At 57.7% G+C, this 57,671-nt stretch carries 49 protein-coding genes; 35 read left to right on the top strand and 14 right to left on the bottom strand.

Annotated elements, in window-relative coordinates:
- Positions 1-105: 105 nt before the first annotated feature.
- Positions 106-1,065 (bottom strand): hypothetical protein, encoded by a 960-nt coding sequence (locus tag FAES_RS05825; protein WP_015330271.1) that lies wholly within the window; start codon positions 1,063-1,065, stop codon positions 106-108.
- A gap of 391 nt (positions 1,066-1,456) precedes the next feature.
- Here FAES_RS05825 and ybiA point away from each other — a divergent pair, with 391 nt between their 5' ends.
- The 5 genes from ybiA to FAES_RS05850 all read left to right on the top strand — a co-directional run bounded on the left by ybiA (position 1,457) and on the right by FAES_RS05850 (position 4,875).
- Positions 1,457-2,008, top strand: a complete 552-nt coding sequence (gene ybiA / locus FAES_RS05830) for a riboflavin biosynthesis intermediates N-glycosidase (protein ID WP_015330272.1) — start codon at positions 1,457-1,459, stop codon at positions 2,006-2,008.
- Positions 2,009-2,064: 56 nt separating this feature from the next.
- Positions 2,065-2,646 (top strand): DUF4230 domain-containing protein, encoded by a 582-nt coding sequence (locus tag FAES_RS05835; protein WP_015330273.1) that lies wholly within the window; start codon positions 2,065-2,067, stop codon positions 2,644-2,646.
- 81 nt (positions 2,647-2,727) lie between these two features.
- The gene (locus tag FAES_RS05840) at positions 2,728-3,285 is read left to right on the top strand and encodes a YqgE/AlgH family protein (protein WP_015330274.1); all 558 of its coding nucleotides are present in this window, start codon (positions 2,728-2,730) and stop codon (positions 3,283-3,285) included.
- A 289-nt stretch (positions 3,286-3,574) separates the two neighbouring features.
- Positions 3,575-4,327, top strand: coding sequence for a porin family protein (locus FAES_RS05845; protein ID WP_015330275.1), 753 nt, complete (start codon positions 3,575-3,577; stop codon positions 4,325-4,327).
- A gap of 71 nt (positions 4,328-4,398) precedes the next feature.
- Positions 4,399-4,875, top strand: coding sequence for an NADH-quinone oxidoreductase subunit A (locus FAES_RS05850; RefSeq protein WP_015330276.1), 477 nt, complete (start codon positions 4,399-4,401; stop codon positions 4,873-4,875).
- Positions 4,876-5,003: 128 nt separating this feature from the next.
- On the opposite strand, the gene FAES_RS05855 is transcribed toward FAES_RS05850, so the two are convergent.
- The 4 genes from FAES_RS05855 to FAES_RS05870 form a co-directional block, all read right to left on the bottom strand.
- Complete coding sequence (locus tag FAES_RS05855) at positions 5,004-5,621, bottom strand: hypothetical protein (protein ID WP_015330277.1); 618 nt, start codon at positions 5,619-5,621, stop codon at positions 5,004-5,006.
- 69 nt (positions 5,622-5,690) lie between these two features.
- The gene (locus FAES_RS05860) at positions 5,691-6,314 is read right to left on the bottom strand and encodes an MgtC/SapB family protein (protein ID WP_015330278.1); all 624 of its coding nucleotides are present in this window, start codon (positions 6,312-6,314) and stop codon (positions 5,691-5,693) included.
- A complete protein-coding gene (locus FAES_RS05865; RefSeq protein ID WP_015330279.1) occupies positions 6,311-7,372 on the bottom strand; it encodes a saccharopine dehydrogenase family protein in 1,062 nt (353 codons plus the stop codon). The genes FAES_RS05860 and FAES_RS05865 overlap by 4 nt, the downstream gene beginning before the upstream one ends.
- Before the next feature lie 33 nt (positions 7,373-7,405).
- On the bottom strand, positions 7,406-7,849 hold the full coding sequence (locus FAES_RS05870; protein WP_015330280.1) for a hypothetical protein: 444 nt from the start codon (positions 7,847-7,849) through the stop codon (positions 7,406-7,408).
- A gap of 94 nt (positions 7,850-7,943) precedes the next feature.
- Between FAES_RS05870 and FAES_RS05875 the strand changes: the two genes are divergently transcribed.
- The 3 genes from FAES_RS05875 to mnmH all read left to right on the top strand — a co-directional run bounded on the left by FAES_RS05875 (position 7,944) and on the right by mnmH (position 10,797).
- Complete coding sequence (locus tag FAES_RS05875; protein WP_015330281.1) at positions 7,944-8,909, top strand: sugar phosphate isomerase/epimerase family protein; 966 nt, start codon at positions 7,944-7,946, stop codon at positions 8,907-8,909.
- 122 nt (positions 8,910-9,031) lie between these two features.
- Complete coding sequence (locus tag FAES_RS05880) at positions 9,032-9,754, top strand: pyridoxine 5'-phosphate synthase (protein WP_015330282.1); 723 nt, start codon at positions 9,032-9,034, stop codon at positions 9,752-9,754.
- Positions 9,754-10,797, top strand: coding sequence for a tRNA 2-selenouridine(34) synthase MnmH (gene mnmH, locus FAES_RS05885; protein WP_015330283.1), 1,044 nt, complete (start codon positions 9,754-9,756; stop codon positions 10,795-10,797). Before FAES_RS05880 ends, mnmH begins: the two co-directional genes overlap by 1 nt.
- 77 nt (positions 10,798-10,874) lie before the next feature.
- On the opposite strand, the gene FAES_RS05890 is transcribed toward mnmH, so the two are convergent.
- Both FAES_RS05890 and FAES_RS05895 read right to left on the bottom strand, forming a co-directional pair.
- Positions 10,875-12,206: a RagB/SusD family nutrient uptake outer membrane protein gene (locus FAES_RS05890; protein ID WP_015330284.1), complete on the bottom strand. Its 1,332-nt coding sequence runs from the start codon at positions 12,204-12,206 to the stop codon at positions 10,875-10,877.
- A 12-nt stretch (positions 12,207-12,218) separates the two neighbouring features.
- Positions 12,219-15,428: a SusC/RagA family TonB-linked outer membrane protein gene (locus FAES_RS05895; RefSeq protein WP_015330285.1), complete on the bottom strand. Its 3,210-nt coding sequence runs from the start codon at positions 15,426-15,428 to the stop codon at positions 12,219-12,221.
- A gap of 548 nt (positions 15,429-15,976) precedes the next feature.
- Here FAES_RS05895 and FAES_RS05900 point away from each other — a divergent pair.
- The 6 genes from FAES_RS05900 to serS all read left to right on the top strand — a co-directional run bounded on the left by FAES_RS05900 (position 15,977) and on the right by serS (position 20,843).
- Positions 15,977-16,669 (top strand): tetratricopeptide repeat protein, encoded by a 693-nt coding sequence (locus FAES_RS05900; RefSeq protein ID WP_015330286.1) that lies wholly within the window; start codon positions 15,977-15,979, stop codon positions 16,667-16,669.
- A gap of 161 nt (positions 16,670-16,830) precedes the next feature.
- Positions 16,831-17,328: a 6,7-dimethyl-8-ribityllumazine synthase gene (gene ribH, locus FAES_RS05905; RefSeq protein WP_015330288.1), complete on the top strand. Its 498-nt coding sequence runs from the start codon at positions 16,831-16,833 to the stop codon at positions 17,326-17,328.
- Positions 17,329-17,441: 113 nt separating this feature from the next.
- The gene (locus tag FAES_RS05910) at positions 17,442-18,788 is read left to right on the top strand and encodes an aspartate kinase (RefSeq protein WP_015330289.1); all 1,347 of its coding nucleotides are present in this window, start codon (positions 17,442-17,444) and stop codon (positions 18,786-18,788) included.
- Between the two features lie 62 nt (positions 18,789-18,850).
- A complete protein-coding gene (locus FAES_RS05915; RefSeq protein WP_015330290.1) occupies positions 18,851-19,159 on the top strand; it encodes a nucleotidyltransferase domain-containing protein in 309 nt (102 codons plus the stop codon).
- On the top strand, positions 19,156-19,548 hold the full coding sequence (locus FAES_RS05920) for a HEPN domain-containing protein (RefSeq protein ID WP_015330291.1): 393 nt from the start codon (positions 19,156-19,158) through the stop codon (positions 19,546-19,548). Before FAES_RS05915 ends, FAES_RS05920 begins: the two co-directional genes overlap by 4 nt.
- Positions 19,548-20,843, top strand: a complete 1,296-nt coding sequence (gene serS / locus FAES_RS05925; RefSeq protein ID WP_015330292.1) for a serine--tRNA ligase — start codon at positions 19,548-19,550, stop codon at positions 20,841-20,843. Before FAES_RS05920 ends, serS begins: the two co-directional genes overlap by 1 nt.
- A gap of 90 nt (positions 20,844-20,933) precedes the next feature.
- Here the strand turns inward: serS and FAES_RS05930 are convergent, their stop codons facing one another.
- The 3 genes from FAES_RS05930 to FAES_RS05940 form a co-directional block, all read right to left on the bottom strand.
- Entirely contained in the window at positions 20,934-22,064 is a 1,131-nt protein-coding gene (locus FAES_RS05930) for a hypothetical protein (protein ID WP_015330293.1), read from the bottom strand.
- A 69-nt stretch (positions 22,065-22,133) separates the two neighbouring features.
- Complete coding sequence (locus tag FAES_RS05935; protein WP_229364432.1) at positions 22,134-22,385, bottom strand: hypothetical protein; 252 nt, start codon at positions 22,383-22,385, stop codon at positions 22,134-22,136.
- Between the two features lie 94 nt (positions 22,386-22,479).
- Positions 22,480-23,760, bottom strand: a complete 1,281-nt coding sequence (locus tag FAES_RS05940) for a DUF349 domain-containing protein (RefSeq protein WP_015330295.1) — start codon at positions 23,758-23,760, stop codon at positions 22,480-22,482.
- A gap of 69 nt (positions 23,761-23,829) precedes the next feature.
- Here FAES_RS05940 and ettA point away from each other — a divergent pair, with 69 nt between their 5' ends.
- The 8 genes from ettA to FAES_RS05980 all read left to right on the top strand — a co-directional run bounded on the left by ettA (position 23,830) and on the right by FAES_RS05980 (position 34,829).
- Entirely contained in the window at positions 23,830-25,497 is a 1,668-nt protein-coding gene (gene ettA / locus FAES_RS05945; RefSeq protein WP_015330296.1) for an energy-dependent translational throttle protein EttA, read from the top strand.
- Between the two features lie 28 nt (positions 25,498-25,525).
- Positions 25,526-27,916, top strand: coding sequence for a penicillin-binding protein 1C (gene pbpC / locus FAES_RS05950; protein ID WP_229364433.1), 2,391 nt, complete (start codon positions 25,526-25,528; stop codon positions 27,914-27,916).
- Between the two features lie 99 nt (positions 27,917-28,015).
- Complete coding sequence (locus tag FAES_RS05955; RefSeq protein WP_015330298.1) at positions 28,016-29,404, top strand: 4Fe-4S dicluster domain-containing protein; 1,389 nt, start codon at positions 28,016-28,018, stop codon at positions 29,402-29,404.
- Between the two features lie 7 nt (positions 29,405-29,411).
- Complete coding sequence (locus tag FAES_RS05960; protein ID WP_015330299.1) at positions 29,412-29,948, top strand: NADH-quinone oxidoreductase subunit J family protein; 537 nt, start codon at positions 29,412-29,414, stop codon at positions 29,946-29,948.
- Between the two features lie 3 nt (positions 29,949-29,951).
- Positions 29,952-30,263 (top strand): NADH-quinone oxidoreductase subunit NuoK, encoded by a 312-nt coding sequence (gene nuoK / locus FAES_RS05965; protein WP_015330300.1) that lies wholly within the window; start codon positions 29,952-29,954, stop codon positions 30,261-30,263.
- A 133-nt stretch (positions 30,264-30,396) separates the two neighbouring features.
- A complete protein-coding gene (locus tag FAES_RS05970) occupies positions 30,397-31,032 on the top strand; it encodes a 2OG-Fe(II) oxygenase (RefSeq protein ID WP_015330301.1) in 636 nt (211 codons plus the stop codon).
- Positions 31,033-31,184: 152 nt separating this feature from the next.
- A complete protein-coding gene (locus FAES_RS05975; protein WP_041257590.1) occupies positions 31,185-33,056 on the top strand; it encodes an NADH-quinone oxidoreductase subunit 5 family protein in 1,872 nt (623 codons plus the stop codon).
- 90 nt (positions 33,057-33,146) lie between these two features.
- Positions 33,147-34,829 carry a complex I subunit 4 family protein gene (locus tag FAES_RS05980; RefSeq protein WP_015330303.1) on the top strand — a complete coding sequence of 561 codons (1,683 nt, stop codon included), beginning with the start codon at positions 33,147-33,149 and terminating at the stop codon, positions 34,827-34,829.
- Here the strand turns inward: FAES_RS05980 and FAES_RS05985 are convergent.
- Positions 34,806-35,327: a GNAT family N-acetyltransferase gene (locus FAES_RS05985; protein WP_015330304.1), complete on the bottom strand. Its 522-nt coding sequence runs from the start codon at positions 35,325-35,327 to the stop codon at positions 34,806-34,808. The two genes, FAES_RS05980 and FAES_RS05985, sit on opposite strands and share 24 nt — an antisense overlap.
- A gap of 365 nt (positions 35,328-35,692) precedes the next feature.
- On the opposite strand from FAES_RS05985, the gene FAES_RS05990 reads away from it, so the two are divergent.
- Positions 35,693-37,024: a sigma-54-dependent transcriptional regulator gene (locus FAES_RS05990; protein ID WP_015330305.1), complete on the top strand. Its 1,332-nt coding sequence runs from the start codon at positions 35,693-35,695 to the stop codon at positions 37,022-37,024.
- 35 nt (positions 37,025-37,059) lie between these two features.
- Here the strand turns inward: FAES_RS05990 and FAES_RS05995 are convergent, their stop codons facing one another.
- Positions 37,060-39,030, bottom strand: a complete 1,971-nt coding sequence (locus tag FAES_RS05995) for a KUP/HAK/KT family potassium transporter (RefSeq protein WP_015330306.1) — start codon at positions 39,028-39,030, stop codon at positions 37,060-37,062.
- A gap of 447 nt (positions 39,031-39,477) precedes the next feature.
- Between FAES_RS05995 and FAES_RS06000 the strand changes: the two genes are divergently transcribed.
- From FAES_RS06000 to FAES_RS06045, 10 genes are all read left to right on the top strand, one after another.
- On the top strand, positions 39,478-39,558 hold the full coding sequence (locus FAES_RS06000) for a potassium-transporting ATPase subunit F (RefSeq protein ID WP_041257591.1): 81 nt from the start codon (positions 39,478-39,480) through the stop codon (positions 39,556-39,558).
- Positions 39,559-39,681: 123 nt separating this feature from the next.
- On the top strand, positions 39,682-41,397 hold the full coding sequence (gene kdpA, locus FAES_RS06005) for a potassium-transporting ATPase subunit KdpA (protein ID WP_015330308.1): 1,716 nt from the start codon (positions 39,682-39,684) through the stop codon (positions 41,395-41,397).
- A gap of 203 nt (positions 41,398-41,600) precedes the next feature.
- Positions 41,601-43,742, top strand: coding sequence for a potassium-transporting ATPase subunit KdpB (kdpB, locus tag FAES_RS06010; RefSeq protein WP_015330309.1), 2,142 nt, complete (start codon positions 41,601-41,603; stop codon positions 43,740-43,742).
- 169 nt (positions 43,743-43,911) lie between these two features.
- Positions 43,912-44,475, top strand: coding sequence for a K(+)-transporting ATPase subunit C (locus FAES_RS06015; protein WP_015330310.1), 564 nt, complete (start codon positions 43,912-43,914; stop codon positions 44,473-44,475).
- Positions 44,476-44,607: 132 nt separating this feature from the next.
- A complete protein-coding gene (locus FAES_RS06020; RefSeq protein ID WP_015330311.1) occupies positions 44,608-45,759 on the top strand; it encodes a porin in 1,152 nt (383 codons plus the stop codon).
- Positions 45,760-45,790: 31 nt separating this feature from the next.
- Complete coding sequence (locus FAES_RS06025; protein ID WP_015330312.1) at positions 45,791-46,915, top strand: Osmosensitive K channel His kinase sensor; 1,125 nt, start codon at positions 45,791-45,793, stop codon at positions 46,913-46,915.
- An 11-nt stretch (positions 46,916-46,926) separates the two neighbouring features.
- Positions 46,927-48,729: a sensor histidine kinase gene (locus FAES_RS06030; RefSeq protein WP_015330313.1), complete on the top strand. Its 1,803-nt coding sequence runs from the start codon at positions 46,927-46,929 to the stop codon at positions 48,727-48,729.
- Positions 48,730-48,818: 89 nt separating this feature from the next.
- Entirely contained in the window at positions 48,819-49,718 is a 900-nt protein-coding gene (locus FAES_RS06035; protein WP_015330314.1) for a nucleotidyltransferase family protein, read from the top strand.
- A 145-nt stretch (positions 49,719-49,863) separates the two neighbouring features.
- Positions 49,864-50,313 carry a hypothetical protein gene (locus FAES_RS06040; protein ID WP_015330315.1) on the top strand — a complete coding sequence of 150 codons (450 nt, stop codon included), beginning with the start codon at positions 49,864-49,866 and terminating at the stop codon, positions 50,311-50,313.
- Positions 50,314-50,414: 101 nt separating this feature from the next.
- On the top strand, positions 50,415-53,465 hold the full coding sequence (locus FAES_RS06045; RefSeq protein ID WP_015330316.1) for an FAD-binding and (Fe-S)-binding domain-containing protein: 3,051 nt from the start codon (positions 50,415-50,417) through the stop codon (positions 53,463-53,465).
- A gap of 40 nt (positions 53,466-53,505) precedes the next feature.
- On the opposite strand, the gene udk is transcribed toward FAES_RS06045, so the two are convergent.
- Positions 53,506-54,126 (bottom strand): uridine kinase, encoded by a 621-nt coding sequence (gene udk, locus FAES_RS06050; protein ID WP_015330317.1) that lies wholly within the window; start codon positions 54,124-54,126, stop codon positions 53,506-53,508.
- A gap of 212 nt (positions 54,127-54,338) precedes the next feature.
- On the opposite strand from udk, the gene hemE reads away from it, so the two are divergent.
- Entirely contained in the window at positions 54,339-55,376 is a 1,038-nt protein-coding gene (gene hemE / locus FAES_RS06055; RefSeq protein ID WP_041258619.1) for a uroporphyrinogen decarboxylase, read from the top strand.
- Here hemE and FAES_RS06060 read toward each other — a convergent pair.
- Positions 55,351-56,094, bottom strand: a complete 744-nt coding sequence (locus tag FAES_RS06060; RefSeq protein ID WP_015330319.1) for a serine aminopeptidase domain-containing protein — start codon at positions 56,092-56,094, stop codon at positions 55,351-55,353. The two genes, hemE and FAES_RS06060, sit on opposite strands and share 26 nt — an antisense overlap.
- 278 nt (positions 56,095-56,372) lie before the next feature.
- Between FAES_RS06060 and eno the strand changes: the two genes are divergently transcribed.
- Positions 56,373-57,650, top strand: coding sequence for a phosphopyruvate hydratase (eno, locus tag FAES_RS06065; RefSeq protein ID WP_015330320.1), 1,278 nt, complete (start codon positions 56,373-56,375; stop codon positions 57,648-57,650).
- Positions 57,651-57,671 lie beyond the last annotated feature (21 nt).

Genomic DNA, 57,671 nt, shown 5'->3' on the forward strand with positions numbered 1-57,671 from the left:
TTCTTGCTGGGGAAAGTTACAGTCGTGAATAGCCCGATGCAGGTCGGTAAAACGTTATCATCAACTGGCTCTATCTTCACTGATGCTTCGGCCACCTAAACCGTGCTATTGACAGTTATCATAGCTGTATGAAGCCACCTCGTAGGTACGTTCGCTTGTCTGCTCGCCTGCTGACGTATAGCTACGGTCAACAGCCTGTACAGTTAATGGGAAGCCATTCCTGTTCTGGGTCGAACTAAACAGGATTTCCCGACTCTTGACGAAAGTACCGGCAGTGCCTTTTACGAAATAATGTACCTTCGACAACAAGCCCTGCCCTTCCCCTGTGCTGTTCAAGGGCGTTCGTAGTTCATCGGGCCACCCTTTAAAAAGGGAGGGAGCAGCTTCAGAAGTGAGCCTGCCGGTAGCATATTCATAAAGCATGTAATCGTACTGCGCGGAGCCTGAAAAATCAACGCGGGTGCGCCGCCCCTGACTATCGTATGTATAGGTTGTTGGGGTCTGAAGAGTGCTTTCCTTTACCAATCCGTTTTCAAACGTGTAAGGCTGAAAATCAAGGCGGGCAACCGTACTAATTTTATAGCCCGTCTGTAGCCCATTATTGAAGAAATAGGTTTCGATCTCAAAAGGGTCGGTTCTGGAAATCACAATACGCGTAAGCTTACCCGATCCATCGTACTCGTACGTGGTTGTTTGATCTATCTGCTGGCTAATTGATCCAGTACGTGTCGCCGTCGTTAAACGACCATTCACGTAGCCATAAACTTCGTTACTCAGGGGCCTGCTCTCGTTACTGATCATGTAGCCGTTGTTGTCGTAGGTATATTGGTTCGTGATCAAAGTTCTGCCTACCTGATTTTTGTAGATATCCAGTCGCCCGCCGACGTTATATACCCATTCTTCACTGCGGAAGAATGAGTTAACTAGATTGGCCGGTTGTGTAGCACTCGTCAGGCGGCAGGACAGGGGAGATGGGTTGTGGTCTGGTAGGCAACCTGTTTGGAGTATACCTAAACTAATAACTGCCAACAGTGTCGACAATTGGAAACCGTGAAGCTGACGCATAGCCTTGTGAGTATCTAAGTAGATGGCGACCGCCTCTGTTGGTTCAACCCAACGAGTAAGTATCGCACCCCGAAAGTTGAGATTTCTGTCCTAGCCTAACCATGATGGGTGTCCGATCACAACCTGATGTCGGTCATGTTCACTGCGTTACTCTATCGCGAAATAAATTTTAGTGCCTGTCTTCCGGCGTGATAACTGGTAGTTTTAGGTGGAAGCTGTCAGCCAAAATCTGCGTGATGATTGAAAAAGTGTAAGCGAAAGTCCGCTTCTATACAGGTCTGCATTGGTACGGAAATGGCGATTATTACCTGCTGATTACCTGGGCTGGCTAGCAATTTGTGAGAAGAAGCATTGTTGCAACTAAGTTGGTAAAACGATAACTGGCATTCGGATGCTGTATACGATCGACTCACTCGTCGCCGATTTTCAACGGAAAAAGAAGCTAAAATTCCTGTTCTTCTGGGGACATCAACCCGCCAAAAACGGGGAGCTAACAGCGTCATGCTTTAGCCAGTGGTGGGCATCTCCCTTTGAGGTTGAGGGTATACGGTATGCTACGGCTGAACACTGGATGATGGCTCAGAAGGCGGCCCTGTTCAATGACAACGACGCTTTCCAGCGAGTGATCGCTGCCAAATCACCCGGAGAAGCCAAACAGATTGGACGACAGGTACGTGGCTTCAATGATACGATCTGGAATGGCCGCCGGTATGATCTGGTCATGCAGGGTAATAAACACAAGTTCAGTCAGCACGAAACGCTCAAAACGTTTCTGCTCAATACGAATGATCGGGTGCTGGTCGAAGCAAGCCCTGTCGATCGTATTTGGGGTATCGGGCTGGCTGCTTCCGACGAGCGGGTTACCAACCCTGGTCAGTGGCAGGGGCTGAATCTGCTTGGGTTTGCCCTGATGGATGTGCGCGACCAATTGCGGCACGAGTAAGCTCGCTGGCTGGCCGTTGGTCAGCAATTTCTGGCTTTACCAGCTATCTTGCCCCCATGAATCGACTTATTCGCCTCGGTTTTTGGGGGCTTCTTGTTGTTGGGTTACTGGCCGTTTGGGAGCAGGTACGTACCGCCCCATTTATGGCCCGCTTCACCCGGCAACCCGACCAGACGACGCATAGTGTGGTGCTCGAACGCGTCACAGCGCTGGGCAAACTCGAACTGGTACGCTACACCTTCAAAGACATCGTGGAGCACGAGCAGGTTAATACCATTCTGCCCAATTCGCGGGCCGTGCTCATCATCGAAGGGGAGGCCGTCGGCTGTGTGGATCTCACCAAAATCACGCCCGACGACGTTATCACCCAAGGCGACTCGCTGACGCTGCGCCTGCCAGCCCCGGAGGTATGCGTCTGGAAAATCAATCATCAGCGGTCGCGGGTTTACGATACGCAGTACACGTTCCTGAACGAGGCGCAGCTGGTGAGCGATGCCTACCGCCGGGCCGAAGCGCAAGTAAAAGCCTCGGCGCTGCAAAGCGGCATTCTCGGCCAAACCCGGCAGAATGCGGTTACGCTATTACGCCCGCTGCTGGGCCAGCTAACCAAAAAGCGGGTAGGTCTTGTATTTCGATAGACCTGTTGCTAATTTTTCCGGACATACGCAGCCCGTCAATCAGGATTGCCGTATTCTTGCTAAGCGCCAGCCGATACAACCATGAACACGACCACCATTGCCCGCAATAGCCTGTTAATCGCCGAACCGTTTTTGGGCGATGCCAACTTCGAGCGAAGTGTGGTGGTTATCTGCGAGCATACCGAACACGATGGCACCTTTGGCCTAATTCTGAACCAGAGCACCACCCTGCACGTCAGCGACGTGATCGACGACGTCTACGCCGATATTCCGCTGTTTGTAGGTGGCCCCGTGCAGCCCGACACGCTGCATTACGTGCATCGGCGCCCCGACCTGATCGACAATTCGATTCCGCTGGGCGAGGGTATTTACTGGAGCGGTAACTTCGAGCAGGTGAAACAGGCGCTCAACATCGGCACGCTGACGGAAAACGACGCCCGCTTTTTCATCGGGTATTCGGGCTGGGAGGCGGGCCAACTGAGCCGCGAACTCGACGAGAAAACCTGGATCATCACCCAGACCGACGGGAATTTCCTGTTTGACACGCCCGCCGATCAACTCTGGCGCGGCATCCTGAAACGCATGGGCGGGCAGTACAAAGTACTCTCCAATTACCCCGTCGATCCCAGGCTTAACTGACACTAGTTTACAGGTTTACCATCCTCTGTCTTCTGTTTACTGTTAGCGGGCGCCTGCTTATTCCGGCGCCAGCCAACAGAAGACGGAAGACAGTGAACGGGAAACGTGTAAGCTATGAACGGTTTTTTAACCAACTTTGTCGTACCGTTCGCCAACGTCCGGCGTTCTATAAGGGTCTGGGAAGGGAGCCCAAGGTTCACTGGCTAACGTAACAGGCTATTACTGGCCGAAACGTTGATCATTGACCGGTGAACTTTACCCTCTTTTCCCAGAGCTAACGTCTTCTTAAATGCGTATCCATCAAGTAGTTATTTATGCGTTGAGTGTGTGCCTGCCGCTAGGTACGTTGGCGCAGACCACGCCTGGCGACTCACTCCCCGTCGCCCCGTCCGCGCAACCCGGTATCACCATTCCGCTCCAGGCTTCTGCCGCTGTTCCTGAAACCGACCCCAGCCCCAAGCAGGCCCGGCCCGAACGAAAAGGGCAATACGCACCCGGCGGCTATGGCCCTAGTGCGCTGCTCTACACTGGTCATTTTGGCGTGAAAGCCGGTGCACAACTCACCAGCGCGCCCATCACGGGCGTATCGCCGAGCATCGAAAAGCGGGATCTGGACATTCACCTTGGGGTGCTGTATCGGTACCGGTTCAGCAAGTTTGTGATTCAGCCCGAACTGCTTTACCAGATCAAAGGCGGTAACTACCAGCGCCTGCAAATCGGGTCGTCTAACCGGGCAACGATCGAGAACAATTTTAACTACATAAGCCTGCCCATCATGCTCGGGTACATCCCCGTCGAAGGGCTGACAATTCAGGCCGGGCCCGAATTCAGCTGGCGCATCGAAACGACCAACGGGCCGCAGAGTAGCCGCGACGCGGGCATTGCGCTTGGGGTTCACTACGATTTCCTCGACATGCTCGATAAGTTCAGCCTGAATATTCGCTACGTCTACGGGCTGACTAAAATCCCCGAAACCGTTAACAGTACCCTTCAGAACCGCGCTTTCCAGGTAGGGGTGGTGTATAACTTTTACAAAAAATGAGGAATGATGAGTGATGAATAGGCTGGATCAGGCTTGTCATCGCTCATCATTCCTCATTCCGCCTTCATTCTATGCTTTCCGACTTTGGTATCATGCTGCTGTTCATTCTGACCGCGTTCGCGTTCATTGTGGGCATATTGCTGTTCGGGAAGCTGCTCCGCCCCGACCACCCCAACGAGGAGAAACTGACCACCTACGAGTCGGGCGAAGAGCCGGTCGGCAACGCGGGTATTCAGTTTAATCCGCGTTTCTACGTAGTGGCGCTGGTGTTTGTGCTGTTCGATGTCGAATTGGTTTTCCTGTTTCCGTGGGCGACCGTTTTCGCGCAGCCTACCCTCATTGCCGAGACCGACGGCCTGTGGGGCTGGTTCACGCTCACTGAAGTTGTGTTGTTCGTCGTGATTCTGGCCGTTGGACTAGCCTACGCCTGGGCGAAAGGCTATCTGGATTGGGAAAAACCCCAGCCGCAGATCCCGACCGTTGCGAGCAACGTACCCAGCCAACTCTACGAGCAGATCAACCAGAAGTACAGCGGACGAAAGCCTTGACCAGAAACGCTGGCGCTTGTTGACCCCAAAAAAAAGCCTTCCGGGTACGTAGCAATGGCTACTCCCGGAAGGCTTTTTACGTTACTACTCGCTGCTATTGACTCCTTAGGGAAGTGGCGAGGCCAACGCTAGAAGAACAGAATGCGAATGGTGAACGGACTGCTGCCGTACAACACCTGATCATTGACCGAATTGACTGAATAACTGACGTTGTACAGAAACGACAGGTTGGCCGCGAAGAGTCGGCCGATGGGCTGCGAGTAGGTAGCCCCCAGCCAGGTAGCCGTTGATGAACCCGTAGTACGCCCAGCCACGGTCAACTGCCCCGATGTGCTGAACGACCGCTGATCTAGCTCAACGTGGGCGTACAGGTTCGGCAGAATGTTTGGAATGAACTCATACATGCCGAACAGCCGCCCTGAATACTGGTTCAGGTTGCCGCCGTAGAAGTTCTTCCAGTTGGTATACGTGTAGCCCGCGCCAATACCAGCGACAAAATGCTCGGTGACCTGATAGGCCACCACTGGCGAGACACCAATGCTGAAGGGGTTAAATGAAAGCGCTGAAATGCCGCCCCCATAACGCAGGCGATCTTTAAAGGGCAACGGATTGCCTTCCGGGGTTTGCGATTTCAGCGGAGCCTGCCCCTGGTCGCGGCGTTCTTCGGGGTCTTCGGTGATCTGACCGAAAGCCACGCTAGACGATAACAAGGCAAAGAGCAGCAAAAAACGATGGATATGTTTCATGGATTTGTGCAATGGATAAAAAACAGTCTAAATAACGAAACGGGTACTAGCTTTCGCATTAGCAGCCCCTTAAAACACGAACTCTTTCACGTCGGGGTCATTGAGCATGCGCTTGATGCATTTTTCATGCGCTTTTTCGGGGCCCGACACCTTCCAGCGCCCGATCATCTGCGTACCAATACGCTGTTGAGGGCCCCGGCGTGGCGACAGCCCGCAATCAATAAACGCCTGCTCGTATTTGTTCAGCGTCTTGTTCTGGTAGGTCGTTACGACTTTGTATTCGCGGGTCTGGTTAAGGCGCGTGATGGTGTACGACAACCTGGCCAGCAGCAGCAACGACCCCATGATGATGCCGAAGCCAGCCAGCGCAATGTCGTAATGGCCGGAGCCGATACTCATGCCGAGGGCCGATACCGCCCAGACGGTGGCGGCCGTAGTAAGGCCTTTCACGCGGCTTTCTTCTTTGTAGATGATGCCCGCGCCCAGAAAGCCGATGCCATTCACGATGTTGGCCGCAATGCGGTCGCCCCCGAGCCGCGTAGAGAGCATGGTAAACAGCGTGGCACCCACGCAGATCATGATCATGGTGCGGAAACCCGTGGCTTTCGAGCGGTACTCGCGCTCGGCACCGATCAGCCCCCCTGCGGCGAGGGCGAGCAACAAACGATAGAGATCTTCCAGGTAAAAATTCATGCCATCGAAAAAGCGGAAACGCCGTAAATGGCTAACACCAGATCAGACCCAAAAAGTCCGGCGGGGGTTTGAAAGCCAGGTTTAGCCTGCCCCTGTACTACGTTTCGGACAATCGTCAGCGCGGCCAGCGCCGTCAGTTCATAACCGTCGGGGCCGGTCAGGCGAGCCGTTACGGTTTGGCCGGCGGCGTTGCCTACCCGGCCCCAGACCTGCGTTTTGGCGCGGCTGCGTTTGGCTTCGTCGGGTCCCGTAACACGCTGGGTGATCTGCCCCTGAATCAACCGACGTACCCAGCCCTGCCGCAGCAGCCAGCCCAGGTAATTGCCCGCCCGCGCCAGCCGGATCGCCGTTGGGTCGGCGGCCATAAACGTCTCGATGTTGGGAATGCCGGTGGTGTAATAGGCCGTCGACACGTCGCCCCACGGAATGCTCATGCAGGGCAGGGTTTGGCCGTTGGCGAACGTCACGTCGAGCACCCGATGGGCATAAGGCACAGCTTTGAGCTTGCCCTGCTCGCGCACCAACCCGCCCGTGCCGAGGTTATCGGCGGCCGTTTGCGCTGTACCGTGGGACACACTTCCGCCTTCGTTGGCAAAGGCTAGTTGCAGGTACGTGGCATCGGGTAGGCGGTCGTACAGGAACCGCGCCATGCAGTCAGTCGGGACCACGTCGAACCCCACGCCCGACATCAGCATAACGCCCTTTGCTTTGGCCTGGGCATCGAGGGACGCCCCCTGCTCAAAGACCGCCACTTCGCCGGTGATGTCGAGGTAATGAACGCCATTGCGCAAACAGGCCTGCTGCATGGGCATGGCCGTTTTTGAGAAAGGCCCGGCGCAGTGCAACACCACCGGCACATCGCGCATGGCGTTGTTGAGGGCGATGGCGTTGGTCAGGTCGGCCACGCGGTAGGAGAGGCCAAATTCGCTGCCCAGCGCCCGCAGTTTGGTCTCGTCGCGCCCGCACAAAATGGGCTTGAGACCAAACGGGGTCACTTTTTCCAGAATCAGGCGGGCGGTGTAGCCCGTGGCTCCGTAGAGCAGAAACGCGTTGTCCATAAGCACCGCAGGATGAAAATTCGGTGCAAGGTATCAGTTCCGGCTCAACCAGCTAAATACCGCCGCCGTAACCAGCCCACCCACCGCATACCAGGTGATCGTCAGTGCGGCCGTGGTGGCGGTGTGCCGAACGGGTTCGTCGCCCAGCCCCAGCGGCTCGGCCAGCGTAACGGCCCCGGCTCCCGCCAACGTACCCAGCACAGCGCCCATCGGCAGCGCCGCTTTGGGTGATACGGTGCCAATCAGACTGTAATACAGGGCGTTAGAAGTAAGGTCGCCCGCCAGCGCGGCAGCGTAGAGCGACTTGCCCGTGGGCGTGGGTACGTTGGCCGCTTTGGTTAGCTTGATGATACCGCGTTTACCCAGCTTATCCACGCGGGGCGCTTCGGGCGTAAACTGCCGGACGGTTTCGTGCAGGGCATTGAGGGCAACGGCCCCCGCCAGGCCACTCAGCAGGGCATTCGAGAAAGTAGTCATATCAGTACGTATGCTTTTCGCTATAACTTGTTTGCGCCGGAAGTGGCTGTTTTGCTTAGGCTAGCCCGCCCGCCGTCGTCTACCATCCCGACTCATGGCTCATCGCTCCTTTTCCCGCCGTCAGGCGCTTGCTACCCTTGGCACTGCCGCTCTTGGCACCCCCGCTCTTGCTCGCTCAGGTACGTTGCCCGCCGTGGCTACTTCCCCTTTCGCGCCGTCGCTGGCGCCCAAAGCGCCCTTTACGCTCTGCCTCAATATGAGCACGATCATGGGGCATAAGCTGGGGTTTGCCCGCGAACTCGAAACGGCCGCTAAAGCGGGTTTTGAGTCGGTCGAAATCTGGGTGAACAGCTTGCAGGAATTCCTGAAGACGAATTCGCCATCCCAAGCCCGGTTGCGCCTTACCGATTTGGGGCTGACGGCCGAAAACGCCATTGGCTTTGCACCCTGGATTGTCGATGATACTGCCGCCCGCCAGAAAGGCCTCGATCAGATGAAGCGGGAAATGGAACAACTGGCGCAGATCGGCTGCAAGCGGGTAGCGGCCCCGCCGGTAGGTGCTCAAACGCCCGACGCCCCCCTGCTCGATCTGCACCGGGTGGCCGAACGCTACCACGCCCTGCTCGAACTGGGCAAGCAGATGGGCGTAACGCCTCAACTCGAACTGTGGGGCTTTGCCAAAAACCTCAACCGGCTCTCCGACGTGCTGTTTGTGGCTGCTGAAGCGAACCACCCCAACGCCCGGCTGCTGCTCGACATCTATCACCTTTACAAAGGCGGCTCGGGCCTGACGGCTCTGCCCCTGGTGGGCAAACCGGCCGTCGAGGTGTTTCACGTCAACGATTATCCGGCCACGCTCACGCCCGCTCAGATTACCGATGCCGACCGCGTTTTTCCCGGCGACGGCGTAGCGCCCATCCGCGACGCGCTGGCGATGATCAAAAACCCCGACCGGCCCGTGGTGCTCTCGCTCGAAGTTTTCAACAAAGGCTATTACGCCCAGCCCGCCGACGTAGTTGCTAAAACGGCCTACCAGAAAATGCGCGCGCTGATTAGCTGATGAATGGATAGTGGATAATGCACAATGAATGATGTGTAGTGGGGACGATGATAGCATGAGGATAACGGCGTAGAACCATTGTACATCGTTCATTGTACATTGTACATTACCCTTTTTGCATTATGACCCGCTTATCCGTCAACATCAACAAAATCGCCACGATTCGTAACGCCCGCGGCGGCAACAACCCCAATCTGGTGCAGGTCGCGCTGGATTGTGAACGGTTTGGGGCACAGGGCATCACCGTGCACCCGCGCCCCGACGAACGCCACATCCGATATCAGGATGTGCTCGATCTACACGCGGTCGTCACGACGGAGTTCAACATCGAAGGCAACCCCGATGAACGGTTCATCGAACTGGTCAAACGGGTAAAACCCGCGCAGGTAACCCTTGTGCCTGACGCCCCCGACGCCATCACGTCCAATGCCGGCTGGGACACCATTCGCCACGCCGATCACCTGCGGCGCCTCATCGACACGTTCAAGGAAGACGGTATTCGGGTGTCGATTTTCGTGGATGCCGACGAACGGATGGTGGAAGGCGCCAAAGCTGTCGGGACCGACCGCATCGAACTCTACACCGAGCCCTACGCGACCCAGTATCCGTCCGATCGCGAAGCAGCCGTTGCACCCTTTGTGCAGGCGGCCCGGAAGGTGCAGGAATTGGGGTTGGGTCTCAACGCGGGCCATGACCTAAGTCTGGAAAACCTCCGTTTCTTCGCCAGCAACGTACCTGGCCTGCTGGAAGTATCGATCGGGCACGCCCTCATCTGCGACGCGCTTTATTTCGGCCTGGAAAATACCATTCAGCTTTACCGGCGTGAATTAACGACTGCGGAATAATGCCACTTGCTGTCGACGACTTCCTGAATCAGGGCCAGACACTGCCCGTGCTCGACGTACGTTCGCCGGGGGAGTTCGCCCACGCCCACATACCCGGTGCCGTAAACATGCCCCTGTTCGACAACGCCGAACGGGCCGAAATCGGCACCATCTACAAACAGGTGGGGCGCGATGCCGCCGTGTTGCGCGGGCTGGAACTGGTGGGTCCCAAAATGGCTGATTTCGTGCGGCAGGCGCAGGCCCTTAACCCGGCCGGGCGCGAGGTACTGGTGCATTGCTGGCGCGGTGGCATGCGATCGGGCTCGATGGCCTGGCTGCTCAACACGGCGGGGATTCGGGCGCAGACGCTGGAAGGAGGCTACAAAGCCTACCGCAACACCGTACTGACCGGTCTGGCGCAGCCGAGGCAGGTGCTGGTGTTGGGCGGAAAAACGGGTTCGGGCAAAACCGACGTGCTGAAACAACTGGCCGCGCTGGGCGAACAGGTGATTGATCTGGAAGGGCTGGCGCACCACAAGGGGTCATCTTACGGGGCCATTGGCCAACTACCCCAACCGTCGACGGAGCAATACGAGAATCGGGTATTCGACCACTACCGCCACCTCGATCCGACGAAGCGGGTGTGGATCGAAGATGAAAGTCGTAGTGTGGGCAAATGCTTCGTGCCGATGTCGCTCTGGCAGCAGATGCAGACGGCTCCGGTCGCGTTTATCGACGTACCCAGAGCCGTGCGCGTGGAGCGACTGGTGCGCGAATACACGGGTATCGACCACACGCTGCTGGTCGAAGCGACCGAACGGATTCGGAAGCGGCTGGGCGGGCAGGCTTACAAAGACGCCATCGACGCCTTGAATCGGGGCGATTACGCCACCGTGGCCGACCTCACGCTTAACTACTACGACAAGGCCTATTTGCATAGCCTTAATCAGCGCGACAAAAGCAGTGTTTCGCCCATACCTATCGCCACCGACGATCCCACCCAAACTGCCCAGAAATTAATCGCCTGGGCTGATGCGAACGTACCTAACGGAGTGTTTCCGTAAGCCTTGAAACTCTTTCCAATGCAAGAGGTCCCCGGTGGTTGCCAGGGACCTCTTGCGTATCAATCCAACGCTAAAAACTAGTTGGCCGGGTCGGCGGGGGTGCTGGTATTGTTGTCGCGCTCGACGCGGGGATACGGCATGAAATTTCGGTTGCGTTCGCTACCCGTAGCCCCCGGCCCTGGGCGTCCAAACCGACGGTTGTCTTCCAGGCGGAATCCTTGATACGCCAGCTCGACGTTCCGGTTCCGCAGGATTTCGAGTAGCACGGCGTCGGCTGTCTGGGCACCCGAATAGGCCGGTAACCCGGCGCCGACATTGAAGGCATCCTGGGCGGCGGTCTTAGTCAGCACTTTGTTCAGTTGCGCAACGGCGTTACCTAAATCATTCTTACGGGCGTAAGCTTCGGCCTGAATCAGGAGCATTTCACCGGGCAGGTAGACCGGAACGGCGGTGCCGTTGGCGGTGTAAAAGCCCGTGCCGAGGTTCAGCGTCGAAACGGGCGTTTGCCGGATGTACACGGCCAGCCGTTTGTCGCCTGCTGCCGGCGCCAAAGCCCCCGATAGGCCCAGCACACTGTTGGTCGGTTCGATTACGTTGACGTTACCGAAGGCCGTGAAAAACACCGGGTTGCGGTTGGTATCGTCGAAATTGAAGACCGATCGCTTGGTCAGGTCGACCTTGGCGGCGGCGGCAATGGCTTTGTCGTAGTCACCGGCCAGCAGGCTGTAGCGGGCAATCAAGGCCTGTAGTGTATTGGGAATGTCGATACCGGCCACGATTTTGCTCGAAAAATTGGCCGAAACCGGTGCCGAGGTTACCTGCGCAGCGGCGGCCTCCAGCCCACTGACAGCCTCCCGAAACACCTGCACCCGATCAACGAACGGCGCATTGTCGCCCACCTGCACCGGCACAGACTGGTAGAACTGCGCCAACGTACCCAGCGACAAGGCCCGGAAGATGGCGGCGTAGGCCTGAATGCCGCTTTTCGTGCCGGCGTCGCCCACCACGCCCAGGTTGCTCAGCACCAGGTTGGCGTTGGCCTTCACTAGATTACACTGCGTCCAGAGCGTGCGCAGCACCCCGTTCGTGTTGTTGATGTTGGCCTGTCCCTGGCTCAGGGCCAGTTCTTCCGAGTTACCGGCGTTTTTCACGAGCAATTCGTTCGTCGTCAGGCCACCGGCGGCCATCGCCGTGTAAATCACGCTGGCCGCGCCCCCCGTCGAGTACCGGTACTGAAGCGCATTGCAGACCGTGATGAGGCCATCGGCTGAGCCGGTAACCTGCGGTTGGACGGCGGCGCTGGGGTTCAGGTACGTTTGCTGGCAGCCGCTAACGCCCAGCAGGAAAGCTGTGGTGGAAGCTATGGTGAAAGCCCCGTTGAGCGAGCGAAGAAAGGAAGATCGTTTCATGATGTCTTGGGGTTAGAAATTGGCCGTCACTTTAAGCTGATACGTGCGCGGGATGGGTACGTTCCCAAAGTCGACGCCCCGGAACAGGTCGTTGGATCCACCCGCATTGGTCTCGGGGTCGAAGCCGTTGTATTTATCCCACGAAATCAGGTTGCGACCCACCAGCGCGATGTTGATGTTGTTGACGCCTTTGATCAGTTCGGGCAGGTTATAGCTAAGCGACAGCTCGCGCAGTTTGGTAAACGAGCCGTCGTCGATTCGCCACTCCTGCATGTTGTAGATGGCGAAGATGTAGCCGCGTTTCAGGTCGCCGGTTAGTTCGCGGGCGGCAAAATCGCCTAGTCCCACGCCCTGCCGGGTCCGTTTGTCGGCGTTGAAAATGTCGAAGCCCTGCACCGTTTCAAACAACACGTTCAGCCCCAGTTTTTTGTACGTCAGCTTGGTACCAAACGAGCCCGTCCACTTCGGATTGGGGTTGCCGATGATGATGTTGGCCGTTGGTCGCCCCGCCACCTCGACCTGCCCATCCGACGTGCGGGCGGGTACGTAATCGACCGAACCTACTGCCTGCGATACGGCCCGTTCTGACTGCGGGAAGCCATCGACCGTGTTGATGAGCGTACCATCGGCGCGACGGGCATAGCCTGTTCCGAAGAAAACACCCACCGGCTGCCCCTGCAACAGCGTTACGGGTGCCCCCGCCACGTTGTCGATGGTGATGATGGGGCTACCCAGCGAGAGCACCTTGTTGCGGTTGCGGCTGAAAATGGCCGTTACGTCCCACGTGAAGTTAGGCAGGCTGATGGGCGTCGCGTTGACCATCAGTTCGATACCTTTGTTTTCCATCGTGCCCACGTTGGTAACGATGCTCGTACCACCCGTGGTAGGGGCGAGATCGCGTTGCACCACCAGGTCGCTGATCTGCTGATTGTAGGTTGTGAAGCTCAGGTTGACGCGGTTATCGAGCAGGCCAATGTCGACCCCGGCTTCAAATTCGGTCATGCGCTCGGGCCGAACGAGGGGGTTGGCCAGCTGCGCACCCGGTACGAGCGTGTTTTTGCCCAGATACCCACCCGCCGGTGGCGCAAACTGATAGAACCGGCTGTAGCTGCCTACCCCCGACAGGTTGCCCGCTGCCCCGTAGCTGGCGCGCAGCTTCAGTTCTGACATGGTTTTGCTAAACGCCAGATTCTTCCAGAAATCGAAGTCCGACACGATTACCGAGCCACTCAGCTTCGGGTACGTCTGATTAATTACCGACGGATCAAACTTCGACGACTGATCGACCCGCACGGCGGCCGTCAGGTAGGCCATGTACTTGTAGCCCAGCGTAGCCTGCCCGAAGTAACCGCCCAGGTTGAAGCGGTCGAGGCTGTACGTCGTGATGTAGCTGTTGGTCGCCCCGCTGACGGTTTCGATAAACGGCGTAATCCCCTGCCCCTGCGCCACCGAGTAATCAGAGCGGAAATACTGGTAGTTATAGCCGACGATGGCGTTCAGGGACAGGCTTTTGCCGAGGCTCCGTTCGTAGGCGGCGGTTAGGTCAGCGTTGTACTGGAAAACGGCGTTGTTACCCGTGGCGGCAAACCCCTGCGGAAAGAGGTTGGCGCCCAAGGCTGCCTGCGCCACGTAGGGGTAAGGCCGGATGTAGTTCTGGCCCACCTGCCCGTAGGCATCAATACCCAGAATGCCCTTAATCGTCAGCCCGGCAAACGGCGTGGCGGTCAGTTGCAGGTCGCTGATGGCGCGGTTGGTCGACTGCGTAAACTTCATGTCTTCGATGGTCGAGAGCGGATTGACCCGCGGCCCCTCCACCGCTTTCAGGTTACCTTCCGAGTCGCGTTGGGTGATATCATAAATGTTGTTGACAATGTTGACCGAGTTAATAGGGCTGTAGAACACATTGCCATTGGCTTTCTCATTGGAAAAGCTGTTGACATACTGCAATCCCAGCGAGGCGTTGAGCCAGGGAGCCAGCCGCTGATCGATCCGGGCGCGCACGTTGTAGCGGGTGAAGTCGGTGCCTTTGACAATCCCCTGATTGGTCATCTGGCCCAGCGACATAATGTATTTGGTGTTCTCACTCCCGCCCGATACCGACAGCGCGTTTTCGGTACCGTAGCCCGTCTGGAAAATCTGGTCGAAGTAGTTGTAGCGGGGTACGTTGTCGACCACGTTCGAGAGCAGTTGGTTAGTGCTGCCGTCGCGGTAGATGGTAGCAAACGTGCTGGCTGGGTTCAGCTTTAGCGCGTCGTCGCGCAGGGTCTGCGAGTTGAACGTCTGGATGGTGTACAATCGCTGCTGGGTGTTGCCGAAGGTCTTGTTGACCATGTTGACCGGTACCGATTTGCGCAGTTCGTTCATGCTGAACGACGTACTGAACGTAAAGCGGGGTGTACCCGCTCGGCCGCGTTTGGTTGTAATGAGCACCACGCCGTTGGCCGCCCGCGAGCCATATTGAGCCGCCGCCGCCGCCCCGTTGATCACGTTCAGGCTTTCGATGTCGTTCGGGTTGATGTCGGCCAGACGGTTCTGCCCGGCGTTGGCCGAGCCAATCTGCGAACCCGCCGCCAGTTGCGAGACGTTGGCGCTCTGGTTCGAGACAATCACCCCATCGACGATGTAAAGCGGGTCAGACGACCCCGACAGCGATTTAATGCCCCGCAGCCGCACCGAGATCGAGCCCGCCGGATCGCCGGAGTTCTGCACGATCTGCGCGCCCGGCACCTTGCCCTGTAGCGAGTTGAGCAGGCCGCTCGTGCCCGACTGCGCCAGGTCAGACGCTTTTACCGTGCTGATCTGGTTGCCCAGCTCCCGCTTCGGGGCCGAGATCGTCGAGGCAATCACCACCACCTCGTTGAGCGTGCCATTGGCGTCGGCCAGACGGGCGTTGATGGTTAGGTTGGCGTTGCCCGTCAGCACCAGATTTTCCTGAATAGAAATGAACCCCACCGATGAAAACACCAGCCGTCGTACGCCCGTGGGGGCTTCAAACGAGAGTTTGTAAGAACCATCGAGCGTAGTGATCGTCCCGATTGGTTCATCACTCAGGCGGACGGAAACCCCGGATAGCGGCTGCCCGTTGAAGTCGGTTACACTGCCTTTGATAGTATATTTCGTGACACTCTGCGCCAGCGCCATCGGGGTGGCGAGCAGCAGGCACAGAAACCACAGAAGCCACCGCTGCAAACGGTGGCTGCACGTCGCGTAGGCGTGTTTCATGGTAGGTTGTTTGGTTGTTATAGTTTGGGTATGGCCCGCAAATTAGCAGTCGCAGCCGAAAAACATAAGGAACTAACCTGCGGGAAATAATTAAGTACAAGTTGCTAAAGCGGACGGCCAACGTACCCAAGCGCTTAGTAAGTAGCAGATTCTTCGCAATCAGGTAGTTACCGCTTGGCTTACTGATAGCCTAGTTTTGTTACTGCAAAGCTCAGCCGACCTCGTAACGTCCTGGATTATGCCGAGTATGGAGAGATGAATGAGCGGGTTGAGCGAGATAATTACTTAGCGCCGGTAGGCATGAGCTTTTACGCGTAACCGGATCAGGCCGTAGCGTAGTAGGCCAGATTAATGATCAATCATTGATGTACGCCAAACTCAATAGCTTCTGGGGGTGTTGAGGAGCCATATAATTGCTTCAAAAACAAACCCATTGCCCGACGCGTTAATCACGCCCGCCTGATTGTCGGCAATACCGATAAAGTTTTAGTGTTTATCTTGAACACTGGACGTTTTTTCCTACTTTTGCGCCTCAAATTGCAACTTGTATGAGCAAGAAGAACACGGGTTTAGAGTTCATTGAAGACCCGGATGCGTTGGCCGGTAAACTAGAGAAGGCTGAAGATTTTTTTGAGACAAACCGCAACCTCATCTTCGGGGTGATCGGTGCGTTGGTGCTGGGCGTGGCTGGTTTCTTCGGGTATCGCTACTTCAAGAGTGTACAGGATGAAGAAGGACAGAACAAACTGTTTGCCGCCGTGTACAAGTTTGAACAGGACTCGCTGAAGGCCGCGTTGAGCGGTACAAAGCAGTATCCCGGTCTGGTGGCCGTTGCAGATGATTACAGCGGCACGAACGCGGGTAATCTGGCGCATTTCTACGCGGGTGCTGCCCTGCTGAAAGACGGCAAGTATGACCAGGCCATCGAACAGCTGGAAGATTTCAGCTCGTCGGATCTGTTGGTGCAGGCTCGTGCCTATGCGCTGATCGGCGATGCCTACATGGAAAAGAAAAGCTTTTCTGAAGCGGCCGACTATTACCAGAAAGCGGCCGACTATAAGCCAAACAAGTTCTTCACCCCGGCTTACCTGATGAAGCTCGCCGTGGCGTATGAGCAGGCGAAAGACAATGCCAAGGCAATCGAGACGTACCAGCAGATTCTGGACAAGTATGCCGATGCGGCCGAGGCGGCTAATGCCAAAAAATATAAATCCCTGCTCGAAGCGCAAAGCGGCGAGTAGTCAACCGAGTACGTAATTACGTATGAAAAAGGGACGAAGCCGTGAATCGGGTTCGTCCCTTTTTTAGTTTGATAGGCGACGTACCTGAGCCTGCTGCACAACGACAGGCTCAGGTACGTCGACAAACGTCAGACAGCAACTTGTAAACGCCCAACCAATCCATGTCTTCTGCCGATAAGAACCTCAGTGTTTTCAGCGCTGAAAACCTGCCCACCATCAGTCAGCATCGGTTTGCGCTGATCGTCGCCGAATGGAATACCGACGTTACAGAAGCCCTTTTTCAGGGGGCCTACGATACGCTGTTGCGGTATGGCGCCCAGCCCGAAAACCTCGTCCGGGGCAACGTACCTGGCAGTTTTGAACTGACGACCGCCGCGCTTTGGTACGCGCAACGCGCCGACATCGACGCGGTGATCTGCCTGGGCTGCGTGATTCAGGGCGAAACCAAGCACAACGACTATATCAACCACGCCGTCGCGCAGGGGTTGACCAACGTATCGCTAAAAACCGGTAAGCCCGTCATCTTCGGCGTGCTGACCCCCAACACCCAGCAGCAGGCCCTCGACCGGGCGGGCGGCATCCACGGCAACAAAGGCGACGAAGCCGCCATCACCGCCATCAAAATGGTGGGCCTAAAGAGTGAACTAGCGAAAGAGTAAAAGAGCGAATAGCCCTGCGTCAGCACCGTTCTTTTGTACGTAACAGGGCTACCGCCAATCGCTCTACTCGTCTACTCACTCGTTCACTCTCTCATTCTTTCACTCTTTACTATATGCACGTCTGGAAATTCGGTGGTACCTCGGTGGGGAAGCCTGAGCGGATGCATTCCATCCGGAACCTGATTACATCTGAGTCAAACCGTAAGGTGATTGTTTTGTCGGCGCTGTCGGGCACGACCAACGCGCTGCTGTCGATTGGCGAATCGCTGAAAAGCGGTCAGCACGACGAAGCGTCGGAGAAGATCGAACACCTCAAAGCCCACTATGACACGTTTCTGCGCGACCTGTTCAAGACATCAGACGGGCTGGCGGCGGGGCAGCGGGTGGTCGAAAATGAGTTTTCGTTTATCCGGTCGCTGACCAAGATCCGGCCGTTCACGCTGAAGCAGGAGAAAGAACTCGTGGCCGAGGGCGAACTGCTGAGCACGCAGATGTTTGCGGCGTATCTGGCCGAAGAAGGTGTATCGTCGGTGTTGCTGCCCGCGCTGGAGTTCATGCGGATCGACGCCGATAACGAACCCGAACTGGGCCTAATCGAGCAGAATCTGCGCCAGATGCTCCGCGACCACGAAGACAAGCAGATCATCGTGACGCAGGGCTTCATCTGCCGGAACCCACGCGGCGAAGTCGATAACCTCAAACGCGGTGGTTCCGACTACACGGCCTCGCTGATCGGGGGCGCGATCCGGGCCGACGAAATCCAGATCTGGACCGACATCGATGGGATGCATAATAACGACCCGCGCATCGTGAAAAAGACCTTTCCGATTCGGGAACTGACGTTTGAAGAGGCGGCCGAGCTGGCTTACTTCGGCGCCAAAATCCTGCACCCCAGCACCATCACGCCGGCCAAACTGCGGGGGGTACCCGTGCGTCTGAAAAATACGATGGACCCCGACGCGCCAGGTACGTTGATTGCCGACCGCACCAGTCCAACGGCCGCTGCGGATGACGATCAGGTATTCAAGGCCATAGCTGCCAAAGACGGGATCACGGCGCTCTACATCCATTCAACCCGAATGTTGAACGCCTACGGGTTCCTGCGCCGTATTTTCGAGATCTTTGAGAAGTACAAAACGCCCATCGACCTGATTGCTACGTCGGAAGTGTCGGTGTCGGTCACAATCGACAATACCGATAACCTGGCGGCCATTCAGGAGGAGTTGGGCAAATTCTGTGAGCTGGAAGAACCTGACTACGACCAGACGATCGTCTGCATCGTGGGGAATTTCAGTTCCGATCAGCCCGATATTGCGGCGCGAGTGCTGAACGCCATGAAAGGCATTCCAATTCGGATGATTTCGTACGGCGGCACCGAGCACAACATTTCGTTGCTGATGCACGGCCGCTATAAAAATGACGCCCTAAACGCGCTGAACTCCGGGCTGTTTGGGCTGTAGACAAATGAAGTATCGATAAACCTATAAGGTTTTAAAAACCTTATAGGTTTGCAAAAAAAAACATGACCAGGCAGGCCTTCATACAAGCGGTAAAGCAGGTGATCCAACAGATCGATCCTCAAGCGGAGGTATGGCTGTTTGGCTCGCAGGCCCGAGGCGATGCCCGCCCCGACTCCGATTGGGATTTCCTGATGCTGACGGATATGCCGGTCGATCGGCGGTTTAAATATGCCGTTTGGGATCGGTTGAATGACCTCGAATTGGATGCCGAACGAGTGATCAGTACACGGATTCACAACAAGACACAGTGGCACCAATTGGCGGTAACAGATTTATACCAGACTGTGCAGCAGGAAGGTAAGAGGCTATGAGAAAAAGCAAAGCGGAAACGATTGCTTATCGGCTGGCTAAGGCTAGGCAGGACCAAGCCGATGCGGGAACCTTGAGCACCGTCGGAAGCTGGAATGGGGCCGTAAACCGGCTTTATTACGCCGCGTTTCATGCCGTCTCTGCTTTACTGTTGCAACAGGATATTGTCGTGAAATCGCATGTTGGTGCCAAGGGATTGTTTGAGCTTCATTTTATTAAAACAGGAAGGATAGACAGAAAATGGTCGAAATTTTATACTCGACTTTTTGAGAATCGCAACGACAGCGATTACGAAGACTTTGCTGTCTTCACGGCTGATGATGTGTTGCCGCTGATTCCGGAAACTGACGAACTTATCGGGCTGATCAACGCCCTGATTCAAGAGAACTAATGCTACAAATACCCTTCATCCGCGACAACAAAGACGTAACACTGGCGGGGTTACGCAAACGGAATTTTCCCAACGCCGAGACCCTTGTGGAGCAACTGCTGACGCTTGATCAGCAACGCCGCGACACGCAGAAGACGCTCGACGACACGCTGGCCCGGCAAAACGCGCTGGCGAAAGAGATCGGTCAACTGATGAAGAGCGGGCAGAAAGAAGCCGCCGACGCCGCTAAGGCCGAAACGGCAACGCTCAAATCACAATCGAAAGAGCTGGGCGATCAACTGGCCGAGTTGGAGCAGCAAGTGCAGGCGTTGCTCGTAACACTGCCCAACCTGCCTCACAGCAGCGTGCCCGAGGGCCGCTCGGCCGACGACAACGAAGTGGTGCTGGAATGGGGAGAGAAACCGTCTTTGCACGAAGGCGCTCAACCACACTGGGAGTTGATCAAACGCTTCGGCCCGAACGGTGGCCCGATGATCGACTTTGAATTGGGCAATAAGATTTCGGGCGCGGGCTTTCCGGTCTACAAGGGCAAAGCCGCCCGGCTGCAACGGGCGCTGATCAATTTCTTCCTGGATCAGGCGATGGCCGCTGGGTACGTTGAAGTACAGCCACCGATTGTCATCAACGAAGATTCGGGCTTCGGAACGGGCCAACTGCCCGACAAGGAAGGGCAGATGTACTACGCCCCCGCCGACGGCCTGTACCTGATTCCGACGGCCGAGGTGCCCATTACCAACCTGTACCGCGACGTGATGGTGACCGAGACCGACCTGCCCATCCAGAACGTGGGCTACACGCCCTGTTTTCGGCGCGAGGCAGGCTCTTGGGGCGCGCACGTGCGCGGGCTGAACCGCCTCCATCAGTTCGATAAAGTGGAGATTGTACGGATCGAAAAGCCTGAGAACTCGTATGCTGCGCTCGAAGGCATGAGTCAGTATGTGCAAGGCCTGCTGCAACAGCTGGAACTGCCTTATCGGGTGTTGCGCCTGTGTGGGGGCGACATGGGCTTCACATCGGCGCTCACCTACGACATGGAGGTGTGGTCGGCGGCACAAAGTCGTTGGCTGGAGGTCAGCTCGGTCAGCAACTTTGAATCGTTCCAGGCCAACCGGCTGAAGCTGCGGGCCAAGCTCGAAAGCGGCGGCGGTAAGCCAACCCTGCTCCATACCCTCAACGGCTCGGCGCTCGCCCTGCCCCGCATCGTAGCCGCCCTGCTGGAAAACAACCAGTCGCCTGACGGTATCCGTATCCCGAAGGTGCTGGTGCCTTACTGCGGGTTTGACGTAATCAATTGAGTTTAAGGCCTAAAGTCGGACGGCTAAGGTCAACTGACGTACCAACAGAACGCGTCAGCCAACCTTAATCGTCCGACTTTAGCCGTTAACCTACAGTTTCATATGCCGCTCGGCGAGGTGATGGAAGGCCAGGCGTTGCTTGAGCTCTTCGGCTTCCTCGATGATCCGTTTGCCGTCGCCGGTGTCGTAGTCATTCAGCATCAGGCCTTTTCCTTCGGCAATCGCTTTGTCGGGCTGATCGAGCAGCAGGTACAGCCGACCCAGGTTGAAGAAGGCCGAATAGCGCATCTTCCGGTCAGGCTTATCCGCCTTGGTATATTTTGTTTTCAGGGATTCGAAGTACTCGATCAGTGGTTGCAGGTCATTGGTCAGAGCCGTTAAGGGCTCGGTCGCTTTCATCGTTTTCGACAAGGCCTGCACGGCTTTGATGGCTTCCTGCTGCACGGCATACTCCGGGTGATTGTCGGAGTCGAGAATCCAGAGGAACTGCTTGTCGCTGATGGGAACGTACCCATAGAGATCGGCCAGTTTGCCGTTAACCTGATCGACACTGAGGTTGACGAAGTCGTTGATGAAGTTGCGCCGAATCACCTCCTGTGCGTCCCGGTAAGCGCGTGAAGCGTCGACAACCGACCGATACTCACCCGACCGATAGGTGAACACTCGGTAGAGATTATTGTCGGCTACCGTCGTGATGGTGGGTACGTCGGTATTCGACGTGGCCTTGGCCAGAAAACGGTTGGCTGGGGCGGCATCGGCTGTGGCTTTGGGCTTCTCACCGGCTTTTGGGCCTCTGATCTGAAACTCACCCTGACCAGCGTAGGTGGCCACCTGCCGGTAATAATAATTGGTGCCCGTCACCTTACCGTCCCGGTCCTTTACCTGCTCGGTGCGGGTTTCGATGTCTGATTTCAGAAACCGCAAATCGGCCAGTTTGATGGTCACCCCGACGGTTGGGTCTCGCTCGACTTTCTCATAACCCGACAGACCGATTTTCTGATAAACGGCATCCGACGGGTAACTGTCGGCGATCATGGGCGAGGCTTCTACGCGCACGCCATAGGTACGTTGATCGGGTGCTACGTACTCGCGCGGGAGTTGAATGTAACTGACGTCGTAGTTGAACTTGTCGAGGTCGACTTTCTGGGCAGCAGATGACCCGCAAACCAGTAGGAGCAGGCCAATACCGGCGCTGCCAGCTTGTAGTAGCTGTGTATGCATAAGCAGAAGGTATAAAGAGGATTGCCCGCAAAGATAGAGGGGGCCTTTGTTCACCAACTGCTTATTTATTTAACAATCACAGGAGTAATTGGCGTAGCCCGGAAACAACGGCGATAACCGGCCAGCGATGCTGATCACCCGGTCGAGCGGGATGTGTTGCCCGTCGGCGAGGTCAAGCGTATCGGTGCCGTTTTGGGTGCCGACGCCCAGCACAAGCGCATCGGTTTTGATAAACTCATTCAGATCGGTCAGGTATTCCAGCCGAACGAATTTGCGCGGTTCAACGGTGGCTTTAAAACCAGAAAGGTCATTCGTCGTCATGTTGTGGTCATTGATAGTCATTCATTGCTATAACAAACGGTGAGCAAAAAATGACTATTTACTGACGACAAATGACCAGGAATGACCTTCCTTTCTATTCCGCGCGGCTCAGATCGCGTGTGAACTCGCGCAGGAGTTGCTCTTTCATGGCGATCTTCCGCTTCTGCGTGTTGATCTTGTTGAGCACCTGCTTGTCTTCGGGGTTTTCCGGGTCGAGGCTGTCGATATCCTGCATGGCAAATTGCAGGTCGCTCTTCTCGCGTTTTACCAGGTACTCCATCTCGCGGATCTTGGTCCGCAGCTGCTCGGCGGTACTTTTCACGCTGAACGCGGGGTATTTCCGGTCGAGCACCCGGATCAGGTAGCTCAGTTCGAAGATTTTGTCGCAGGCCCCGCGGAATCGCTCGTTCACGATCTTGTCCTGCATCTTGAACGGCACCTTGATCTCCTTCCAGGCGTTGAGGAGTTCTTTGGCCCGGCTGGCCGAGTTGAAGATCTCTTTGTCGGGTACTTTGGCGAGTTTCTCGGCTTCTTCGGCCATGCGGGTCTGCTGCTCCACACGCGGGTCAACGCGCTTCTGGATCACAATCCCTTTCACCTCATTGTACTTATTGAATACGTTCTGCACCACGCGTTTGAAGCGTTTTTGCAGTTTGCCACCCTTCTTGATGGGCACTTCGCCCACGTTTTTCCAGGCGTTGTTCAGCTTCCGAATCTCCTGATACGACGCGTCGATATCGGAGTTGCGGGCAGCGCGTTCGGCCAGTCGGATAAGCTCGTCGTACTGGTCGAGGCGCTCCTGAATGACCTTGTTCTGTTCGTTGAAGAACTCGCGCCGCCGCTGGAAAAAGCCGTCTAGTAAATTTTGGAACTGCTCCTCAACTTCAGCCTCGATGGCCTTATCGACAGGGCCGGTTTTGATCCACTTGGTCTTGATCTCCTGGAGGGCATCGGCAACGGGTTTCCAGTCGTCGCTGCTGGCGATGGCTTCGGCTTCACCGATGAGCGCCCGCTTAATTTCCAGGTTCTTAAGCTGGTTGGTATGGATCAGCCCCGACAGCACGTCTTCGAGTTGATCGAGGCGATCGAGTAGGGGAGGGAAATCGCCGATGGCGTCAAAGCTCAGTAGTTTCTTGCGCAACTGGAGCAGCTTCGTCAGGTAGGACCCTTTGTTCTGCGCCTGCTCAACCTCATCTTCCAGTTGAGCCACCTTGTTTTGAGCGATAATAAAGCGATTCTTGAAATAATCGAGTGCTTCCTGCTCGGTGCGTTTCACTTCGCCGATCCGGCGATCAGGATAGTCGAGGTAGCCTTTTAAAAATACCTGCCCGTCTACGACGTAACCGTATTCGTCTACCAAAGAAGCTTGTTCCATTTTTCCTTACTGAAGGGTCGTTTCGGGGTGAATTGTCGATATTTGCCCCACCACAAACATAGGCAAAAAATGAGCCAGGAAACTATAATCTTTTCAATGGCGGGTGTGAGTAAAATTATTCCCCCCAACCGACAAATCCTAAAGAACATATACCTTTCCTTCTTTTACGGCGCCAAAATCGGGGTTTTGGGGCTCAATGGTTCGGGTAAGTCCACGCTGTTGCGCATCATCGCCGGTATCGATAAAAGCTATAACGGCGAGGTCGTTTTCTCGCCGGGTTACTCAGTTGGAATGCTTGAGCAGGAGCCACAACTCGACCCCAACAAAACGGTCCGTGAAGTGGTGGAAGAAGGCACGCAGGAAGTGGTTGATCTGCTGAAAGAATTCGATCAAATCAACGAAGCCTTCGGCGATCCCGACGCCGATTTCGACAAGCTTATTGCCCGGCAGGCCGAGGTGCAGGAAAAGCTCGACCAACACAACGCCTGGGAGCTTGACACTAAACTCGAACGGGCCATGGACGCCCTGCGCACGCCCCCGGCTGAGGCTCTCATCGGAACGTTGTCGGGTGGTGAAAAACGCCGCGTGGCGCTCTGCCGCCTGTTGCTTCAGGAGCCCGACGTGCTGCTGCTCGACGAACCGACCAACCACCTCGACGCCGAGTCGGTGCTGTGGCTCGAAGAACACCTGCGGCAATACAAAGGCACGGTCATCGCCGTGACCCACGACCGGTACTTCCTCGACAACGTGGCCGGCTGGATTCTGGAACTCGACCGGGGCGAGGGCATCCCATGGAAAGGTAACTACAGCTCGTGGCTCGATCAGAAACAACAACGACTGGCGAAAGAAGAAAAGAGCGAGTCGAAACGGCAGAAAACCCTACAGCGCGAGTTGGAGTGGGTTCGAATGGCCCCCAAGGCCCGGCAGGCCAAGTCGAAAGCGCGCCTGGGTGCCTACGAAAAGCTGTTGAGTGAAGACATCAAACAGCGCGAAGACAAACTCGAAATCTTCATCCCGGCAGGACCACGGCTGGGCAGCAAGGTGATCGAAGCGCACGATGTGGCGAAGGCCTTCGGCGACCGACTGCTGTTTGAACACCTCGATTTCCAGCTCCCACAGGCGGGCATCGTCGGCATCATCGGACCCAACGGGGCGGGTAAGACCACGCTGTTTAAGCTCATCACCGACAAGTATAAACCCGATGCGGGTACGTTCGAGGTGGGCGAGACGGTAAAAGTCGCCTACGTGGACCAGGAACATGACGGCCTGGACCCGGAGAAAACGGTGTATCAGACCATCGCCGACGGCAATGACTGGATCATGCTGGGCGGCAAGCAGGCCAACGCCCGCGCCTATGTGAGCCGGTTCAACTTTGCCGGGGCTGATCAGGAGAAGAAGATAGGTACGTTGTCGGGTGGAGAGCGCAACCGCGTGCACCTGGCCATGACGCTGAAAGAAGGGGCCAACCTGCTGCTGATGGATGAACCGACCAACGACCTCGACGTCAACACGCTGCGGGCGTTGGAAGAGGGTCTCGAGAACTTCGCCGGTTGCGCCGTGATCATCAGCCACGACCGGTGGTTCCTCGACCGGGTAGCGACGCATATTCTGGCCTTCGAGGGCGACAGTCAGGTCTACTGGTTTGAGGGCAACTTCTCCGACTACGAAGAAAACCGCCGCAAACGCCTCGGCACCGATGCCACGCCGAAACGCATTAAGTATAAGAAACTAGCCTAATAACGAAGGTCACTGACCTATATCGGTTGTGAACAAACTGGCAACGTACCTACGCACGCATCGCTGGCCGACGATCGTGCTGGGTACGTTGCTTTGTTTGTGGGGGCTGGATCGGCTTTTTCCGCCACCCATTCAGGTGCCTTACTCGACCATCGTAACGGCGGCCGACGGGACGACGCTGCACGCCTTTCTGAGCCGCGACGATAAATGGCGGCTCTATGCCACGCTTGACGAGATTACGCCCCGAATGCAACAGACGATTCTGCAAAAAGAAGATCGCTGGTTCCGGTGGCATTGGGGCGTGAATCCGGTGTCGATGGTGCGGGCGGCGGGGCGCAACCTGCTGTCGGGCAAACGCACGTCGGGCGCGTCGACGATCACCATGCAGGTGGTGCGCCTGCTGGAACCCCGCCCCCGAACGTATGGGAGCAAGTTGATTGAAATCGCCCGGGCGATGCAGTTGGAAGCCCATTTGTCGAAAGACGAAATCCTGCAACTGTACTTGAATCTCGTGCCCTATGGCGGCAATGTGGAGGGCATCAAATCGGCGTCATTGCTGTATTTCGGGAAACCGCCGCAGCTGCTGAGTCTGGCCGAGATTACGGCGCTGGCGATCATTCCCAACCGGCCGTCGAGTCTGCGGCTGGGCGAGCAAAATGCGGCCATCGTGCAGGCGCGGAATGCCTGGTTGCGCCGGTTTGCGGAGGCGGGTACGTTCGATTCAACTGCGATCAACGACGCGCTGGCCGAACCACTGACGGCCCACCGCCAACCTGCTCCCAATCTGGCGCCGCATCTAAGCCTGCGCCTACGCGCCGAACAGCCCCACGTACCCATCATCCGGTCGACGCTGAAACCAGCCGTCCAAACGGCGGCGGAACGGTTAGTTCGTCAGTACGTCGACCGTGTCAAAGGGCAGAATATTCACAACGCGGCGGTGCTGGTGATCAACAACCAGACGGGTGCGGTGGAAGCCTACGTGGGGTCGGCCGATTTTGGAAATACGTTTGATGGCGGACAGGTCGACGGGGTGCGGGCGATACGGTCGCCGGGGAGTACGCTGAAACCGCTGCTCTACGCGCTGGCCTTCGATAAGGGGCTAATTACGCCCAAAGCTAAACTTAACGACGTACCCACCAACTTCGCAGGGTACGAGCCCGACAACTACGACCGACATTTCAACGGCCCCGTTACGGCTGAATTTGCACTGGCCAACTCGCTCAATATTCCCGCCGTGAAATTGCTCCGCGACGTGTCGACGCCGGTGTTCGTGGCCAAACTGCGCGAAGCGGGCTTTCGAACGGTGCAAAAACAGGCCGACGATATGGGCCTATCGATGATTCTGGGGGGCTGTGGGGTGACGCTCGAAGAACTGACCCAAGCCTACACGGCCTTTGCCGCACCCCAAACGACCAACGGCTCGTTGCGCCGGCTGCGGTACACCGTCAATAGTCGATCGACGCGGGACAAGGCCGAAGGCGATGACACCTCACCAACGGAACGGCTTTTCTCGCCCGAAGCGGCTTTTCTGGTCACCAACACCCTCACGCAACTCACCCGCCCCGACCTGCCCAATAATTTCGACAATAGCTACCGCCTGCCGCGCATCGCCTGGAAAACGGGTACGTCGTACGGGCGGCGCGATGCCTGGAGTATCGGCTACAACCGGCGCTATACCGTTGGGGTCTGGGTCGGCAACTTCTCAGGCGTGGGCGTTCCCGAACTGAGCGGGGCCAATACCGCCACACCACTCCTGTTCCAGGTGTTCAATGCCATCGATTACAACGCCCCGGCTGGTTGGTTTCGCCCCCCCGTTGGCGGCAAGCTGGCCCTTCGGCAAGTATGCCCCGAAAGCGGCGACGTACCCCGTGTGGATGCGCCCGAACGTACCTGCGTGGGGCGGGCCGTCGATTACTACATCATGGGTGTGTCGCGGTCGAGCCCGTGTCAGCATCAGGCGGTGGTCTGGACTAACGCCGTCGGCACCATGTCGTATTGTACTTATTGCCGACCAACGAGTGGCGATTCACTAACGCGGGCCGTGGCGCGGCTGTACCCCAATCTGGCTCCGGAAGTGGTGGCATGGTACGCGGCGAGCCATCGGCCCTACGCCGCCATTCCGCCGCATAATCCGGCCTGCACGCGGGTGTTCGGGCAAGGAGCGCCGCCCACCATTACCAGCCTGAACGCGGGGAGTGAGTACTTTATCGACCCAAAAAGCCCCGCCGACCTGGCGCTGACCTGCCAGACGGCCAACGACGTGCAGCAGGTGTATTGGTACTTGAACGACCGGCTGTTGCGTGGCGCCAAACCCACCGAGACGCTCTTCTTCCGCCCAACACCCGGTACGCTGACCGTATCGTGCGCCGATGACAAGGGCCGGGTCAGCAAGGTGCGGGTGCTGATCAAGCGAGGGTAAGGGCTAGCGCGAGCCGCTATCGGTCAGGGGGCTTCCTTTTTCCGTTATTTCTTTACGTCCTTTGCGATAAACTTAGCGCCTTTGCGGTTTCTAAAGCACATGGCTTACTTCGAGGACATACGCGACGGGATCAAAACGACCTGGAAAGGCCTGAGCCTGACGATGCGTCACCTGCGCGAGGCTACCCGCCGTCGGCAACCCCTGGGCGTTGAGGGGAACAACTATTTTGAGCAGGCAACCGGCCTCGTGACGGTACAGTACCCCCACGAAAAAATGCCCATTCCCGACAATGGGCGCTACCGGCTGCACAACGAGATGGACGATTGCATTGTCTGTGACAAATGCGCCAAAATCTGCCCCGTCGACTGCATCACCATCGATCCCATCAAAGCAACCGGGGAAGTTGGGCGGGCTTCCGATGGGTCGCCCATCCGGCTCTATGCGGCTAAATTCGACATCGACATGGCCAAGTGCTGCTACTGTGGCCTGTGCACGGTGGTCTGCCCGACGGAATGCCTGACGATGGAGAAAACCTTCGATTACAGCACCTACGAACTCTCGCAGCTCAACTACGCCTTCGCCAACCTGACGCCTGAGCAGGCCGACGAAAAACGGGCTTTGTATGAACAATACGTACAGGAGAAAGAAGCAGCCAAAGCGGTAAAACCCGTGGCACCTGTTGCCGAGCCAGCTGCTGAAGCCAAACCTGCCTTCCGGCCCGGTATGAAACCGGCTTCCAAACCGGCTGCTGAGACGGCCACGCCAGCCCCCACGGCTGACGTACCCAACGTACCTGAAGCAACCGAACCAGCCGTAGCACCAACGGCTGATGTGCCAGCCAAACCGCGTCCGGCGTTCCGGCCCGGCATGAAACCAAAGCCCGCCACTGAGGCGGTTGCACCCGCCGAAACCCCCGTAGTGCCGCCAACGGAACCGGCTGCCGAAACGCCTGCCGCTCCGACCTCTGCCGATGTGGCGCCCAAACCAAAGCCCGCCTTCCGGCCAACGATGAAGCCGCCGGTAGCCAAACCGGAGCCAATCGAGGAGACGCCCACGGCCGATGCCACGCCCGCCGAAGCCGAAGCCATCGCCATGCAGGATGTAGCCGAGCAGCCGGGCGTAACGGAGCCCATCGCCGAGGCTCTGCCCGAGCCAACTCCCGCGCCCAAACCGCGCCCGGCGTTCAAGCCCACGATGAAGCCCGCCGCCAAACCTATTGCGGACGCGCCCGCTACGCCGGAGCCGGTAGCCGAAACACCATCGAATGCGGCCACGCCCGACGTACCGGCAAAGCCGAAACCCGCGTTCCGCCCGACGATGAAGCCCGCAAAACCCGCCGCGCCGCCCACGGCCGACGTGCCGCCTGCTGCCGAACCCGCGTCATCGGATACGCCTGCGCCATCCGCTGCCGACGACGCCTCATCAACCGACTCACCGACGCCAAAACCCAAACCTGCGTTCCGGCCCACCATGAAGCCAAAGCAGTAATACCCACATGGACCTAACGGCTCTTGTTTTCTTTCTCTTTATCGTCCTCACGCTCGGGGGCGCGGCCACGGTGTTGCTGACGCGCAACGTCTTGTATGCAGCCTATTCGCTGTTGTTGGCCCTGATTGGCGTGGCCGGTCTATTTGTGTTTGCGAGCGCCGATTTTCTGGCCGTGTCGCAATTGGTGATTTACGTGGGGGGCGTGCTGGTGCTGGTATTGTTCGGCGTCATGCTGACCAACAAGCCCGTGCGGTCCTCATCGCCTGCGTCCGACGTACCCAGCGAGCGCTCCAATGCCATTTTGACCGAGATTCGGCAACCCTGGCTGGCGCTGGCGCTGGCGGGCGGCCTGTTCTGGGGCCTTTTTCGTCTGCTGGCCAATGCCCATTTTGTGATGTTTGACCGGCCGCTGCCAACTCCCGCCACCAGTATCGACACCATCGGGCGGCAACTCATGACCGAATACTTGTTGCCCTTCGAAATTATCAGTATCCTGCTGCTGGTCGCGCTGGTGGGGGCAGGCTTTTTGGCGAAAAAACGGTAAACGATGCAACCTCACTACGCTGGTTATCTGATTCTTACGGCGGCGGCGCTGTTCAGCATAGGGCTGGCCGTTGTGCTCACCAAACGGCATGCGGTGGTCGTGCTGATGGGTATTGAACTGATGCTCAACGCCGTCAACCTGAACCTCGTCGCGTTCAGCCAATATGACCCCGACCGGCTCCAGGGGCAGGTCTTTTCGCTCTTCGTGATGGTCGTTGCGGCGGCTGAAGCGGCGGTAGCGCTGGCGCTCATCATTCAGGTATACCGCCACGCCCGCACGGTCCAACTCGACGAACTGGATGAATTGAAGAACTAGTCAGTTGCCTTCGGCGTCATATGCTGAGCGTCATTAATAGTCATTGATTGTTTTTTACAACGGATGACCCGCAGCGGCGGACCGCACCAATGACGCCGAAGGCAAATGACAATGAATAACGCGCAGCTAACCCATGACCCATCTATTTGAACCGCTGATTGACGGTATTCTGGAAAAAGGATACGGGGTCGTCGATGAGTTTTTGACGCCCGACGAAGTAACGTACCTGCGCCAACGACTGCACGAGCGGCACCGGGCGGGCGAATTTCGCGAAGCCGGTATTGGCCGGGCGGCCGAACCGAACGGACAGGCTACCGTTGAGAAGCAGATTCGGGGCGATGAGATCGTCTGGCTGGATCTGGCCACGGCCACGCCGGAAGAAACGGCCTTCCTGAATCGCATTCAGCAGTTTATCGACTACCTGAATCAGACTTGCTACCTCGGCCTCCGCGATTACGAACTCCACTACGCCCGCTACCCGGTGGGTACGTTCTACCGCCGCCACCTCGATCGGTTCCGTACCGACTCGAAACGTCGGCTGTCGGTGATCACGTACCTGAACGACAACTGGCAACCCACCGACGGTGGACAGCTAGCCGTGTACGTACCGCAGCCCGGACGCGGGACCGCGGACGGCACCGAGCAAACCGTACCGATCGACCCCATCGGTGGTCGCCTCGTCTGCTTCGATAGCGGCCTGCTCGAACACGAAGTACTGCCCGCCACCCGCGACCGCCTCAGCATCACCGGCTGGCTACGCACCGCCTGATATATCCTGAATAGCTAAGCCAATCTGGAGGCTATGGTGGGTGCCTTGGCTAGGCGAAACCCTCGTTTATCGGCTACACCAACAGGAAATCCCGGTTTGTTTTACGCCCGGCTTAACCGGATATTTGCGGCCAACTTGATGTACCGCCTGCTGTGCCCGATCGTTTACCCACTGCGTTATTGATTAGCCTGTTGAGCTTACCCCTGCTGGGCTTCGTAGCCCTGTTTCGGGTGGGTGCGGCGCGTTGGGCGGGTTGGCTGGGTGCTGGCCTTACGGGGCTCGGCCTGGCGATGGCAACGTACCTGGCCCTCACGGTCCCGCAGCCGATGGTCTGGCAAACGGATTGGGTACAACTAGCTGGTAAAGCCATTTCGCTCCAATTTCAACTCGACGGATTGGGGCGATTGATGCTCGTACTCGTGCATCTGGTGGCCTTGTTGGTACAGCTCTATTCGCTCGAATACCTGCACGACGAACCCCGGCTAGGCCGTTATTTCGCCTATCTTCAGCTCTTCGTGGGGGCCATGCTGGGGATTATTCTGGCTGGTAACCTGCTGATTCTGTACGGTTTTTGGGAACTCGTAGGCTTGGCCTCGTTCCTGCTAATTGGCTTCTGGTACGACCGGCCCGCGGCGGCGTCGGCAGCCAAAAAAGCCTTCCTGATGAACCGGGTGGGCGACGCCGCCTTTCTGCTCGGTATCCTGATGACATACTGGCAAACCGGTTCGTTTGCCTTTGCCGATGCGCCGCTGACTACCGGCGCGGGTATCTGCCTGTTTATGGGGTGCGTAGCCAAATCGGCGCAGTTTCCGCTGCTAACCTGGCTGCCTGACGCTATGGAGGGTCCTACGCCCGTGTCGGCCCTGCTGCACGCGGCCACGATGGTAGCCGCCGGTATTTTTCTGTTGGCCCGCATTCATCCGATGCTCTCACCCGATGCTCTGCTGCTGGTAACCATCGTGGGTACGTTGACGACGCTGTGGGCGGGTTTTTCGGCCCTTTACCAGACCGACATCAAACGCGTACTGGCCTTTTCGACGGTGTCCCAACTGGGTTTGATGGTGGCGGCGATGGGAACGGGCAACGTGGGCGGGGCGCTGTTTCACCTGATGACCCACGCCTTCTTTAAAGCCGCTCTGTTTCTGGCGGCGGGCAACGTGATTCATGCCGTGCACACGCAGGATATGCGCCTGATGGGCGGCCTGCGGCGCGCCCTGCCGGTTACGTTCGTCACGTACCTGCTGGCGGCGGCGGCGTTGGCCGGTGTACCGCTGCTGTCGGGTTTTCTGTCCAAAGAGGTTATTCTGGGCGGGGCGGTTGGCTGGGCTGCCGAGCGCGGTGGCGCGGCCACGCTTATTCCGGTGGCATTGCTGGCTTCATCGGCGCTGACGGCCCTGTACATGGCCCGTCAGGTGCGGCTCATTTTCTTCGGCGAAACGTCGGTCGATCCGCACCAAACTCCGCACGAACCGGGTTGGCTCATGCGCGGGCCGGTCGTGCTGCTGGTTGGGTTGTCGGTGGGGTTCTGGTTTTCGCTTAACCCGCTCTCGGCTCACCACAGCTGGTTACTCGTCAGCCTGAATGCCCCTACGCTGCCCGAAGGCTCCGCCTGGCTGGGCTGGCTATCGGTTGGGCTGGTTGGGCTGGGGGGCTGGCTTGGGTTCCGGCTGCGCGACCCGGCGCCAACGAGTGCACTGGTGCAGGCGTCGATACACTATGGCTACCTCGACCAACTCTACGATCGATGGGTGGTTGTGCCGGTGTTGTGGGTTGCTTCGCTGCTATACCGGACTGATCAGCGCGTGGTCGACGGCGCCGTCAACGGCGTGGGCATCGGTACCGTGCTGCTGGCACACTTGGCGCGTTTTCTCGACCGGTTCGGTGTCGATGGGCTGGTGAATGGGGCGGGGCGGCTGGCGCAAACCCTGGGCGGCCTGGCCCGATCCGTGCAGAGCGGGCGCGTGCAAACCTACATCGCGACGGCCGTTGCCGTGGTGGTACTGCTACTTTTGTGGATGATATGAAACGAGTGAACAAGCGAAAAGGATAGCTACAACAGACAATTCGGCAACGATCGTTTGACCAACGCCTTTTGGCTTCACACTCACCCGGTTATGTTACTTTCTCTACTGATTTTTTTGCCGATTGCGGCGTCGCTTGTAGCCGCGCTGGTTCCCGAACGCCTCTCGCTCCTGCGCTGGCTGACGGTGGCCGTGCTGGCGACAGAAGTGCTGCTGGCCGCTTTGGTCTATGGTCAGTTCGACGCTACCAATCCGGCTCATCAGCAACTGGAACAAGCCGACTGGATCACCCTGCCGCTGGGTAATCTGGGCCGTATTTCCATCGATTACCTGATCGGCATCGACGGGATAAGCCTGCCCCTTGTGCTGCTGACGGCCATCATCATGCTGGTGGGAGCCATTTCCTCGTGGCAGATTACGAAGCGCCCCAACGCCTATTTTTCGCTCTACCTGCTGCTGACGGGCACCATCATGGGCTGTTTCGTGGCGCTCGACTTCTTCCTGTTCTTTCTCTTTTTCGAGTTCATGCTGCTGCCGATGTACTTCCTCATCGGCCTGTGGGGCGGCCCCCGGCGCGAATACGCTTCCATTAAGTTTTTCCTTTACACGCTGGCCGGGTCCGTACTGATTCTGCTGGTGATGATTGGGCTGTCGCTGTCGGTGATCGACCCTGTCTCGACGGCGCTAGCGGCTGGCCTCATTAACAACCCGGCTGATATGACTGCCGAGGTGCTTGCCCTGATTCAGCAGCAACTGGCGACGGGGCAACTCGACCCCGCTCAACTCGTGCACACGTTCGACTGGCGGTACATGGCCGATGGCCGTAATTACCTGCCCAACGCCCTGCTCAGCGGACTGAACGACGTGCTCGTCGGCAACGTACCCGTACGTACCTGGGCGTTCTGGGCTGTTTTTGTGGGTTTCGCCATCAAGCTGCCCATCGTGCCCGTGCACACCTGGCTGCCCGATGCGCACGTTGAAGCGCCCACGCCGGTATCGGTGGTGCTGGCCGGGGTGCTGCTCAAAATCGGCGGCTACGGCCTGATTCGCGTAGTGTGGGGCTTCTTCCCGGATGCCGCGTCGGAGTACACGGTCGTGCTGGCAGGGCTCGGCGCGCTCAGCATCGTATATGGTGGCCTCAACGCACTGGCGCAGTATGATCTGAAGAAGATGATCGCCTATTCATCGGTGTCGCACATGGGCTTTGTGCTGCTGGGTGTCGCCTCGACCACCGGCGAGGGCGTCAACGGGGCCGTTTACCAGATGGTCAGCCACGGCGTGCTGTCGGCTATGCTCTTTCTGCTGACGGGTGTATTGTACGACCGGACGCACGACCGGCGCATCGACTCGTATCGCGGGCTGATGACGCCCATGCCGCAGTATGCCACGCTCACCGCCGTTGCGTTCTTTGCGTCGCTGGGGCTACCGGGGTTCTCGGGGTTTGTGGGCGAACTGTTTACGCTCATGGGCAGCTACCAGTCGGCCTACGTACCCGGCTGGATCACGGCTATTTCTACGCTTGGTATCGTGCTGGCGGCGGCTTATTTCCTCTGGACGCTGCAACGCATGTTTTTCGGCCCGGTCTGGGTACGTGCCCACAGCACCGAAGCCCCCGCAAACAGCCCCCACGTGCTGGCTGATTTAGACCCGCGCGAACGGCTGATGCTCGTGCCGCTGGGTGTGCTGGCGCTGCTGTTGGGGCTATTTCCGAATTGGGTGTTCTCGTTGAGCCACGCCGCGGTGGCCCAGTGGCTACTTAAATTTACGGTTGACTGACCAGCGCCGGTTGGTCGAGTAAGGCATCCAGCGTCCTGAGTCGGTGAGGCGGAGTTCCATCCGCACGTTGGCGCGCGAATAGGGGCTGGGTGCGAGCGGGATATACACGAATCCCAGACTTTCGTAGATGTGAATGGCCGATTTGAGGGCCGTGTTCGCTTCGAGCCAGATCCGCCGCGCTCCCTGCCGACGGGCGTGCTCGATAGCCGCCTCGCACAAACGGCGTCCCGTGCCGATCTCCCGCCACGATTGAGAAACCGCCAGTTTAACCAGTTCATACTCGCCCGGTCCTGAATAAACGAGGCCTACCGTGCCCACAATCAAGCCTTCGTATTCGGCCAACAGGATGGTGCCGCCGTTGGCGAGGATATAGGTCTCGGGTTGATCCAATTGTTCCAGGTCGTGCGTTTCCAGCGGAAACGTTTCCGAGATGGCTTCAGCGTTGATGCGCTTAAAATCAGCTTTGTAAAGAGGCTGGTAGCTGATAATGCGGTTCATGGTGATACGTGTTTCAGAATTAGCGCACAATAGCGAGCTAGTGAGGCTTTTTTGGGTACTATTCTGGATAGACCCACGTAGTGTAACATGGTCACCGTTAAATACAAGTGTATATATTATGTCACCCGTAATAACTTATTTGAGCCCCTTTTTGGGTAAATAAAAGACTGATTATGAATGACTTTTGCTGATTTAGTAATTTGAAGTTTTCGGAAAAATACTTAGTTGAACAAATGGTCATAACGGATAGTAAATAGCCCCTTTTTCCTGGTTTCGGCGTGTCAGCGAGTTGCGTTGGGAGGCCATTGTTCGCTATACCAAAACCGCGTCGGGGGGACACCGCCATTTGTCTTTACCTTTGTTTGATGCCACCGACCCTGCTGCTTATCGACGACGAACCCCGCCTGCGCCAGTTGCTGGCCCGAATGCTGCAACTGGAAGGCTATACGGTGCTGGAAGCCGAAACGGGCCGCGCGGGGCTGCACGTTCTTGAACGGGAGCCCGTACACGCCGTGCTCTGCGACGTGAAACTGCCCGATGGTAGCGGTATTGCCTTCACCGAGCAGATCAAACAAACGTACCCAGCCACAGAAGTGATCGTGCTGACGGCCTACGGCACCATTGCCGACGGCGTGACAGCCATCAAAAACGGTGCGTTCGATTACATTACGAAAGGCGACGACAACGACCGGATTCTGCCATTGGTGAGCCGGGCGATCGAAAAGGCGCAGTTGCAGTTCCGGATTCGGGAGCTGGAAGACAAGGTGGCGCAGCGGTACGGTTTCGAGCGCATCCTGGGTACGTCGAAAGCCATCCGGCAGGCGATCGACCTGGCGCGCAAGGTGGCGGTAACCGACACGACGGTGCTGCTGATGGGCGAGACCGGTACGGGCAAAGAAGTCTTCGCGCAGGCCATTCATCAGGCTAGTCGGCGTGCGTCCGGTACGTTCGTGGCGATCAACTGCGGTGCGTTGAGCAAAGACATTCTCGAAAGCGAGCTTTTCGGCCACCGGGCCGGGGCGTTTACGGGCGCGAGTCGGGATCAGAAAGGCCTGTTTGCGGAAGCCCACAAAGGCACGCTCTTCCTCGACGAAATTGGCGAAATGCCCCTCGACCTACAGGCCAAGTTGCTCCGCGTGCTCGAAACGCACGAGTTTCTGCGGGTGGGCGACACCAAACCCACCAAAGTCGACGTGCGCGTGATTGCGGCCACCAACCGGGGGCTGGAACAGGAAGCCAACGCGGGCCATTTCCGGCTCGATCTGTACTACCGGCTGTCGGTGTTCAGCATCGACCTACCGCCCCTCCGCGATCGCCCCGCCGACGTACCTGAGCTGGCGCTGCGGTTTGCGCAGGAGTCGGCCGCCAAGCTGGGCAAACGCGACCTTCGGCTGAGCGAGGCGTTCGTGCAGAAATTGCAACAGCATAGCTGGAAAGGCAACATCCGCGAACTGAAAAACGTGATCGAGCGCGCGGTGATCCTGTCAGATACCAACGTGCTGGATGCCGACGTACTCCCCGCCGACATGCAGTCAGGTACGTTCGACGCGGCAGCGATGGACCTGGCCTCGGTCGAGAAAGGGCATATCGGACGGGTGCTGCGCCACGTCAACGGCCACAAACCCGAAGCCGCCCGCCTCCTCGGCATCGGCCTAACCACGCTCTACCGCAAAATGGCAGAGTACGGGATTGAGTAGGTGTTAACTCAAAACGATACAGGGCTAGTAGACGGTCAGGTACCTGATACCATGTTCAGGCCATCCAGGGGTTCGTCGACTTCGCCCTTGCCTTTTACGCGCCGGAGCCGGATGGAGTTAGCGGGGTTGACGACCAGCGGGATTTGTTCGGTGGCTACGTTCTGGCTGTCGAGACCATAAGCTCGTTCGTCGGCGAGGCTGATGCGTTTCAGGGCGAAATAGCCGTTCATGATGAACGTTTCGAGCAGGCTCAGGTCGTTCTCGTACGACAGGAACCGGTTGATGACGATGAACCGGAAATCGCCGATCGCGTTGGGGTTTGGCTTCAGCGGCCGGTACTTGGGCTTGATCGTGATCTCGTGGCAGCGCACCATCTCTTCCACCACTTTCCGGAACAGCAAATTGATGCGCGGCTGCACCCGGAAGCCCAGCTTGAACGTGATGCGCACCACGTCTTCCGGTTCCAGAATATCGACCACGTATTCGGTCGTGTAGGGCTCGTCGACCAATTCGATGTGGATAAGCCAGTACACGTCGGCGCGCTTGGGCATACCCTCCAGAATCGAATCGAGGATGTGCTCCTCGACAAGCTGATGCTGCGGTGAGGCGGTCAGGTACACCAGGTTGGTGGCGTACTTAGGTACGTCGGTGTCGTTGCTCAGTTGCCGCAGTATGGGCAGGTGGTCGCGCAGGCTCACAAACTGGGTGAGGCGGCGTTTGATGCGGCTGCCGTTATGCCAGACCAGCATTACGGTCAGCATAATCGAGCCTAATAAAAGCGATACCCAGCCGCCATGCGTGAATTTCCGCAGGTTGGCGATCAGGAAGCCGCCTTCAATGAAAAAATAGATCAGCAGTAACGCCACGACAATCAGGCCGTTGACCCGCTTTTTGGCGTACAGGTACATGCCCAGCAACACGGTCGTGGTCAGCATGGTCAGGTTCACCGACAGGCCAAACGCCGCCTCCATGTTTTTCGATTCGCGGAAGTAAAGCACCACGATGAAACAGCCCGCCATCAGCAGCCAGTTGAACGCCGGAATGTAGACCTGTCCCCGCGCATTGGACGGAAAAACGATGCGCATTTTGGGCAGCAACGTCAGCCGGAACGCCTCAGATACGAGCGTAAACGTACCGCTGATGAGCGCCTGTGAGGCGATGATGGTCGCCAGCGTGGCAATGCCGATGCTGGGCAGCATAAACCAGTCGGGTACCAGCCCGAAGAACGAATTCAACGTACCTAGCGGCTTACCCATGTGGTCGAGCAACCACGCCGCCTGACCGAGGTAGCAGAGAATGAGGCAGATCTTGACGTAGAACCACGACACCTGCACGTTGCGCCGCCCCACGTGGCCCATGTCGGAGTAAAGCGCTTCGGCCCCTGTCGAGCACAGAAACACGCCGCCTAACAGCCAGAAGCCCTCGGGGTAATTCACGATCATGTTGTAGGCGTAAACGGGGTTCAGCGCCCGAATAACGCCGGGATTCTGGGCCAGTTGCAGGGCGCCCATCAGCCCGATCATGGTAAACCAGATGGACATGATCGGGCCAAAGGCCTTGCCCAGCTTGTCGGTGCCCGCCTGCTGCGCCGCAAACAGCAGGAAAATGATAACCAGCACAATGGGGACCGTGGGCAGGTTGGGGTACAGCGGTAACAGCCCCTCAATGGCCGACGAAACCGAAATGGGCGGGGTAATGATGCTGTCGGCGATCAGGAAGCTGCCGCCCGCAATGGCCGGAAACAGCAGCCATTTGGCGTAGCGCCGGATGAGTGTATAGAGCGAGAAAATGCCACCCTCGCCGTTGTTGTCGGCGCGCAGGGTGAGTAACACGTATTTGAGCGTGGTCTGAAAGGTCAACGTCCAGAAAATGGCCGAAACGCCGCCCAGCGCCAGCGTTTCGTCGACGATCCGGTCTTCAATAATGGCGCGGTAGGTATACAGCGGCGACGTGCCGATATCGCCGAACACAATGCCGACCGCGACCAGCAGGCCTGCCGCCGTCATGCGGTCGATGTGATGGTGGGACTGATTACTCAAGGGAAGATTGGTTTGTCGGTTGGGTACGTTACTCACGCTGCTTCAGGGCCGGGTTAGGGCCGCTTACGCAACGATTGACCGAATATCGTGCCAATTCGAGAATAACCGCCACAACCGGCTTTCGGCATCCGCTTTTTTTCAAAATGGCAAATCTGCTTTTTCAAAATGAAAAAATAGCCCTTGCGTCAGCCACGTCATTTCGCTTAGTTTCGTATTAAGTGTTTGATAGTGAGTTGATTGTATTTGATGAATTGACTTGGCTACAAAATGGACTGCTTTTTGGCATAGGGTAGTCGCAACCAAATCAACCAGTACCATCACACTCATGGGTATCGCCCTGCTTCTGCTTCTCTCGGCCCTGCTCTGCTTCGCCGTCTTCTACAAAGCCATCGAATGGTTTGAACGCATCTAGTCATGCTTACGCTCCTGCTCATCGCCTCCATTCTGGTCTTCGCCTACATGCTGTACGTGCTGATCCGGCCAGAGAAATTTTAAAGCGTGAACGAGCGAATGAGTGGTCCGCTACTGCGGTAAACGCCTGATTCCGCGGCGTGCTCTTTCATCACGGTGCCGAAGCACTCGTTCACTCATCGGCTCGTTCACTCATTCATTTCACTTATGACAACTGAACTACTGGGTATTGTCGCCACGTACCTGATCACGATGTTGCTGGCGATTCCGCTGGGCAAACTCTACGCGAAGGTATTTGCCAACAAGCCCAACGCACTCGACTTCATGGCGCCGCTGGAGCGGCTGCTGTATCGCGTTGGCGGCGTTGACCCCAACCGCGACATGACCTGGAAAGAAAACCTGGTCGCGCTGCTGACAATCAACCTGGTATGGTTGGTCTACGCCTTCGTGCTCCTGCTGACGCAGGGTAGCCTGCCCCTCAACCCCGATGGCAACCCGTCGATGACGCCCGATCTGGCGTTTAACACGGCGATCAGCTTTCTGGTCAACTGCAACCTGCAACATTATTCGGGCGAAAGCGGGCTGACGTACCTGACCCAACTGGGCGTGATCACGTTCCTGCAATTTGTGTCGGCCGCTACGGGCATCGCCGCGCTCGTGCTGATTTTCCGGTCGTTCCTGCCCGCCACGACCGACCGGTCGGGTAACTTCTACACGTTCTTCATCAAGTCGATCACCCGGATTTTGCTGCCGCTCTGTTTGCTGGTGGCGATCGTGCTGGCGTTCAACGGCACTCCGGCCAGTTTCGACGGGAAAGATCAGTTCATCTCGATGCAGGGCGATACCGTCAATGTGTCGCGCGGCCCGGCGGCGGGGATGATCGCCATTAAGCACCTGGGCACGAACGGCGGCGGCTGGTTTGGGGCCAATTCGGCGCACCCGCTCGAAAACCCCAACTACCTCACCAACATGGTCGAGATGGTAAGTCAGGTGCTGATTCCGGTGGCGATGCTGTTTGCGCTGGGCTTTTTCATCCAGCGTCGAAAATTTGCCTGGGTTGTCTACGGCGTTATGACGGCGGGGCTGCTGGTGCTGCTCGTACCCACCATCCTGACCGAGATCCACGGGAACCCGGCCATTGCCCAACTGGGCGTCGGTCAGCCAACGGGCGCGATGGAAGGCAAGGAGGTGCGGTTCGGCCCCACGGCCTCGGCCTACTGGAGCATCGTCACCACGATCATCTCCACCGGCTCGGTCAACTCCATGCACGACTCGTCGATGGCGCTGTCAGGTGCGATGGAACTGCTGGGCATGATGACCAACGCCTTCTATGGTGGCTGTGGCGTGGGCTTCCTCAACTACTACATCTTCCTGATCATCGCCGTCTTTATCTCGGGGCTGATGGTGGGCCGCACGCCGGAGTTCTTCGGGCGGAAGGTCGAAGCGCGGGAGATGAAGATCGCCTCGCTGATCGCCATCCTGCACCCGTTTCTGATCCTGGTCGGTACAGCCTTGTCGAGCTACCTCGTCAAAAATGGCATTGGCAGCGACTGGGCGGTGCAACCCGCCAACTGGCTCAACAACCCCGGTTTCCACGGGTTCTCGGAGATGCTCTATGAATACACCTCATCGGCGGCCAATAACGGGTCGGGCTTCGAGGGGCTGGGGGATAACAACATCTTCTGGAATGTCTCGACGGGCTTCCTGCTGCTGCTGGGGCGGTTCCTGCCGATCGTTGGGCCGCTGGCGATTGCGGGTTTGCTCACGCAGAAAAAGTTTGTGCCGGAGAGCGCAGGTACGTTGCCCACCGACACCGGTACGTTCGGGCTGATGACCTTCGCCGTTATCTGGATCATCGCCGCCCTGTCGTTCTTCCCGGCCCTCGCGCTGGGTCCGCTGGCTGAATATTTCTCACTTAAATAATAAACCCCTCCCCCGGCCCCTCCCCTTAAACAAGGGGAGGGGGCAAGACGCCGCGATAGATTTATATCTATTGGCGGCCGAGCCATCTTCCCTTTATCTTAAGAAAAGGGGATTTAGGTACCGCCGACAGGTCTATAGCTACTGAAGGCCGAGTTCCCCCTCCCCTCCATTTGAGGGGCCGGGCCGGGGGAGGGGTCAATCATATGGCAACTCAAGAAACTTCGTCCAATCGTGTTGCTTCCCTCTTTCAGCCGGCGCTGATTGGGACGGCGATCAAGGACTCATTTATCAAACTCAATCCGGCCGTTCTGATCAAGAACCCGGTGATGTTTACGGTGGGCGTGGGTACGCTCATCATGCTGATCGTCACGATCTACATTGCGTTATCGGGCGACACGACCCAGGGTACGTTTGGCTACAACCTCACGATTACGGCTATTCTGCTGCTGACGCTGCTGTTTGCCAACTTCGCCGAGGCCATTGCCGAAGCCCGGGGGAAAGCCCAGGCCGAGTCGTTGCGGAAAACGCGGCAGGAAACTCCCGCTAAGGTAATCCGGGAGGTGGGTCAGATGACCCTCAACGAGGTGCAGGTGATTTCATCGGCGCAGTTGCGCAAAGGCGATGTGTTTCTCTGCGAAGCTGGCGACATCATCCCGTCGGATGGCGAGATCATCGAAGGGCTGGCGACCATCGACGAATCGGCCATCACGGGCGAATCGGCCCCGGTAATCCGGGAGGCGGGCGGTGACAAGTCATCGGTAACGGGTGGCACCAAAGTGCTGTCCGACAAAATCAAGGTGGTGGTGACGACCCAGCCGGGCGAATCGTTTCTCGACAAAATGATTGCCCTGGTGGAAGGGGCTTCGCGGCAGAAAACGCCCAATGAAATTGCCCTGACGATTTTGCTGGCGGGCTTTACGCTGGTATTTATCATCGTCTGCGTCACGCTGCAACCCTTTGCCGAATACGCCAACACACCCATTACCATTGCCGCCCTGATTTCGCTGTTCGTCTGCCTCATCCCGACCACCATCGGCGGGCTGCTGTCGGCCATCGGTATTGCGGGGATGGACCGGGCGCTGCGGGCCAACGTAATCGCCAAATCGGGCCGGGCGGTGGAAACGGCGGGCGACATCGACACGCTGCTGCTCGATAAAACGGGCACCATCACCATCGGCAACCGGAAAGCCACGCACTTCTACGCCGCCCCGGACATCGCCCAACCCGACATGGTGCGGGCCTCGGCGCTGAGTTCGCTGGCCGACGAAACGCCCGAAGGCAAGTCGATTGTGGAGCTGGTTGAGCGAATGTACAATGTACAATGTACAATGCACAATGGCGAGCTAGCCCTGAAAAAAGCGGATCAGACCATCATACAGTCTTCATTAGCCACTGTGCATTTTATCAAGTTTACCGCCGAAACGCGTTCATCGGGTATCGATCTGCCTGTCAACGGCCCGTCAGGTACGTTCCTGCGCATCCGTAAAGGAGCCGTCGATTCGATCCGAACCATCGTGACGAAGGCGGGCCATGCCTTTCCGGCAGAAACCGACGCCAAAGCCAGGGAGATTGCGGCTAATGGCGGAACGCCGCTGGTGGTGACGGAGAACGAACGCGTAATGGGCGTGGTGGAGCTTCAGGACATTATCAAGCCGGGGATCTCGGAACGCTTCGACCGCCTGCGGAAGATGGGCGTAAAAACGGTAATGGTAACGGGCGACAACCCGCTGACGGCCAGGTTTATTGCCGAGAAGGCCGGGGTCGATGACTTCATTGCCGAGGCCAAGCCAGAAGACAAGATGCAGTACATCCGCACCGAGCAAACCGGCGGCAAACTGGTGGCGATGATGGGCGACGGCACCAACGATGCCCCCGCGCTGGCGCAGGCCGACGTGGGCGTGGCGATGAACTCCGGCACGCAGGCCGCCAAGGAAGCCGGTAACATGGTCGATCTCGACAATGACCCCACCAAGCTGATTGAGGTGGTCGAGATTGGTAAGCAACTGCTCATTACGCGGGGGACGCTGACGACGTTCTCCATCGCTAACGATGTCGCCAAGTATTTCGCCATCGTACCGGCGCTGTTCGTGGCGAGCATTCCGGCGCTGCAACGCATCAACATCATGAATCTGCATAGCCCCGAATCGGCTATTCTGTCGGCGGTGATCTTCAACGCGATCATCATCCCGATGCTGATTCCGCTGGCCCTGCGTGGGGTCGATTACAAACCGATCGGCGCGTCGGCGCTGCTCCGGCGCAACCTGTTTATCTACGGATTCGGTGGTCTGGTGGCCCCGTTCGTCGGCATCAAACTGATCGACCTGGTCGTAGGATTATTTGTATAAACTGTCATTCATCGTCATTCGCTTCGCGGTCATTAAGTAGTCATTTATTGTCATTAAGTGGTCATTTGCTTCGCGTCATTGATAGTCATTGATTGCTTACGACAAATGACGATTAATGACCCGCGGCGGCGGACCGCACCAATGACGCGAAGCCAATGACACTTCTCTTATGAAAACGCATATCGCTCCGGCGCTCCGGCTTACGGTCGCCCTTATTATCCTGACTGCTGTTGTGTATCCACTCGTGGTGGCGGGCATTGCCAGACTGGCCCCCAGTAGTGGCGCTGGTGAACAGGTTATTGTTAACGGCAAGGTGGTGGGGTACGCCCGCATCGGGCAGACATTCACCGAAGATCGCTACTTCAACACACGTCCGTCGGCGGTCGACTACAACGCGGCGGGCTCGGCCGGGTCGAACAAAGGGCCGTCCAATCCCGATTACCTCAAGGCGGTGCAGGCTCGCATCGACACCTTTCTGGTGCATAATCCGGGCGTGCAGAAAGCCGACATTCCGGCTGAACTCGTGACGGCGTCGGGGTCGGGCCTCGATCCTGATCTGTCGCCGGCCGGGGCCAAGATTCAGGTACGTCGTATTGCGAAGGTGCGGGGAATCGCCGTCGCCCGCCTGAACCAACTGGTGGATGAACATACCAAAGAACCCCTGCTAGGGCTGTTTGGCCCGCCGACGGTGAACGTGCTGGCGCTCAACGTGGCGCTCGACGCGCTGAAGTAATGTTCAGACCTATAAGGTTTTCAAACCGCAACGGCGGACCGCCTTGTAGGTCTATCGAATTCAAATTCACAGTATGGCTACAGGTGCCTTCCAGAATGCTGGACTGGCACAATGCTGTAGCGACTAAGTTTAATGACAATGAAAATCCTGTGTACGGCTTTACTAATAGCCATAACATACCCGTTCGTAGCTGTATCTGCCCAATCGATTGATACTACGCACCTTTCCACGACGTCTCAGCCCGTTCCTGGGTCAGGCCTGACCGTGACCGGGTACGTAGAAGCGTATTATTCACACGATTTTACGGCCCCTAAAACGAGCCAGGAACGCCCCAGCTTTTTGTACAACCACCGCCGCAACCGGGAAGTGAACATCAACCTGGCGTTTGTGAAAGCCGCCTACAGCAGCGACCGGATGCGGGGCAATCTGGCGCTTCAGGTGGGTAACTACGCCCAGTACAACTACGCCGCCGAACAGGAACTGACGAAGACTATATTCGAAGCCAACGCCGGGGTGAAGCTGGCCAAAAACCGTGATCTCTGGCTCGATGCGGGCCTTTTTGCCTCGCACATCGGCTTTGAAAGCGCGATCTCGAAAGACTGCTGGACGCTCACCCGCAGCCTGCTGGCCGAAAACTCGCCCTACTACCTGTCGGGGGCCAAACTGACGTACAACACGCCTAATGGCAAGTGGACGGTGCTGGGGATGGTGACTAACGGTTGGCAGCGGATCAAAAAACTCGACGGCTATAGCGGCCCGGCCCTGACCACGCAGGTGCAGTACCGGCCCTCGGCAAACCTGACGCTCAATTGGAGCAGTTTCGTGGGTGCCGACCGGCCCGATTCGCTCCGGCAAACACGCTTCTTCAACAATGTCTACGCCATTGTGAACCCGCAGGGGCGCTTTGGGCTAATCCTGGGCTTCGACATCGGGGCGGATCGTAAACCGGTGGTTCGGGCTGGATCCGACCAGCGCGTCGGTAGTGGCAGCTACGTCTGGTATTCGCCCGTCGTAATTGCCCGCTACAAAACGTCCGACAAAAGCTACGTCAACGGCCGCGTCGAGTACTACGCCGATCCGAACGGGGTACTTATTGCCACGGGTACGGCCAATGGCTTCCAAACAGTCGGCTATTCGCTCGGCTACGATTGCGCCATCCTGCCCAATGCCTTATTCCGCATTGAAGGCAAGGTGTACGACAGCAAAGACCCAATTTTTGAGGGGAAAAGCAGTCGCAGTCGCACCAACACCTCGCTCACCACGAGTCTGGCGGTGTCTTTTTGACAGTACACCGGGCCCAGTGTAACCAATCTTCATGAACCCCAACGACCAAACCGCCGAACGCTTCCTGAACCTCATCCGCGAGTCGCGCCGGGGGAAGTTCAAGATTTACATTGGCATGAGCGCGGGCGTGGGCAAGTCGTACCGGATGTTGCAGGAGGCCCACAGCCTCTTGCGCAGCGGCGTCGACGTGCGCATCGGGTTCATCGAAACCCACAATCGGGCCGAAACCGTGGCGCTGGTTGAGGGGTTGCCCCTTATTCCGCGGCGTACGCTGTTCTACAAAGGCCGTCAGCTGGAGGAAATGGACGTGCAGGCCATCATCAACAGCCATCCCGAACTGGTGATCGTCGACGAACTGGCCCATACGAATATTCCCGGTTCGAAAAATGACAAACGCTGGCAGGATGTGGCCGATGTTCTCGATGCGGGGATTAACGTGATCTCGGCGGTCAACATTCAGCATATCGAAAGCCTCTACGATGAGGTGCGGGCCATTACGGGCATCGACGTAACCGAGCGTGTGCCCGACCGGATGCTGCAACTGGCCGACGAGGTTGTGAACATCGACCTGACCGCCGACGAACTGATTGCGCGGCTTCGCGACGGCAAACTTTACGACCAAGCCAAGGTGCAGACGGCATTGGCCCATTTTTTTCAGCCGGAGAAAATCCTGCAACTGCGCGAACTGGCCCTGAAAGAAGTGGCCGGGCAGGTGGAGCGCAAAGTTGATCAGACCTTGCCTCCGGCCTCGGTTTCGCGCCACGAGCGGTTTCTGGTGGCCATCAGCACCAATGCCGACGTGGCCCGCCGGGTGATCCGAAAAACGGCCCGGCTGGCGAGCTATTACAACTCGCGCTGGTATGTGCTGTACGTGCAGACGCCCGCCGAAGCCCCCGACCGCATCCGGCTCGACGTGCAGCGGCACCTGATCAATAACCTTAAATTAGCCACCGAACTGGGGGCCGAGGTAATTCGGGTAAAAGGCCAAAACATCGTGGATGGTATCATGGGTGAGGTGGAACGCCGCCACATCACCACGGTCTGTATCGGCAAACCGCACCTTAACCTGCTGCAAATCATCATCCAGACCAACGCCTTCAATCGGTTGCTCAACAAGCTGTCGGCCTCCGACGTCGACCTGATCATTTTGTCGTAAACTGCCCCGCCATGACCATTAAAGCCAAAATAACGCTCGCGCTGGCCTTTCTCTTCGCCATCATGCTGCTGTTGGGTGGGGTAGGGGCTTATTACCTCAACCGGCTGGCCGCCGACTCGCAGGCGATCCTGACCGACAATTACGAATCGCTCGACTATACCAGCAACATGCAAAAGGCGCTGGTGGGGCTGCGGGCCAGACTCGATACCGAAGCGCTGGGTACGTTCGACGACAACCTGAAACGGCAGGAAGCCAACGTGACGGAAGTAGGCGAAGGCGAGGCCACGCAGGCCGTGCGACGCGCCTTTAACCAACTGCGGCAGATGCCTCAGGATTCGGTCGTGGTGGGGCGGCTATGGGCGGGGCTGTTTCGCATCGACGACGTGAACCGACAGGCCATCATCCGCAAAAACGACGTGGCCAAACAAACGGCCCGCGACGCGCTGGTGTGGCTGGCCGTGGTGGGGACGTTGTCGTTTCTGGTGGTGTTTTCAATGCTGTTTAGTTTTCCCGGCTACATCGCCAGCCCCCTGCGCGAGCTCACGCAGGGCATCCGGCAGGTGGCGAGCCGTAATTTTGAGGAACGGCTGCACGTTAAATCGAGCGATGAGTTTGGCGAACTGGCGCGGTCATTCAACAGCATGGCGCAGAAACTCGACGAATACGAACACTCAAATCTGGCCCGGATTCTGTTCGAGAAAAAGCGCATCGACACACTCATTCAGGTAATGTCGGATGGCATTATCGGGCTCGATCAGAACCGCTATATCCTGTTTGTCAACCGGGTGGCGAGCCGATTGCTGGGCCTGAGTGAGGCCGACCTGCTGGCGCAATACGCCCCCGACGTAGCGGCCCGCAATGACCTGATGCGCAGCTTGATTCAGGACGTAATGACCACTGGCGCCGCGGCAAAGGATGGCGATTCGACCCTGCTCAAAATCTACGATGAGGGCAAGGAAAGCTATTTTATCCGGCAAACACAGGTGGTCGACGTATCGCGCACGGGCGATGAGCAGGCGGTGCGAGCCGGGTACGTGATCGTGCTGAAAAACGTGACCTCGTATAAAGAGCTCGATCTGGCCAAAACCAATTTCATCGCCACGGTCTCGCACGAACTGAAAACGCCGCTGTCGAGCATCAAGATGAGCCTGAAACTGCTCGACGATCAGCGCGTTGGCGAGCTGAATGACGAGCAGCGGCAACTGGTCGGGAATGTGCGCGATGATGCCGACCGGCTGCTGAAACTAACCGGCGAACTACTGAATATGGCGCAGGTCGAGTCGGGGCAGATTGAACTGGCTATCCGCCCCGTGGCCCCTGCCGATCTGGTCCGTTATGCCACGCAGGCCCTACGTACCCAGGCCGAACAACGAGCCATCGAATTGGTGAGCAACGTACCTGGCAACCTCCCACTCGTAGAAGCCGATCCCGACAAAACGTCGTGGGTGCTGGTCAATTTTCTGTCGAACGCCATCCGGCACAGCCCCGACAATGGCCGGGTCGACATCAGCGCCACGCCGATTGGCCAACAGGTCGAATTTCGGGTGCGCGATCACGGCCCTGGCATCCGTCCCGAGCACCGCGACCGTGTGTTTGACCGCTATTTTCGGGCCGCATCCGTGCCGTTTTCGGGCAGCAGCGGGTATCCGGCAAGTGCCATGGCAAACCCTAGCAGCAGCGGAACGGGGCTGGGCCTGGCCATTTCTAAAGAATTTATCCAGACGATGAATGGGCAAGTAGGGCTTGATACTTCCGTGACCGACGGCGCAGCCTTCTGGTTTCGGCTGCCGGTGGCTGGCCAGACCGTTGTGTAGGCAGGAACCGATACGTCGGCTAAACGCTGTACTTTTGCCAGGAGGAGCTAGTTTACATAAAACCCGCTCCGGCAACTTGATACGACTGCATGAAACCTACTCTCTTGATTCTGGCCGCTGGTATGGGCAGCCGCTACGGGGGCATTAAGCAACTCGACCAGTTTGGGCCACACGGCGAAACCATTATCGATTATTCGCTTTTCGACGCCATCCGGGCCGGTTTCGGCAAGGTGGTGTTCATCATCCGGCAGGAATTACAGGCCGATTTTGAAGCGCTTTTCCTACCCAAACTACAGGGAAAGATTGAGGTTGACTTTGCCATTCAGGCCCTGTTTTCGTACGTACCCGCCGACCTCGGCCCGGTGCAGCGCACCAAACCCTGGGGCACGGGCCACGCCATGTTGTGCGCCCAGAAACAAACGCAAACACCGTTTGCCGTCATCAACGCCGACGATTTTTACGGGCAGGAGGCCTTCCAGGTAATGGCCGACTTCCTGACGACTGATACCGATGATTCGCGCCACGCGATGGTTGGTTACGAAGTAAAAAACACGCTGTCGGAGTTTGGCTCCGTGTCGCGCGGGGTGTGCGCCACCGACGACCACAACAACCTGACGTCGGTGATCGAACGGACGAAGATTTACGAGAAAGAGGGCACTATCGTCTACGAAGAAGCGGATGGCCTCACGCCGCTCGCGCCCGAAACGCCCGTGTCGATGAACTTCTGGGGCTTCAAACCGAGCGTATTTCCCAGCGTACAGGCGCAGTTTGAGACCTACGCCCGCGCCAATTTCGACGTACCCAAGGCCGAATTCTACATTCCCACGATCGTGACGCAGCTTATCCAGACGGGCGAAGGCACCTGCCGGGTATTCCGCAGCCAGTCGGAGTGGTTCGGCGTCACGTACCCTGAAGACAAACCCACGGTGATGAAGTCGTTCAAGCGCCTCCACGCCGACGGCAAGTACCCCGATAGCCTGTGGGGGTAATGAATGCACGATGCACGATGTACAATGGGGTGCGTAGGTCGGTAGCTAGCCGTTTACGAACACCCATTGTGCATCGTGCATTGTCCACTGTACATTCAATCCCCAGTCGTTCCGTTGTCAACTAAACCCGGACGACGGGCGAGCTATGAAAACAATGGTGTTGCTGGTTGGACTGCTAGGTACGTTGCCAGGCTTAAGCCAGTCGCTGGTGGGTACGTGGAAACGGACGGGTACGTTGATTAATTACCAGAGCGGCAAGACCGACGATGTGCAGGCGATGATGACGAAAAGCATGCCCTGTACGGCCAATATTACTTACGAGTTTACGGGCAACGGCCTGCTGAAAACGAAGATTCCCGCCGATTGCCAGCAGATGATGTCGGCGATGGCCAAGCTATATGCCGACACGCGCTACTCCACCAGCGGCAACCAGATCACCGTCGTGTCGCCTGACCCTAAGCTGTCGCCTAACTCGACGTACACCTACAGCGTGACAGGCAACACCCTAATCATGACGCTAACCTACGCCGATCAGCCCAAGATGCCCAACCCTACCAAGGCCAAAACGATGGTGCTGACCTACCAGCGGCAGTGAAGGCGCGACGAATGATAAATGATGCGTAGGCTAACGCGCCTTGACTCTGGCGACTGCCTGCTTATCGTTTACCACTCAGCGTTCATCACTACCTTTACTTCATGATTGCCGCTGCTCCTCAATTGCCCTTTGCTGCCCTTCAGCCGTCGTTTGAAGGCGAGCTTTATTTCGATACGTCTACCGAGCACGTCGCCCAGCGGATGCTCTACGCGACCGATGCCTCGGTGTATCAGGAAACGCCGCTGGCTGTGGCGATTCCGCGTACGGTAGACGACATTAAACGGCTGGTGCGCTTCGCCAAAGCCAATAAAAGTGCCGGGGTGCAGGCGAGCCTCATTCCGCGCGCGGCCGGTACGTCGCTGGCCGGGCAGGTGGTGGGTAGTGGCATCGTGGTCGACATTTCGACCCATTTCAATCAGATTCTGGAGATCAACCCCGCCGAGCGCTGGGTTCGGGTGCAGCCGGGCGTCATTCGCGACGACCTGAACGTGGCCCTGCGTCCGCATGGGTTGCAGTTCGGCCCCGAAACTAGCACGGCCAGCCGGGCCATGATTGGCGGGATGATCGGTAATAATTCGTGTGGACTGCACTCCATCGTGTGGGGCACTACCCGCGACCACCTGCTCGAAGTACGGGCCGTGCTGGCCGACGGGGCCGAAGTGACCTTTGGCCACCTGAGCGCCGACGATTTTGCCGCCAAGTGCCGGGGCGAACACGTGGTGAGTCCGCTCGAACAGCGCATTTACCAGCAGTTCCAAACCTGGCTGAGCGATCCCCAGCTTTGCCAGCAAATCCGCGACGGTTACCCCAACGCCAACGTGACCCGCCGCAACACCGGCTACGCCCTGGATGCGCTGGTTGAGCAGGGCTCGGGGCGTGGGGCCGGGGGCGGGGAGCAAGCCTCTACAGCTGCCCTTTCCCCCCAAGCTCCGAGCCCCAAGCCCCCTGCGGCTATCAACCTCGCTGCGCTCATTGCGGGGTCAGAGGGGACGCTTTGTTTTATCACGGAGGCGAAGCTGAATCTGCTGCCCCTGCCGCCTGCCCACGTGGCGCTGGTTTGTGCCCATTTCCAGACGCTTCGGCAGTCGCTGGAAGCTAATCTGGTGGCGTTGGCGCATCACTGCTGGGCGTCGGAGCTGGTCGATGATTACATTTTGCAACTGACCAAAACCAACGCCGAGCAACTCCGCAACCGAACATTTGTGGAAGAGCATCCCGAAACGGGCGATCCGAAAGCGGTGCTGATGGTCGAGTTTTTCGACGATACTGAGGCGGGCGTCCGGGCGAAAGCCGAGGCTTTTGTGGCGTCGTTGCAGGCGGCGGGGCTGGGGTATGCCTATCCCATTCTGCACGGCGACGAGACTAAGAAGCCGTGGGCGCTGCGCAAGGCGGGCCTCAGCATCATGTATAATATCCCCGGCGATGAAAAACCGGCTAACGTGATTGAAGACTGTGCCGTGGCCCCGCAGGATCTGCCCGACTACATTGACGAGCTGACCCGGATGGCGAAGGAAAACCACGGCCTCGATCTGGAATATTCGGCGCATGCCGGGGCTGGTGAGTTGCACGTCTTGCCGCTGATCAACCTCAAAACGACGCCGGGCCGCGAGACCTTCCGGGCCTTGCTGATGGACACCGCCACGCTGGTGAAAAAATACGGTGGGGCGCTCTCCGGCGAGCACGGCGACGGGCGGCTGCGGGGCGAATTTATCGCCTTTATGTTGGGGCCGGAAAACTACGAGTTGTGCAAGGCCGTGAAGGCCCTCTGGGATCCCGACAACCTGTTCAACCCTGGTAAGGTGGTCGATACGCCCCCGATGAACGAACACCTCCGGTACGTGGCCGATGCGGTGATTCCACAGCCCCAGACGCGCTTCGATTTCTCAAAAGATGGCGGCCTGCTCGAACTGGCCGAAAAATGCTCGGGCTCGGGTGATTGCCGCAAAACGCATCTGTCGGGCGGTACGATGTGCCCCAGCTACATGGCGACCCGCCGGGAACACGATACTACCCGCGCCCGCGCCAACATGCTCCGGCATTATTTCACGGGTGGCGATGGGCAGACGGTCACGATGGATGAGGTTAAAGACGTACTCGACCTGTGTCTGTCGTGTAAAGCCTGCCAGACCGAATGCCCCAGCAGCGTGGATATGACCCGCATGAAAGCCGAGTTTACGCAGCGCCTCTACGACGAACGCTCGGTGCCGTTGCGGGCGCGGCTGGTGGGTAACTTCTCGCGGCTGATGGGCTTGGCCAGTCTGGCCCCCTGGGCCTACAACGCCATCTACGACACGCCCGCCCTGCGCCGGATCGCTAACCGCCTCGTTGGTTTCCACCCCGACCGTACCATGCCCGCGCTAAAGCCAGTAAACGCTCAGCGGCTGACGGCTACGACCTCGAAGGCCGGAGCAATGTCGAAAACGGTAAACCTCTTTCTGGATGAGTTTACGCGCTACAACGATGGGTACGTTGCCGAAAAAACGGCTAAACTGCTCGACCGATTGGGTTACAAACTGGTCATTCCGGACCACGCCGAGAGCGGCCGGACGTACCTGTCGAAAGGGCTGGTCGACGACGCCCGCAAGCTGGCTATCCGCAACGTAACGTACCTGCGCGACCACGTCACAGCTGATGCGCCGCTGATCGGGCTGGAACCCTCGGCCATCCTGACCTTCCGCGACGAATACCCTGATCTGGTACCGGCCGAGCTGAAGGCCGATGCCCGCCGCATTGCCCAGCATACGTACCTGTTCGAGGAATGGATCGCCCGGGAAGCCGACGCCGGGCGGATCACCCCTGAAGCGTTCACCACCGAGGCCCGCACGGTGAACGTCCACGGCCATTGCCATCAGAAAGCCCTATCGGGCATGACGGCGCCGACCCGGGCATTGAGCTTACCCCAGCATTATACCGTCGAGGTGATTCCGTCAGGCTGTTGTGGTATGGCCGGTTCGTTTGGTTACGAAACCGAACACTATGACCTCTCGATGCAGATTGGTGAGCTGGTGCTGTTTCCTGCCGTGCGCGCCGCCGCCAGCGAGGTTATCGTGGCTGCGCCGGGTACGTCGTGCCGCCATCAGATCAAAGACGGCACCGGCCGCAAAGCCCTGCACCCCGCCGAGGTGCTGTTCGAGGCGCTGCGGCAGCCATAAAGCTTATAGGCCTGGGCGGCCCCGTTTAAACCTACAAGCTTTACTGGTTCGCTACTTTGGCTTTCAGGAACGAGATGACCACGTCCAGGCCCTTCTGGTAATGGATATTGTTAGGGATAACAATGTCGGCTTCGGCGCGGTAGGGCTTGATAAACTGCTTGTACGTGGGTTTTACGTGGTATTTCCAGCGATACATCACGTCGTCGAGGTCGTAGCCGCGCTCTTCGGCGTCGCGCTTCACCCGGCGTTCCAACTTGATGCTGTTTTTGGCATCGATGAAAATTTTGAGGTCCATCTGATCGGCCAGTTCGCGGAAGTGGAACACAAAAATGCCTTCCACCACAATGATGGGCGCGGGCGTAAATGTCAGCAGCTGCGGGATAATGTCGGGGTTGTTGAACGTGTATTCACGTTGCTGCACCGTCAGGCCCTGGCGTAGCTGCTCGATGTGCTGGGCATACAGATGGTGGTCGATCGTTTCGGGAACATCAAAATTATGGATGCCCTGATCGTCAACGGCAATCTGATCGAGCGACAAATAATAGTTATCCTGCGAAATCAGGCAGATTTCGTGGGGTGCGAAGGCGTTGAGGATGCCTTTCAGAAAGGAGGTTTTTCCTGATGCACTACCCCCGGTAATGCCAACGATGTATGGTTTCATAAGACGGTGAAACCTCACCCACGGCGCCTCTTTGTGCTTGGAGAGCGGGACCGGGAATGAGGTGGTTTTGACAAAAATACGGCAAGGGGCTCAATCCGCGGTGACAGTCGCTCAACTGACCCGGGGCGCTTCGTAACGACGCCCCCTATTTTACCGCGCCAATCTTCGGGGGCTGTCTGCCGGTTTCGCGCTGCATGCCCGATATTTGCCCCATGAAGTTACAGAATGACTTAGTGTTACGGGCGGCACGCGGCGAAACCGTCGAGCGGACGCCCGTGTGGCTGATGCGGCAGGCAGGCCGTATCCTGGCCGAATACCGGGCCGTACGCGAAAAAGCGGGTAGTTTTATCAAATTGGCGACCACCCCCGAACTGGCTGCTGAGGTAACGGTGCAACCTGTCGATTTGCTGGGCGTGGATGCCGCGATCATTTTCTCGGACATTCTGGTGGTACCCGAAGCGATGGGTCTGCCCTACGAAATGATCGAGCAGCGGGGTCCCGTTTTTCCGCGTACCATCCGGACGATGGCCGACCTCGATAGCCTGCACATCGCCGACCCGGAAGAACACCTTGGGTACGTGCTGGAAGCGCTGCGGATTACCAAACAGTTACTGGCGGGTCGCGTGCCGCTGCTGGGCTTTGCCGGGGCACCGTTTACCATCTTCTGCTACATGACCGAGGGCCGGGGCTCGAAGACGTTTTCAGTTGCCAAAAAGCTGCTCTACACCGACCCGACTTTTGCGCACGCCTTGCTACAACGGATCACCGACAGCACCATCGCCTACCTGAAAGCGCAGGTAGGGGCGGGGGCTGACCTCGTTCAATTATTCGATTCGTGGGCGGGCATCCTGTCGCCGGAGCAATACAATACCTTTTCACTGCCTTACATCCGGCAGATTTGCGACGCGTTGAAAGCCGATCCGACCGTGGGGCACACGCCCATTACGGTGTTTGCCAAAGGCGCGTTCTTTGCCCGGCAGGCCATTGGGCAACTCAACTGCGACGTGGTGGGCCTCGACTGGAACATGGACGCTGCCGAATCGCGGCTGTTGGTGCCTAACAAAACCCTGCAAGGCAACCTCGACCCCTGCGTACTCTATGCTGAACCCGCGCAGATTCGGGCCGAAGTGGCGCAGATGCTGGCGGCGTTTGGCCCTCAACGCCACATTGCCAACCTCGGCCACGGCGTTTACCCCGACACCAACCCCGACCACGTACGGGTGTTTATCGATGCTGTAAAAAACGCCTGATCGCCGCCAGTATTCGGCTTTTCTGCGCCTCGGTAGCCCCGTCCCACATATCGTTATGTAGGATTGGCTGCTGCTCGATCATGATGCCGTAGGTACGTTGCTCATCGGGAGTGGGCAACACTCCCTCGTCGGCTGGCTGATCGCTGGAACGGATGGAGAGGATACGGGGCTGTCGGGCGCGGCGAAACGGCATGCGGCGGTTGTCGAGCGTGACGACCGCCGCCACCTCGGCTGGGTACGTGTCGGCGTAGAGCATCGACTGATCGCCCCCATTGGAATGCCCCACCAACAGCAAACGGCTCCTGTCGAGCATAGGTAGTCGGCGATTCAATCTTGCCAGTGCGAACCGGATGTTCTGTACCCCGCGCTCCCAGTTTGGTAGGCGCACCACACGCGGGTTGCCGGTTGTGGGAATAGGATCATCGCTGGGTACTTCGTGCTGCACCCCCGCCACTACGTACCCCTGCGCGACCAGATCGCGGGCAATAAAGCTGTAGTCGGTTGAATGGCCGCCATACCCGTGACTGATTACGGCAATTTTGGGCCGTTTAGGCAGCGTTGCCGGGCGATAAAGCACTACCGGAACAGCCCGCTGCCGCGTTGTATCAAACAACGCCAGCGTATCGACGGCCATTGATTGAGCCGACACGGGGACGGATAAAACGAAAGCGGCCAATGAAAAGCACAGCGTAGCGCAGCCGTTCAGGAAGGGAAACATGATGACGAATTTGTGAGCCGCTAAGGTAAGCTATCGGGGCAGGTGGTTTGCCTGGGCGCTCATTATCCATGCGCTGTCGAGAAGCAACGATGATAAATGGCAGACCTTGTACTTTCTGTTTAGTGATACTTGTCAGAAGAAGCTGGCTTCGGGTCGCAACAGAAACCTAACATCCTCTTTCCCCGCCTTTTCCGTTTATTTGCACCGACGAACTAGGCGACAGCCATCGATTCAGTTGTTGAGTCATTTATAATCCAAATTTTTGTTTGCAAAGCACAATGAGTACCATTCAAAGCATCCATGCCCGCCAGATCCTCGATTCGCGCGGCAACCCGACAGTGGAAGTAGATGTTCGCACCGAAACCGGTGCACTGGGCCGCGCTGCCGTTCCGTCGGGCGCCTCGACCGGCACACACGAAGCCGTTGAACTCCGCGATGACGACGCCAAGGTCTATGTGGGCAAGGGCGTACTGAAAGCCGTTGAAAACGTCAACGAGCTGATCTATCCCGAACTGGTGGGCATTTCGGTCTTTGAACAGGGCATGATCGACAAAATCATGCTGGAACTCGACGGCACGCCCAATAAAGGCAAGCTGGGTGCCAACGCCATTTTGGGCGTATCGCTGGCTGCCGCTAAAGCCGCTGCGATCGACGCGGGCCTGCCACTCTACCGCTACATCGGTGGAGTGAACGCCAACACCCTGCCCGTGCCGATGATGAACATCCTGAACGGGGGGTCACACGCCGACAATTCCATCGACTTCCAGGAGTTCATGGTGATGCCGGCCAACGCGCCGACCTTCGCCGAAGCGCTGCGGATGGGCACCGAGATCTTCCACACGCTGAAAAAAGTGCTGAAAGGCAAAGGCATGAGCACCAACGTAGGTGACGAAGGTGGGTTTGCCCCCAACATCAAATCGAATGAAGAGGCCATCCAGATCGTAATCGAGGCGATCGAGAAAGCAGGCTACCGCCCCGGCGAAGACGTCTGGATCGCGATGGACGCCGCTGCGTCGGAGTTCTACAACGCCGAAACCGGTGAATACCACTTCAAGAAATCGACCGGCGACAAACTGACGTCGGATCAGATGGCCGATTACTGGGCCGACTGGGTGAACAAATACCCCATCCTGTCGATCGAAGACGGCATGGCCGAAGACGACTGGAGCGGCTGGAAACGCCAAACCGAACTGGTTGGCAAGAAGATTCAACTCGTGGGCGACGACCTGTTCGTAACCAACGTAACGCGCCTACAGGAGGGTATCGAGAAAGGTATTGCCAACGCCGTACTGGTGAAGGTAAACCAGATTGGCTCCCTGACCGAAACCATCGACACGGTGAACCTGGCCAAGCGCAACAGCTACAAAAACATCATGTCGCACCGCTCGGGCGAAACCGAAGATTCGACCATCGCCGACCTCGCCGTGGCCCTCAACACCGGCCAGATCAAAACGGGTTCGGCCTCACGTTCAGACCGGATGGCGAAGTACAACCAACTGCTCCGCATCGAAGAAGAACTCGGCGAAATGGCCTATTTCCCGGGGCTCAAATTTTAATAAACAATGAATGATGTACAA

Origin of the sequence: Fibrella aestuarina BUZ 2, assembly GCF_000331105.1 — a bacterium.
Classification (GTDB): domain Bacteria; phylum Bacteroidota; class Bacteroidia; order Cytophagales; family Spirosomataceae; genus Fibrella; species Fibrella aestuarina.

What these genes read in the sequence shown, in the direction of transcription:
- FAES_RS05960 (WP_015330299.1), top strand. Translation starts at nt 29,412, where the DNA reads ATGGACCTAACGGCTCTTGTTTTCTTTCTCTTTATCGTCCTCACGCTC.
- FAES_RS05875 (WP_015330281.1), top strand. Translation starts at nt 7,944, where the DNA reads ATGGCTCATCGCTCCTTTTCCCGCCGTCAGGCGCTTGCTACCCTTGGC.
- serS (WP_015330292.1), top strand. Translation starts at nt 19,548, where the DNA reads ATGCTACAAATACCCTTCATCCGCGACAACAAAGACGTAACACTGGCG.
- FAES_RS06000 (WP_041257591.1), top strand. Translation starts at nt 39,478, where the DNA reads ATGCTTACGCTCCTGCTCATCGCCTCCATTCTGGTCTTCGCCTACATG.
- FAES_RS05900 (WP_015330286.1), top strand. Translation starts at nt 15,977, where the DNA reads ATGAGCAAGAAGAACACGGGTTTAGAGTTCATTGAAGACCCGGATGCG.
- FAES_RS05845 (WP_015330275.1), top strand. Translation starts at nt 3,575, where the DNA reads ATGCGTATCCATCAAGTAGTTATTTATGCGTTGAGTGTGTGCCTGCCG.
- FAES_RS05860 (WP_015330278.1), bottom strand. Translation starts at nt 6,314, where the DNA reads ATGAATTTTTACCTGGAAGATCTCTATCGTTTGTTGCTCGCCCTCGCC.
- FAES_RS06045 (WP_015330316.1), top strand. Translation starts at nt 50,415, where the DNA reads ATGATTGCCGCTGCTCCTCAATTGCCCTTTGCTGCCCTTCAGCCGTCG.
- FAES_RS05930 (WP_015330293.1), bottom strand. Translation starts at nt 22,064, where the DNA reads ATGCATACACAGCTACTACAAGCTGGCAGCGCCGGTATTGGCCTGCTC.
- FAES_RS06040 (WP_015330315.1), top strand. Translation starts at nt 49,864, where the DNA reads ATGAAAACAATGGTGTTGCTGGTTGGACTGCTAGGTACGTTGCCAGGC.
- FAES_RS05880 (WP_015330282.1), top strand. Translation starts at nt 9,032, where the DNA reads ATGACCCGCTTATCCGTCAACATCAACAAAATCGCCACGATTCGTAAC.
- udk (WP_015330317.1), bottom strand. Translation starts at nt 54,126, where the DNA reads ATGAAACCATACATCGTTGGCATTACCGGGGGTAGTGCATCAGGAAAA.
- FAES_RS05865 (WP_015330279.1), bottom strand. Translation starts at nt 7,372, where the DNA reads ATGGACAACGCGTTTCTGCTCTACGGAGCCACGGGCTACACCGCCCGC.
- hemE (WP_041258619.1), top strand. Translation starts at nt 54,339, where the DNA reads ATGAAGTTACAGAATGACTTAGTGTTACGGGCGGCACGCGGCGAAACC.
- FAES_RS05920 (WP_015330291.1), top strand. Translation starts at nt 19,156, where the DNA reads ATGAGAAAAAGCAAAGCGGAAACGATTGCTTATCGGCTGGCTAAGGCT.
- FAES_RS06015 (WP_015330310.1), top strand. Translation starts at nt 43,912, where the DNA reads ATGAAAACGCATATCGCTCCGGCGCTCCGGCTTACGGTCGCCCTTATT.
- FAES_RS05870 (WP_015330280.1), bottom strand. Translation starts at nt 7,849, where the DNA reads ATGACTACTTTCTCGAATGCCCTGCTGAGTGGCCTGGCGGGGGCCGTT.
- FAES_RS05935 (WP_229364432.1), bottom strand. Translation starts at nt 22,385, where the DNA reads ATGACGACGAATGACCTTTCTGGTTTTAAAGCCACCGTTGAACCGCGC.
- ettA (WP_015330296.1), top strand. Translation starts at nt 23,830, where the DNA reads ATGAGCCAGGAAACTATAATCTTTTCAATGGCGGGTGTGAGTAAAATT.
- FAES_RS06060 (WP_015330319.1), bottom strand. Translation starts at nt 56,094, where the DNA reads ATGTTTCCCTTCCTGAACGGCTGCGCTACGCTGTGCTTTTCATTGGCC.
- FAES_RS05890 (WP_015330284.1), bottom strand. Translation starts at nt 12,206, where the DNA reads ATGAAACGATCTTCCTTTCTTCGCTCGCTCAACGGGGCTTTCACCATA.
- FAES_RS05915 (WP_015330290.1), top strand. Translation starts at nt 18,851, where the DNA reads ATGACCAGGCAGGCCTTCATACAAGCGGTAAAGCAGGTGATCCAACAG.
- FAES_RS05985 (WP_015330304.1), bottom strand. Translation starts at nt 35,327, where the DNA reads ATGAACCGCATTATCAGCTACCAGCCTCTTTACAAAGCTGATTTTAAG.
- FAES_RS05850 (WP_015330276.1), top strand. Translation starts at nt 4,399, where the DNA reads ATGCTTTCCGACTTTGGTATCATGCTGCTGTTCATTCTGACCGCGTTC.
- FAES_RS06020 (WP_015330311.1), top strand. Translation starts at nt 44,608, where the DNA reads ATGACAATGAAAATCCTGTGTACGGCTTTACTAATAGCCATAACATAC.
- FAES_RS06030 (WP_015330313.1), top strand. Translation starts at nt 46,927, where the DNA reads ATGACCATTAAAGCCAAAATAACGCTCGCGCTGGCCTTTCTCTTCGCC.
- FAES_RS05940 (WP_015330295.1), bottom strand. Translation starts at nt 23,760, where the DNA reads ATGGAACAAGCTTCTTTGGTAGACGAATACGGTTACGTCGTAGACGGG.
- FAES_RS06025 (WP_015330312.1), top strand. Translation starts at nt 45,791, where the DNA reads ATGAACCCCAACGACCAAACCGCCGAACGCTTCCTGAACCTCATCCGC.
- FAES_RS05990 (WP_015330305.1), top strand. Translation starts at nt 35,693, where the DNA reads ATGCCACCGACCCTGCTGCTTATCGACGACGAACCCCGCCTGCGCCAG.
- FAES_RS06035 (WP_015330314.1), top strand. Translation starts at nt 48,819, where the DNA reads ATGAAACCTACTCTCTTGATTCTGGCCGCTGGTATGGGCAGCCGCTAC.
- FAES_RS05995 (WP_015330306.1), bottom strand. Translation starts at nt 39,030, where the DNA reads ATGACGGCGGCAGGCCTGCTGGTCGCGGTCGGCATTGTGTTCGGCGAT.
- ybiA (WP_015330272.1), top strand. Translation starts at nt 1,457, where the DNA reads ATGCTGTATACGATCGACTCACTCGTCGCCGATTTTCAACGGAAAAAG.
- FAES_RS05855 (WP_015330277.1), bottom strand. Translation starts at nt 5,621, where the DNA reads ATGAAACATATCCATCGTTTTTTGCTGCTCTTTGCCTTGTTATCGTCT.
- kdpB (WP_015330309.1), top strand. Translation starts at nt 41,601, where the DNA reads ATGGCAACTCAAGAAACTTCGTCCAATCGTGTTGCTTCCCTCTTTCAG.
- ribH (WP_015330288.1), top strand. Translation starts at nt 16,831, where the DNA reads ATGTCTTCTGCCGATAAGAACCTCAGTGTTTTCAGCGCTGAAAACCTG.
- FAES_RS05840 (WP_015330274.1), top strand. Translation starts at nt 2,728, where the DNA reads ATGAACACGACCACCATTGCCCGCAATAGCCTGTTAATCGCCGAACCG.
- kdpA (WP_015330308.1), top strand. Translation starts at nt 39,682, where the DNA reads ATGACAACTGAACTACTGGGTATTGTCGCCACGTACCTGATCACGATG.
- FAES_RS05910 (WP_015330289.1), top strand. Translation starts at nt 17,442, where the DNA reads ATGCACGTCTGGAAATTCGGTGGTACCTCGGTGGGGAAGCCTGAGCGG.
- FAES_RS05825 (WP_015330271.1), bottom strand. Translation starts at nt 1,065, where the DNA reads ATGCGTCAGCTTCACGGTTTCCAATTGTCGACACTGTTGGCAGTTATT.
- FAES_RS05895 (WP_015330285.1), bottom strand. Translation starts at nt 15,428, where the DNA reads ATGAAACACGCCTACGCGACGTGCAGCCACCGTTTGCAGCGGTGGCTT.
- FAES_RS05970 (WP_015330301.1), top strand. Translation starts at nt 30,397, where the DNA reads ATGACCCATCTATTTGAACCGCTGATTGACGGTATTCTGGAAAAAGGA.
- FAES_RS05835 (WP_015330273.1), top strand. Translation starts at nt 2,065, where the DNA reads ATGAATCGACTTATTCGCCTCGGTTTTTGGGGGCTTCTTGTTGTTGGG.
- nuoK (WP_015330300.1), top strand. Translation starts at nt 29,952, where the DNA reads ATGCAACCTCACTACGCTGGTTATCTGATTCTTACGGCGGCGGCGCTG.
- mnmH (WP_015330283.1), top strand. Translation starts at nt 9,754, where the DNA reads ATGCCACTTGCTGTCGACGACTTCCTGAATCAGGGCCAGACACTGCCC.
- FAES_RS05955 (WP_015330298.1), top strand. Translation starts at nt 28,016, where the DNA reads ATGGCTTACTTCGAGGACATACGCGACGGGATCAAAACGACCTGGAAA.
- eno (WP_015330320.1), top strand. Translation starts at nt 56,373, where the DNA reads ATGAGTACCATTCAAAGCATCCATGCCCGCCAGATCCTCGATTCGCGC.
- FAES_RS05980 (WP_015330303.1), top strand. Translation starts at nt 33,147, where the DNA reads ATGTTACTTTCTCTACTGATTTTTTTGCCGATTGCGGCGTCGCTTGTA.